This window comes from Hyphococcus lacteus (genome assembly GCF_041058985.1).
Taxonomy (GTDB): domain Bacteria; phylum Pseudomonadota; class Alphaproteobacteria; order Caulobacterales; family Parvularculaceae; genus Hyphococcus; species Hyphococcus lacteus.
In genome coordinates, this window is sequence record NZ_JBEHZE010000001.1 from 2168467 (window position 1) to 2226137 (window position 57671).

The 57671-nt window shown below is 51.6% G+C and carries 50 protein-coding genes (2 of these 50 only partly in view); 35 read left to right on the top strand and 15 right to left on the bottom strand.

What is annotated here, in order from left to right:
- Positions 1–251, bottom strand: the 5' end (the start) of a protein-coding gene (locus tag ABFZ84_RS10300) for an MMPL family transporter (protein WP_369313934.1). The gene continues 2335 nt to the left of window position 1, outside the view; 251 of the gene's 2586 nt are visible here — the first part of the coding sequence; its start codon is at positions 249–251; the stop codon falls past the left edge of the window.
- Between the two features lie 163 nt (positions 252–414).
- On the opposite strand from ABFZ84_RS10300, the gene ABFZ84_RS10305 reads away from it, so the two are divergent.
- The 5 genes from ABFZ84_RS10305 (at position 415) to ABFZ84_RS10325 (ending at position 7425) form a co-directional block, all read left to right on the top strand.
- Positions 415–1644 (top strand): hydrolase, encoded by a 1230-nt coding sequence (locus tag ABFZ84_RS10305; protein ID WP_369314572.1) that lies wholly within the window; start codon positions 415–417, stop codon positions 1642–1644.
- Positions 1644–2654 (top strand): arginine N-succinyltransferase, encoded by a 1011-nt coding sequence (locus ABFZ84_RS10310; RefSeq protein WP_369313935.1) that lies wholly within the window; start codon positions 1644–1646, stop codon positions 2652–2654. The genes ABFZ84_RS10305 and ABFZ84_RS10310 overlap by 1 nt, the downstream gene beginning before the upstream one ends.
- 42 nt (positions 2655–2696) lie before the next feature.
- A complete protein-coding gene (gene astD / locus ABFZ84_RS10315) occupies positions 2697–4157 on the top strand; it encodes a succinylglutamate-semialdehyde dehydrogenase (protein WP_369313936.1) in 1461 nt (486 codons plus the stop codon).
- On the top strand, positions 4154–5461 hold the full coding sequence (astB, locus tag ABFZ84_RS10320; RefSeq protein ID WP_369313937.1) for an N-succinylarginine dihydrolase: 1308 nt from the start codon (positions 4154–4156) through the stop codon (positions 5459–5461). Before astD ends, astB begins: the two co-directional genes overlap by 4 nt.
- Before the next feature lie 122 nt (positions 5462–5583).
- Positions 5584–7425, top strand: coding sequence for an ATP-binding protein (locus ABFZ84_RS10325; RefSeq protein ID WP_369313938.1), 1842 nt, complete (start codon positions 5584–5586; stop codon positions 7423–7425).
- A gap of 2 nt (positions 7426–7427) precedes the next feature.
- Here the strand turns inward: ABFZ84_RS10325 and ABFZ84_RS10330 are convergent, their stop codons facing one another.
- A complete protein-coding gene (locus ABFZ84_RS10330) occupies positions 7428–7904 on the bottom strand; it encodes an Lrp/AsnC family transcriptional regulator (RefSeq protein ID WP_369313939.1) in 477 nt (158 codons plus the stop codon).
- A gap of 163 nt (positions 7905–8067) precedes the next feature.
- Here ABFZ84_RS10330 and ABFZ84_RS10335 point away from each other — a divergent pair, with 163 nt between their 5' ends.
- From ABFZ84_RS10335 to ABFZ84_RS10345, 3 genes are all read left to right on the top strand, one after another.
- Positions 8068–9117, top strand: a complete 1050-nt coding sequence (locus ABFZ84_RS10335; RefSeq protein ID WP_369313940.1) for a Glu/Leu/Phe/Val dehydrogenase dimerization domain-containing protein — start codon at positions 8068–8070, stop codon at positions 9115–9117.
- Positions 9118–9174: 57 nt separating this feature from the next.
- Positions 9175–10362, top strand: a complete 1188-nt coding sequence (locus tag ABFZ84_RS10340) for an acetyl-CoA C-acyltransferase (protein WP_369313941.1) — start codon at positions 9175–9177, stop codon at positions 10360–10362.
- 162 nt (positions 10363–10524) lie between these two features.
- On the top strand, positions 10525–11700 hold the full coding sequence (locus ABFZ84_RS10345; RefSeq protein ID WP_407067085.1) for an acyl-CoA dehydrogenase: 1176 nt from the start codon (positions 10525–10527) through the stop codon (positions 11698–11700).
- A 47-nt stretch (positions 11701–11747) separates the two neighbouring features.
- Here the strand turns inward: ABFZ84_RS10345 and ABFZ84_RS10350 are convergent, their stop codons facing one another.
- Both ABFZ84_RS10350 and ABFZ84_RS10355 read right to left on the bottom strand, forming a co-directional pair.
- Positions 11748–12806, bottom strand: coding sequence for an NAD(P)/FAD-dependent oxidoreductase (locus tag ABFZ84_RS10350; RefSeq protein WP_369313942.1), 1059 nt, complete (start codon positions 12804–12806; stop codon positions 11748–11750).
- A gap of 66 nt (positions 12807–12872) precedes the next feature.
- The gene (locus tag ABFZ84_RS10355; protein ID WP_369313943.1) at positions 12873–13865 is read right to left on the bottom strand and encodes an NADPH:quinone oxidoreductase family protein; all 993 of its coding nucleotides are present in this window, start codon (positions 13863–13865) and stop codon (positions 12873–12875) included.
- A gap of 107 nt (positions 13866–13972) precedes the next feature.
- On the opposite strand from ABFZ84_RS10355, the gene ABFZ84_RS10360 reads away from it, so the two are divergent.
- The 3 genes from ABFZ84_RS10360 to ABFZ84_RS10370 are packed head-to-tail and all read left to right on the top strand — an operon-like array spanning position 13973 to position 16127.
- The gene (locus ABFZ84_RS10360; RefSeq protein WP_369313944.1) at positions 13973–14284 is read left to right on the top strand and encodes a lipoprotein; all 312 of its coding nucleotides are present in this window, start codon (positions 13973–13975) and stop codon (positions 14282–14284) included.
- The gene (locus ABFZ84_RS10365; protein WP_369313945.1) at positions 14281–15699 is read left to right on the top strand and encodes a spinster family MFS transporter; all 1419 of its coding nucleotides are present in this window, start codon (positions 14281–14283) and stop codon (positions 15697–15699) included. The genes ABFZ84_RS10360 and ABFZ84_RS10365 overlap by 4 nt, the downstream gene beginning before the upstream one ends.
- Before the next feature lie 8 nt (positions 15700–15707).
- Positions 15708–16127: a DUF1801 domain-containing protein gene (locus tag ABFZ84_RS10370; protein WP_369313946.1), complete on the top strand. Its 420-nt coding sequence runs from the start codon at positions 15708–15710 to the stop codon at positions 16125–16127.
- Positions 16128–16167: 40 nt separating this feature from the next.
- On the opposite strand, the gene ABFZ84_RS10375 is transcribed toward ABFZ84_RS10370, so the two are convergent.
- Entirely contained in the window at positions 16168–16626 is a 459-nt protein-coding gene (locus ABFZ84_RS10375) for a GNAT family N-acetyltransferase (protein ID WP_369313947.1), read from the bottom strand.
- 301 nt (positions 16627–16927) lie between these two features.
- Between ABFZ84_RS10375 and ABFZ84_RS10380 the strand changes: the two genes are divergently transcribed.
- The 5 genes from ABFZ84_RS10380 to ABFZ84_RS10400 all read left to right on the top strand — a co-directional run bounded on the left by ABFZ84_RS10380 (position 16928) and on the right by ABFZ84_RS10400 (position 21916).
- The gene (locus ABFZ84_RS10380) at positions 16928–17386 is read left to right on the top strand and encodes a hypothetical protein (RefSeq protein WP_369313948.1); all 459 of its coding nucleotides are present in this window, start codon (positions 16928–16930) and stop codon (positions 17384–17386) included.
- A 102-nt stretch (positions 17387–17488) separates the two neighbouring features.
- Positions 17489–19195, top strand: a complete 1707-nt coding sequence (metG, locus tag ABFZ84_RS10385; RefSeq protein ID WP_369313949.1) for a methionine--tRNA ligase — start codon at positions 17489–17491, stop codon at positions 19193–19195.
- Between the two features lie 13 nt (positions 19196–19208).
- A complete protein-coding gene (locus tag ABFZ84_RS10390) occupies positions 19209–19652 on the top strand; it encodes a nuclear transport factor 2 family protein (protein ID WP_369313950.1) in 444 nt (147 codons plus the stop codon).
- Between the two features lie 12 nt (positions 19653–19664).
- On the top strand, positions 19665–20453 hold the full coding sequence (locus ABFZ84_RS10395; protein WP_369313951.1) for an SDR family oxidoreductase: 789 nt from the start codon (positions 19665–19667) through the stop codon (positions 20451–20453).
- Between the two features lie 89 nt (positions 20454–20542).
- The gene (locus ABFZ84_RS10400) at positions 20543–21916 is read left to right on the top strand and encodes an amidohydrolase (protein WP_369313952.1); all 1374 of its coding nucleotides are present in this window, start codon (positions 20543–20545) and stop codon (positions 21914–21916) included.
- 2 nt (positions 21917–21918) lie between these two features.
- Here ABFZ84_RS10400 and ABFZ84_RS10405 read toward each other — a convergent pair whose 3' ends face one another.
- The gene (locus ABFZ84_RS10405) at positions 21919–22236 is read right to left on the bottom strand and encodes a polyhydroxyalkanoic acid system family protein (RefSeq protein WP_369313953.1); all 318 of its coding nucleotides are present in this window, start codon (positions 22234–22236) and stop codon (positions 21919–21921) included.
- Between the two features lie 150 nt (positions 22237–22386).
- On the opposite strand from ABFZ84_RS10405, the gene ABFZ84_RS10410 reads away from it, so the two are divergent.
- Positions 22387–23175, top strand: coding sequence for a DUF1499 domain-containing protein (locus ABFZ84_RS10410; protein ID WP_369313954.1), 789 nt, complete (start codon positions 22387–22389; stop codon positions 23173–23175).
- Here ABFZ84_RS10410 and purN read toward each other — a convergent pair.
- Together purN and purM are read right to left on the bottom strand one after the other, a co-directional pair.
- Positions 23172–23825, bottom strand: a complete 654-nt coding sequence (gene purN, locus ABFZ84_RS10415) for a phosphoribosylglycinamide formyltransferase (protein ID WP_369313955.1) — start codon at positions 23823–23825, stop codon at positions 23172–23174. The genes ABFZ84_RS10410 and purN overlap by 4 nt on opposite strands.
- Complete coding sequence (gene purM, locus ABFZ84_RS10420; RefSeq protein WP_369313956.1) at positions 23825–24844, bottom strand: phosphoribosylformylglycinamidine cyclo-ligase; 1020 nt, start codon at positions 24842–24844, stop codon at positions 23825–23827. The genes purN and purM overlap by 1 nt, the downstream gene beginning before the upstream one ends.
- A gap of 147 nt (positions 24845–24991) precedes the next feature.
- On the opposite strand from purM, the gene ABFZ84_RS10425 reads away from it, so the two are divergent.
- The 5 genes from ABFZ84_RS10425 (at position 24992) to ABFZ84_RS10445 (ending at position 31057) form a co-directional block, all read left to right on the top strand.
- Positions 24992–25114, top strand: coding sequence for a hypothetical protein (locus tag ABFZ84_RS10425; protein WP_369313957.1), 123 nt, complete (start codon positions 24992–24994; stop codon positions 25112–25114).
- Between the two features lie 4 nt (positions 25115–25118).
- Positions 25119–26516 carry a DUF2066 domain-containing protein gene (locus tag ABFZ84_RS10430; protein ID WP_369313958.1) on the top strand — a complete coding sequence of 466 codons (1398 nt, stop codon included), beginning with the start codon at positions 25119–25121 and terminating at the stop codon, positions 26514–26516.
- Positions 26517–26555: 39 nt separating this feature from the next.
- Positions 26556–27236, top strand: coding sequence for a hypothetical protein (locus ABFZ84_RS10435; protein ID WP_369313959.1), 681 nt, complete (start codon positions 26556–26558; stop codon positions 27234–27236).
- Between the two features lie 43 nt (positions 27237–27279).
- Complete coding sequence (locus ABFZ84_RS10440; protein WP_369313960.1) at positions 27280–29481, top strand: RNA degradosome polyphosphate kinase; 2202 nt, start codon at positions 27280–27282, stop codon at positions 29479–29481.
- A gap of 70 nt (positions 29482–29551) precedes the next feature.
- Positions 29552–31057: a Ppx/GppA phosphatase family protein gene (locus ABFZ84_RS10445; protein ID WP_369313961.1), complete on the top strand. Its 1506-nt coding sequence runs from the start codon at positions 29552–29554 to the stop codon at positions 31055–31057.
- Here ABFZ84_RS10445 and ABFZ84_RS10450 read toward each other — a convergent pair.
- From ABFZ84_RS10450 to ABFZ84_RS10475, 6 genes are all read right to left on the bottom strand, one after another.
- Complete coding sequence (locus tag ABFZ84_RS10450) at positions 31054–31896, bottom strand: SDR family oxidoreductase (protein ID WP_369313962.1); 843 nt, start codon at positions 31894–31896, stop codon at positions 31054–31056. The two genes, ABFZ84_RS10445 and ABFZ84_RS10450, sit on opposite strands and share 4 nt — an antisense overlap.
- 131 nt (positions 31897–32027) lie before the next feature.
- Positions 32028–32618 (bottom strand): VPLPA-CTERM sorting domain-containing protein, encoded by a 591-nt coding sequence (locus ABFZ84_RS10455; RefSeq protein ID WP_369313963.1) that lies wholly within the window; start codon positions 32616–32618, stop codon positions 32028–32030.
- A gap of 201 nt (positions 32619–32819) precedes the next feature.
- Positions 32820–34451 (bottom strand): CTP synthase, encoded by a 1632-nt coding sequence (locus ABFZ84_RS10460; protein WP_369313964.1) that lies wholly within the window; start codon positions 34449–34451, stop codon positions 32820–32822.
- A 112-nt stretch (positions 34452–34563) separates the two neighbouring features.
- A complete protein-coding gene (secG, locus tag ABFZ84_RS10465) occupies positions 34564–35079 on the bottom strand; it encodes a preprotein translocase subunit SecG (RefSeq protein WP_369313965.1) in 516 nt (171 codons plus the stop codon).
- Positions 35080–35235: 156 nt separating this feature from the next.
- Positions 35236–36090, bottom strand: coding sequence for a 2OG-Fe(II) oxygenase (locus ABFZ84_RS10470; RefSeq protein WP_369313966.1), 855 nt, complete (start codon positions 36088–36090; stop codon positions 35236–35238).
- 121 nt (positions 36091–36211) lie between these two features.
- Entirely contained in the window at positions 36212–38032 is a 1821-nt protein-coding gene (locus tag ABFZ84_RS10475) for a DUF885 domain-containing protein (protein WP_369313967.1), read from the bottom strand.
- Between the two features lie 296 nt (positions 38033–38328).
- Between ABFZ84_RS10475 and ABFZ84_RS10480 the strand changes: the two genes are divergently transcribed.
- From ABFZ84_RS10480 to rpoC, 11 genes are all read left to right on the top strand, one after another.
- A complete protein-coding gene (locus tag ABFZ84_RS10480; RefSeq protein ID WP_369313968.1) occupies positions 38329–39729 on the top strand; it encodes a pyruvate dehydrogenase complex E1 component subunit beta in 1401 nt (466 codons plus the stop codon).
- A 2-nt stretch (positions 39730–39731) separates the two neighbouring features.
- Positions 39732–41039: a pyruvate dehydrogenase complex dihydrolipoamide acetyltransferase gene (locus ABFZ84_RS10485; RefSeq protein WP_369313969.1), complete on the top strand. Its 1308-nt coding sequence runs from the start codon at positions 39732–39734 to the stop codon at positions 41037–41039.
- A gap of 757 nt (positions 41040–41796) precedes the next feature.
- Positions 41797–42225 carry a 50S ribosomal protein L11 gene (gene rplK / locus ABFZ84_RS10490; protein WP_369313970.1) on the top strand — a complete coding sequence of 143 codons (429 nt, stop codon included), beginning with the start codon at positions 41797–41799 and terminating at the stop codon, positions 42223–42225.
- 5 nt (positions 42226–42230) lie between these two features.
- Entirely contained in the window at positions 42231–42923 is a 693-nt protein-coding gene (gene rplA, locus ABFZ84_RS10495; protein WP_369313971.1) for a 50S ribosomal protein L1, read from the top strand.
- A gap of 133 nt (positions 42924–43056) precedes the next feature.
- Complete coding sequence (locus tag ABFZ84_RS10500; protein WP_369313972.1) at positions 43057–43464, top strand: hypothetical protein; 408 nt, start codon at positions 43057–43059, stop codon at positions 43462–43464.
- Between the two features lie 66 nt (positions 43465–43530).
- Positions 43531–44604, top strand: coding sequence for a transporter family protein (locus tag ABFZ84_RS10505; RefSeq protein WP_369313973.1), 1074 nt, complete (start codon positions 43531–43533; stop codon positions 44602–44604).
- A 59-nt stretch (positions 44605–44663) separates the two neighbouring features.
- Positions 44664–45152: a copper chaperone PCu(A)C gene (locus ABFZ84_RS10510; RefSeq protein WP_369313974.1), complete on the top strand. Its 489-nt coding sequence runs from the start codon at positions 44664–44666 to the stop codon at positions 45150–45152.
- Between the two features lie 334 nt (positions 45153–45486).
- Entirely contained in the window at positions 45487–45999 is a 513-nt protein-coding gene (gene rplJ / locus ABFZ84_RS10515) for a 50S ribosomal protein L10 (protein ID WP_369313975.1), read from the top strand.
- A 52-nt stretch (positions 46000–46051) separates the two neighbouring features.
- Entirely contained in the window at positions 46052–46429 is a 378-nt protein-coding gene (gene rplL / locus ABFZ84_RS10520; protein WP_369313976.1) for a 50S ribosomal protein L7/L12, read from the top strand.
- Positions 46430–46711: 282 nt separating this feature from the next.
- Positions 46712–50791: a DNA-directed RNA polymerase subunit beta gene (gene rpoB / locus ABFZ84_RS10525; protein WP_369313977.1), complete on the top strand. Its 4080-nt coding sequence runs from the start codon at positions 46712–46714 to the stop codon at positions 50789–50791.
- Positions 50792–50865: 74 nt separating this feature from the next.
- The gene (gene rpoC, locus ABFZ84_RS10530) at positions 50866–55122 is read left to right on the top strand and encodes a DNA-directed RNA polymerase subunit beta' (protein ID WP_369313978.1); all 4257 of its coding nucleotides are present in this window, start codon (positions 50866–50868) and stop codon (positions 55120–55122) included.
- Between the two features lie 65 nt (positions 55123–55187).
- Here the strand turns inward: rpoC and ABFZ84_RS10535 are convergent, their stop codons facing one another.
- On the bottom strand, positions 55188–56402 hold the full coding sequence (locus ABFZ84_RS10535) for a glycosyltransferase family 4 protein (protein WP_369313979.1): 1215 nt from the start codon (positions 56400–56402) through the stop codon (positions 55188–55190).
- A 465-nt stretch (positions 56403–56867) separates the two neighbouring features.
- Here ABFZ84_RS10535 and rpsL point away from each other — a divergent pair, with 465 nt between their 5' ends.
- Positions 56868–57239: a 30S ribosomal protein S12 gene (gene rpsL, locus ABFZ84_RS10540; RefSeq protein ID WP_369313980.1), complete on the top strand. Its 372-nt coding sequence runs from the start codon at positions 56868–56870 to the stop codon at positions 57237–57239.
- An 11-nt stretch (positions 57240–57250) separates the two neighbouring features.
- Positions 57251–57671 carry the 5' portion of a 30S ribosomal protein S7 gene (rpsG, locus tag ABFZ84_RS10545; RefSeq protein ID WP_369313981.1) on the top strand. It continues 50 nt past the right edge of the window, so 421 of the gene's 471 nt are visible here — the first part of the coding sequence; the start codon lies at positions 57251–57253; the stop codon falls past the right edge of the window.

A 57671-nucleotide genomic window follows, 5' to 3' on the forward strand; every position in this document is an offset into this window, starting at 1 on the left:
GTCGGGGCCTTGATCACAACGATGACGTCGTTCTTTAGCTGCGGAAAGGCATCACGTAGCTCGGCCGCTCGCTGCTGGAACGGCAAATCCGGATCCAGCATCGCGCTGGTATCGGTATTCACTTTCAGATGCGTAGCCGCAAAATAGCCGCAAAACCCCGCAAGTACGAGGATAATTGCCGCTAATATGACCCCGGCCCGGCGCGCCAGTTCGGCCCACGCCGCCAATATTCGTTCAATAAACTTTAACATCCGACTTTGTGAATGTCCTTTGCTTTTCGTAACTATAGGATGCTTCGTAGTCCGTGGAAATGATAGAGAAATAACGAAACCTGCTTTGGTTGCGCGGGCCTCTCTTGCGGCGATTTGCTGCCTTCGCTACTGCTTGTATCCTATGACCCAGACACACAATTTCATGAATGATCTCGCATTTTTGGATGATAGGCGCGGTCCGATGACCGAGCGTCTCAGACAATGGTGCGCCATTAACTCCGGCAGCAGCAATCTTGCCGGCCTAAAAACGATGCACGCAGCGCTTTCTGAGGCGTTTTCGGACTTGGGCGCGGAGATTGAAACGCTACCCTCGCGCCCGCTACCTGTGGTGACACGCGAGGGGGAGGTCGTTGAACAGGCGTTGGGGGATATGTTGCGGCTGGTCAAGCGCCCACAAGCCCCGGTTCGGGTCCTGCTGACTGGGCATATGGATACGGTTTTTCCGATTGATCATGCTTTCCAGTCCGAGACGTTTTTGGATGACGATACGCTGAATGCACCGGGTGCCGCCGATATGAAGGGCGGTCTTTTGGTCATGCTGCACGCGTTGCTCACGATAGAGCAATCGTCCCTGGCCGATCAGATCGGTTATGAAGTGCTGATTAATGCGGATGAGGAGATCGGTTCGCAAGGGTCCGCGCATATGCTTACGGATGCTGCATCACGAGCGCATTTTGCGTGCGTTTATGAACCGGCATTGGCGGATGGCACACTTGCCGGGGCCAGAAAAGGCAGCGGAAATTTTGCGGCTGTTATTCGAGGAAAAAGCGCGCATGCAGGCCGTGAACATCATTTGGGCCGGAACGCGCTTGTCGCGGCAGCCGATTTTGTCGCGGGGATCAATCAGCTATCGGGCCAGCGTGAAGGTCTGACTGTAAATGTCGCGCGGGTTGATGGCGGTGGTCCGAACAATGTTGTGCCGGATCTTGCGGTTGTGCGGTTCAATGTTCGCCTCGAGCAGCCGGAAGATTCTGATTGGTTACTTCGCAACGCGCAGAGCCTTATTGATACGATCGATAAACGCGAGGGGTTTCGTGCAAAACTCGAAGGCGGCTTTACGCGCCCGCCAAAACCGATGACGCCGCAACTCGATGCATTTTTCCGCGCGCTTCGGGCCGCAGGGGATGACCTTGGTATTAAAGTAGACTGGGTCCCGACAGGTGGTTGTTGCGACGGTAATAATATCGCCGCTGCCGGTATTCCGGTTATTGATACGCTTGGTGTGCGTGGTGCCCACATTCACTCGGCGCAAGAATTCGCAAAACTTGATAGCCTGGTTGAGCGGTCAAAATTATCAGCATTGCTATTGCTTAAAATCGCCGCGGGCGAAATTCCTAATCCAGGTCTGTTTGACAAAACGGAGAATAATTAATGTCACTGGCATTTATGCGGCCAGTGCGCCGCGATGATTTTGATCAAGTTTTGGCGCTGGCGAAATTATCGGGTGGCGGCATGACGAACTTGCCGTCCGAGGCGGAAGCACTACGCCCGCGGGTAGAATATGCGGTGGAGAGCTTCGAGGCTGATGCCGACCACCCATCCGGCGAAGTCTATATGATGGTCTTGGAGCAGGACGGTAAAGTCATCGGTACATCGGCTGTTTTTTCAGCAGTTGGCCTTGATTATGGGTTTGTGAATTACCGTATAAACAAAACCGTACACGCATCAAAGCAACTTAAAAAACGGATTGAACGTCGTTTGCTGGTCCCAACCCATGATTTCACCGGTTGTGCTGAGGTCGGAACATTGTTTCTTTCGCCCGATGCGCGCGGTGGCGGGTATGGTAAGTTCCTCGCAAAGGCGCGTTATCTTTTTATTGCTCAGCACCGTAAACTCGTTGCGGACCCGGTCTGCGCGGAAATGCGCGGCTGGCGCGGATCAAAAGGCGAGCAACCATTCTGGGATTCGCTAGGGCGGCTTTTCTTTGACATGGAATTCGAAGATGCGGACCTTGCAAATTCCTCCATGGGTAATCAGATGATAGCAGACCTATTGCCGCGCCATCCGATCTATGTGGCGTTGTTACCTAAGGCTGCGCGCGAAGTCTTAGGTAAGCCCCATAACAGTGCACTTCCGGCATTTAATATGCTCCTGAGTGAAGGTTTTGCGTTTCGCGGTTATATAGATGTGTTTGACGCTGGCCCGCTGGTTGATGCCCGAATTGACGACATTAAATCAGTGCGCGAGAGCAAGCTTTATAAGGTGAAAATTGGTGACCCTGAATCAGGTCCGCAATTTCTAATTGCCGCTGGACGGCTTTCTACCTTTCGCGTGGTGCGCAGCGAAGGGATGGTTGATGGTGACACCATCACGATAAACAAAGAGGCAGCCAGAGCGCTCGGCGCCAAAAATGATGACGAAGTGCGCGCGTTGAAATGGTAGCTCTCTCAGCGTGTTTCGTTATTACAAGTTGCGAGGCATAAAATGACTAACAAAATTCTGATCGACGGCGAATGGCGTGTTGGTTCAGGTTCCGATTTTTCGAGCTTAGACCCGTCAACCGGTGAGGTCATTTGGACAGGCGCGAGCGCAACCAGCGCTGACGTAAACGAAGCCGCTGGTGCTGCGCGGGCCGCGTTTAAGTCGTGGGCGCTAACCCCTTTGGGGGACCGAATTGCAATCATGGAGAAGTATCGGGATCTTATAAAACGCGATGGCGAAGAGCTAGCGCGATTGATCTCGCGGGAAACTGGGAAACCATTTTGGGAAACCAAAACTGAAGCCGCAACGGTGGCCGGTAAGGTCGATATTTCCATTCGCGCATATTACGAACGGACCGGCGAAACCGAAACAGCGAGCGGTGCAACGCGCGGCATTCTGCGTCACAAACCTCATGGCGTGATGGCGGTTCTTGGGCCTTATAATTTTCCGGCCCATTTGCCCAATGGTCATATTGTACCGGCACTTCTTGCGGGAAATACGGTTGTGTTCAAACCGTCTGAAATCACGCCGGGGCCCGGTGCATTTATCGTTGAACGTATGGTCGAGGCGGGTGTTCCTGCTGGCGTAATCAATATGGTTCAAGGCGGCAGGGAAACCGGCGAAGCGTTAACAGGCGCTGAGGTTGATGGTGTTTTGTTTACGGGGGGCGCAAAAACGGGCCTTGCGATACACAAGCAATTTTCTGATCGACTGGACGTTATCTTGGCGTTGGAACTTGGTGGAAATAATCCGCTCATCTGGTGGGATGCAGCGGATGTTGAAGCCGCGGCCTTTACGGTTGTTCAGTCGGCGTTTCTGACCAGCGGCCAGCGTTGTACTTGTGCGCGGCGTTTGATTCTGCCTAAAGGTGAGGCGGGTGATAAGGCGATTGATGCATTGGCGAAAATTACGGACCGCATTCGTGTTGGTGCCCCGTTTGATGACCCACAGCCATTCATGGGCCCGGTGGTATTACCGAAAATCGCCGAAAACCTTGAGCGCGCATTTGATCACCTTGTTGAACAAGATGGACAGGCCATTCGCAATTTGAGTGTTCGCGAAGACGGTAGTGCTTTTGTTAGCCCCGGAATCGTTGACGTTACCATGCGTGATAATGTTCCTGATGAGGAACATTTTGGACCACTTCTCAAAGTCTGGCGCGTTGATGATTTTGATGAGGCGATTGATCTCGCGAATAGAACGAAGTTCGGGCTTTCTGCGGGCATTATAACCGACGACAAAGCCAAATGGGAAACCTTCTTGAAGCTTTCACGGGCGGGTATCGTGAATTGGAACCGCCAAACAACAGGTGCTTCTGGTGCTGCCCCCTTTGGCGGTATTGGCGCTTCGGGCAATCACCGTCCATCGGCCTATTACGCCGCAGATTATTGCGCCTATCCGGTTGCGTCTATGGAAGGCGAGAAATTGCTTCCGCTTGCGGATGATCAAGTGGGTATTAAATGACCTACTCAGAATATAACTTCGATGGTTTGATCGGCCCGACACACAACTACGCCGGCCTTTCATTTGGTAACCTGGCCTCCGCGAATAATGCGGGCGCTGCGTCAAACCCGAGAGAGGCCGCGCTTCAGGGCTTGGGTAAAATGCGCGAAGCTATGGCGCTTGGTCTTGGCCAAGGGTTCCTGCCTCCGCACGATCGCCCACACCTTAAAACATTGCGGGCGCTTGGCTTTACTGGAACGGATCGCCAGATCATCGAAAAAGCTGCGGTGATCGAGCCGCAGTTGTTGGCCAACTGTTATGCAGCGTCGCCTATGTGGACCGCAAATGCGGGTACTGTTGCGCCATCACCAGACACAGCCGATGGAAAAGTTCACTTTACGGCTGCAAATCTCGCCGCAAACTTTCATCGCTCAATCGAGGCGGATACGACGGCGCGGGTGCTATCGCATATTTTTCATGACGCCCAGTATTTTGTGCATCATGAGCCATTGCCGGGCGCGATGCATTTCGGTGATGAGGGGGCTGCTAATCATGGGCGCCTTTGTGAGAACCATGGCGACAAGGCTGTGCATTTATTTGTGTACGGAGAGGATGGCGAGACATTTCCCGCGCGGCAGAAGCTTCGGGCGAGCGAAGCCGTGGCGCGCAATCATCAACTTGGCAGTGCCCAGTGTGTATTTGTGAAGCAATCTGCGGCTGCGCTGGATGCGGGTGCATTTCACAACGACGTGGTCGGCGTCGCAAATGGGCGTGTGTTATTTTTGCACGAAGACAGCTTCGCCGATCGCGATGCGGCTTATGCGGCTATTCGCGAAAAAGCCCCGTTTGTTGAGATCGTGGAGGCGACGTCGAAAGCGGTCTCGCTCGAAGATTGTATCAAAACATATCTGTTTAATTCGCAATTATTGACCTTGCCCGGTGGCGAGATGGCTTTGCTGCTGCCCGCCGAATCTGAGGAAAATCCGCGCGTAAAAGCTTTTCTTGAGGAAACCCTTGCCAAGAATAATCCGATCAATCGGGTGATTTATAAAAATGTACGCGAGTCGATGCGAAACGGCGGTGGGCCGGCATGTCTGCGCTTGCGGGTGGTTCTTTCTGAAGCTGAAGCGTCAGCGGTGAATGCGAATTTCATTCTGAACGAAAAGAAAATCACTCAGTTAGAGGGATGGGTCAAAAATCACTATCGCGACCGTGTTGTGCCCGATGACCTTCGGGACCCGGAATTTATGGACGAGAGTTTCGCCGCTATGCAAGCGTTGACAGACATTCTCGCAATGGGTGCATTTTACGATTTTCAGCGTTAATCCATGCCTGACATTGTGCCATTTTAGGACAGAAACTTCGCTTTGTAGTAGGTGAGATTTAAGGTTTCTCACTTATTACTTCCCCGATAAAGCGTCACTTTGGTGACCTATCGGAGTTTAAGATGACAGAAGCGAGATCTGGCGGGGAACGGGACAGCGAGCGCTTAGATGCCTTGGTTCTTTCCGGGATTGTCGCAACTGCGCTGGCGCGAAGGCACCAGTTAAAAGTTCGCTTTGTTATTGCGGGAATAGGTGCCGCAATCCTTTGGGTTGCGGTCTCGCCATTAATGTCTTTGGTATGGTTCGGCGTGATGGCGTTGAGTCAGATCGTTGATAACATCGTCTGGGCACCTTTTCGTGAATCGAACAGAACGCGGCCAATTACGCAGACTGAGTGGGCTGGGGTCATTATGGGCTCGGTGCAGGCGAGCGCGATATATTCGTTTTTCCCAACGATGCTATGGATGTATTGGGGCACGCCGGGCAAGATATTTGCGGTACTGTGGCTTACCGGGGCCTTGCTGCATGTCACAATGCACATGCACCACGAAAAGCGAACCTTCGTCGCTGCTCTTGTTCCTCATCTTTGCTATTATCTGGGATTGCCACTTCATTCTATTATCACCGGCGCTGCGCCAGGGCATATTGGTGCGGCAGCGTTATTGTTGGCCGAATTCATGTATCTTGGTCATCTTGTCATGGCTTTCCGCGAATACCGTACCTCTAGTTTGACGATGCGCCGGGCATCAGAAGAGGCGACGCTGCGCCGTGAACAGGCAGAACAGGCGAATAGCGCAAAGTCAATTTTTCTTGCGAATATGGGCCATGAAATTCGTACACCGATGAATGGTATTCTCGGGATGGCGAAAGCGCTGGCTGATAGTGACTTGACACCTGAGCAACGTGAGAAGCTGGAAATCATTAGTGACTCAGGTGATCTTTTGATGATGGTGCTAAATGACCTTTTGGACTTCTCGAAGGTTGAGGCCAATAAAGTCGAAATTGAAAACCGGCCGTTTTCGTTTACTGAACTTGCTCGCCGCGTTGAAAATCTTCATGGCTTAAAAGCAGAAGAGAAGGGGCTCAATTTTGAAATTGAGATTATCAATAATCCCAGCCTAGAATCTATGCGCCTCGGCGATGGTCATCGTATTTTACAGATTGTGCACAACTTAGTGTCGAATGCGGTTAAATTTACTGACGAAGGTTTGGTCAAGCTTACTATTGATACGTCCGATGGAGTTGATCATCGGGTCGAGATAAAAGTTGCTGATAGCGGTATCGGCATGAACAAGGATCAGATTGATAAAATATTCGATCCCTTCACGCAGGCTGACGTTACGACTACCCGGAAATATGGCGGGACAGGGCTGGGGCTTTCTATCGCTAAGGGGCTGACTGAGGCGATGGATGGTGAAATATCGGTGGTTTCTGAGCCAGGAACGGGAAGCATTTTTTCAGTTAGGTTTATCGCGCCGCCAGTTGCAGAAAAAACCACTGAGACTGACGTCCGACCGCTTGCTGCAAATGACCAGCCGCCCGCGGCACCACGAAAACTTAAAATCCTTGCCGGTGAGGATAACGCAGTCAATCAGGCCGTGTTGAATGCATTTCTTGGCCAGCGTAATCACGAAGTTCAGTTCAAAGAAAATGGCCTGGAAGTAATCTCAGCATTCAAATGCGGGGAGTACGATCTTGTATTGATGGACATATCAATGCCGGTCATTGATGGGCCGGAGGCCATGCGCCAAATCAAGTTTATGGAACGAGAGCAGGGTAAGGAAAAACCTGTGCCTATTGTTGCGGTCTCAGCCCATGCGATGCAGCAACAAATCGAAAAATATATGGAAATGGGTTTTGACGGTTACATCACAAAACCCATCCGGCCAGATGATCTTCACAACGAAATTGATCGGGTTATGACAGCCGCCCAGCAATCAACTACTCAATCAAGTGTGGCTTGATTTTACCGGATAATTGATTGTGGTAGCGGCGTTACAATTTTGCGGGCCACTTCGCGCAACGTAAAACTTGATTCTACGGTGGCAATATTGGGCATACGGAGCATCGTCTCCGATAAGAATGTTTCGTATGTCGCAAGTGACGGAACAACCACACGGATGAAGTAATCGAACTTGCCTGTTACCAGGTAACATTCCATGACTTCTTCGCGGTCTTTTATGGCCGTTTCGAATTCGCGTAACGTCTTGTCATCTTCACGCTCCAGTTTGACGAGAATGATGACCGTGACATTCACACCCAATGCTTCACGGTTGATCTCCGTGCGATAGCCTTTGATAATGCCTTCGGTTTCAAGGCGACGCAGGCGGCGCAAGCAAGGGGTGGGCGATAGCCCAACACGTTCTGCGAGCTCCGCATTGGTGATGCGAGCATTTTCCTGCAAGTGTTTCAGGATCTTGTGGTCGATATGGTCGAGCTTCATGTGTTCACTTCCAATAACAGGCCATGTATTTAGCATTTAATGCTAAGCGTCAAGCGTAAATACTCGATATTTGACAGGAAGCACTCTACGAAATCCGCTATTCAGCGCCGTGTCGGTCGAGCGTTTTGGTGGACAGAGCGCACCGCATAAAAGGAAAGACGTAATGGAGTCTCGTATATTGCCGGTAGACGGTTGGAGCAAGGTTGTACATTTCACCGATAAAAATTCTGGGCTCAATGCGCTCATTTCGGTTCATGATGCAACGCTCGGCCCGTCATGTGGCGGATGTCGAGTATTTCCATACGAAAGTTTTGAAGCCGGGCTTGAAGACGTCAAAAATTTGTCGCGCGGCATGACTTATAAAAACGCGCTGGGCGGTATTCCTTTTGGCGGCGGCAAGGCTGTGATTTTTGCGAACCCAAAGACAGACAAAACTCCAGAAATGTTGCGTGCGTTTGGTCAAGCCGTGGATAGCCTCGATGGTCTGTACTATACGGCCGAGGATTCTGGCGTGTCCGAAGATGACATGAAAATGATCCAATCGGTCACTAAATTTGCAGCGGGCATTGATAAAAAAGGTGTTGGGGGAAATCCGTCGCCATTTACGTCGCGAGGTGTTTGGCGCGGCATGCAGGCTGCGGCGCGGCAAAAGTTTCATGCAGAATCGCTCAATGGTTTAAGCGTGTCTATTCTTGGTGTTGGTGCCGTTGGGATGGAGCTAGCCCGATTAATTCACGAAGAAGGCGGAACGCTTGTTGTCGCTGATGTAAACCAAGCCGCAGTATCAGAGGCAGTTGAGCGTTTTGGTGCAAAAGCTGTCACACCTGAGCAAGCAATCGCTGCTGATGTCGATATTTTTTCACCCTGTGCTTTGGGCGGGGCGATAAATCTAGATACGATTGATGTGATAAAAGCAAAGGTCGTTGCTGGTGCGGCGAACAATCAGCTGAGAACACCCGATATGGACGAGGCCCTACGCGCACGTGGAATTTTGTATTGCCCAGATTATGTGATCAATGCAGCTGGCGTGATCAGTGTTGGTCTGGAAATTTTGGGCACGTGGACCAACGACGAAATGAATCGTCGGATTGATAAAATCGGTGACACGCTGACGGAAATTTTCAAACGCGCTGAGGCTGAAGATGCGCCGACAGGTGCGATTGCTAACAAGCTCGCGTTAGAAGTGATCGCAAAAGGTGCCAAGGCAGCCTAGATTAGCGTCACCCCCAGCCCCAAATAGAGTGAAGCAAGAATTCACGAAGGAAGTACCATGACCCAATCAGACCCCATTGTTATTGCAGGAATGGCGCGTACGCCCGTCGGAAATTTCCTTGGAGCCTTTACGGGCGTCAAGTCTACCGAACTAGGCGCGCGGGCTATCGAGGCTGCGCTTTCGCGCGGCAAGGTTAGTGCGGACGATGTGGCTGAAGTTCTTATGGGCTGTGTACTTCCCGCAGGGCTTGGGCAAGCGCCAGCGCGGCAGGCCGCGTTAAGCGCGGGCATTCCGCAAGCGGCGGGATGCACCACCGTAAACAAGATGTGTGGTTCTGGTATGAAGGCCGTTATGATGGGCCACGATTCTATTCTGGCCGGGTCATCGGATATTGTTGTGGCGGGCGGCATGGAGTCGATGACGAACGCGCCGCATCTTTTGCCAAATGGCCGTACAGGAATCAAATATGGCGCAGGGGTCGTCTATGACCACATGGCGATTGATGGCCTGGAGGATGCGTATGAGCCCGGAAAAGCCATGGGTGTTTTCGCTGAGTTATGCGCGCGCGAGAAAGATTTTTCCCGTGAGCAACAAGATGAATATTCCATGCGTTCGGTAACGCGCGCGCAAGCAGCGATTAAAGATGGTTTGTTTACCAATGAAATTGTTCCTGTTGAGGTAAAAACGCGCAAAGGTGTTGTGGTCGTTTCCGACGATGAGAAACCGGGCGTTGTTGATGCGGGAAAAATTCCGAATTTGCGTGCTGCATTTGAAAAAGACGGAACAGTTACAGCGGGTAATGCCTCGGCCATATCCGATGGCGCAGCGGCGCTTGTGTTGATGCCGCAATCAACGGCTGAGGCAAAAGGTGCAAAACCAGTTGCCCGGATCCTTGCGCATTCGACCCATGCCCAAGCGCCTGAATGGTTTACAACGGCACCAGTTGCGTCAATCAAAACAGTTCTTGATAAAGTCGGCTGGTCAGTCAAAGACGTCGATCTTTTTGAAATCAATGAAGCCTTTTCTGTCGTGCCTCTCGCGGCAATGCGCGAGCATGATATTCCGGCCGACAAGGTCAATATCCACGGCGGGGCGATTGCGCTTGGTCACCCGATTGGCGCGTCTGGTGCGCGGATCCTCGTGACGCTTATAAGCGCGCTCCAGAAAACGGGCGGTAAACGCGGCGTTGCGAGTTTGTGCATCGGTGGCGGTGAGGCGACCAGTATCGCGCTAGAGCTAATCTAGGCGAAAAGCGCCGGTTTTCAGCCTAATATTTAAGCGAAAATGCGGTGCCAAGGCTGTTCTTTCCTCGGGTTGGGCTCTATCAAATGCTCAAACCTCGATGGGAGGAACCGCCCGGCTTTGATTTGTCGGTTCGGTAATTAATTGAGACGGTAGACCGAAATTATGACCCAAATGACTTTCGACTGGCAGGACCCGCTTCTGCTCGAAACACAATTAAGCGACGAAGAGCGGATGATCCGTGACGCGGCACGAGGCTATGCGCAGGATAAATTGATGCCGCGCGTCATCATGGCTAATCGCGACGAAAATTTTGATCGCGAGATCATGACTGAACTCGGTGCACAAGGTTTGCTTGGCGCAACAGTGGCCGAGGAGTATGGCGGCGGCGGCGCAGGGCACGTGGCTTATGGTTTGATCGCACGCGAAGTCGAGCGAGTTGATAGCGGGTATCGTTCGGCCATGTCGGTGCAATCGTCGCTTGTGATGTACCCCATCGAAGCATTCGGTACGGAAGATCAGAAAAAGAAATACCTGCCGAAATTGGCAAGTGGTGAATGGGTTGGCTGTTTTGGCCTTACCGAATCTGACGGCGGGTCTGACCCGGGTGCGATGCGCACCAAAGCCGAGAAGGTTAGTGACGGTTATAAACTCAATGGCTCCAAGATGTGGATCACCAATTCACCCATCGCTGATCTTGCGGTTGTGTGGGCAAAGCTAGACGGCGAGATCCGTGGGTTTGTCGTAGAGCGTGGCACAAAAGGGTTTTCGACGCCAAAAATCGAAGGCAAGCTTTCGCTACGCGCGTCGATCACGGGTGAAATTGCACTCGAAGATGCGGTCGTTCCAGAAGAAAACCTTTTGCCAAAAGTAAAGGGACTACGCGGTCCGTTTTCATGCCTGAACAAAGCGCGCTACGGAATTTCTTGGGGCGCAATGGGCGCGGCTGAAGCATGCTGGATGTATGCACGCGATTACGCCATGGACCGTATTGTGTTTGGTAAGCCGATTGCTGGAACACAGCTTGTTCAGAAAAAACTCGCTGATATGCAGACGGAAATTGCGCTTGGGCTACAGGGTTCATTGCAACTTGGTCGATTGCTTGATCAGGGTGCTTATGTGCCGGAAGCGATTTCAATGTTGAAGCGAAATAATTGTGGCAAGGCGCTAGAAATTGCGCGGGTGGCCCGCGATATTCATGGCGGCAATGGTATTTCTGATGAATATCATGTGCTTCGGCATGCCATGAACCTCGAAACGGTCAACACATATGAAGGCACCCACGACATTCACGCGCTCATCCTCGGTCGTGCGATGACGGGGCTTCAAGCGTTTCAGTAAAAGCTATTTCCTAACGACGAAAACGGTCCCTTTATGGGGCCGTTTTTTTAATCGCCGCTGATCCGCGCTTGTAGGCTGCGCGATGAGGTCGTGTGTTGGAATTTTAGTTTTTGCTCGGGGAAAATGTAATGGAACGCACCGTGGGCCATCAATGCCGCTTCATGAAAGCCCGACAAAATGAGTTTCAATTTGCCAGAATAATGCGCCATATCTCCAATGCAAAAAATACTGGGTACTGAGCTTTCAAATTTCTCTGTATCGACGGCAATTCGGTTCTCGGTTAGATCAAGGCCGAACTCTCCGATTGGTCCCAGCTTCATTGTTAGTCCAAAGAACGCCAGCATCATATCGCACGCAATTTCGCGATCCGCATGATCAGCCGAAGTTGTTTTGACGGCACCGATCTGTCCGTTCGCGCCCGTTAGTCCAGTGATCTGTGCTACATGAAAGTCAACTTTTCCCTCGGCGGTAAGAGCATGCATTTTCTCGACGCTGTCTGGCGATGCGCGAAAGTCTGGCCGCCGGTGGATGAGCGTAACTTTTTTCGCTATGCGGGCGAGGTTATTCGTCCAATCAAGCGCGCTGTCGCCGCCACCAGCAATGACGATGGTCTTTCCACGGAATATTTCACGTTGACGTACTGCATAGAAAACTGATTTTCCTTCGAACTCTTCAACGCCGGGGATGGGTGGTTTTTTTGGCTGAAACGATCCGCCGCCGGCAGCCACGCAAATTACCGGCGCGGTTATCGCCGTATTCATATCAGTTTCGATCCGCCATTTTCCGTCATCAAGCTTTTCGAGAGAAACAGCCATTTCATTGAGATGAAACTGGGGATCAAACGGTGAAATTTGATCGAGTAATTGTTCGGTTAATTGCTGGCCAGTGATCGATTTTATCGCCGGAATGTCGAGGATCGGTTTTTCGGGGTATAGCTCAGCACACTGACCGCCGGGTTTGTCTAAAATATCGATTAAATGCGCTTTGATACCCAATAGGCCGAGTTCAAAAACGGCGAAAAGCCCGACCGGGCCAGCCCCAATGATTATCACATCAGTCTCGTGTGTGCCGCCCGCAGGGGCGCTTTTTACGAGCGTCGAAGCCATGCGGGAAAATCTCCCCCCATTACGAATGGGGGAAGTTAAACGCGTTTCGCGGGCAATGAAAAGGGGTCAGGTCTTTAGAACGACTTTCCCGGTTGCTTTACGCTCTTGCAATAAATTGAGTGCTTTTGCGGCTTCTTGCAGTGGGAAGGAGGCTGTAATGCGCGGACGGATTTTTCCCTCTTCGTAAAAGTGGAACATCTCGTTGATATATTCTGCATTAAGCCCCGGGTTGCGCATCGTAAATGCGCCCCAGAAAACACCAACGATCTGACAACTTTTGAGGAGTGTCAGGTTAAGTGGAATTTTTGGGATACCTGCCGGGAAACCGACCACCAAATAGCGTCCCTCCCAAGCCAGAGCGCGCACAGCCGGTTCTGCATACTCGCCACCAACGGCATCATAAACAACATTCGCACCTTCGCCGCCGCAAAGCTTTTTGATCTCGCCCGAAAGCGCTTTTTGACCATCGCGATCAAGCTCACGCGGATAGACGAGCGTTTCGTCTGCACCAAGCTCGCGGCAGAACGCGGCTTTTTCTTCCGACGATACGCCCGCTACAACTTTTGCACCAAACGCTTTTCCTAGCTCGATCGCTGCCGCGCCAACTCCACCAGCGGCACCGAGAATGAAAAGCGATTCTCCCGGTTGAATATTCGCGCGGTTTTTCAGTGCGTAATGTGACGTGCCATAGGTCAGCATAAATCCTGCGGCTTCGTCGAACGGCATGGCGTCGGGAATTTTATTGGTGCGCGCAGCATCGGCAATAAAGTGGGTGGCATAACCACCATTGATGCCGCCCGCGAGCACACGGTCACCGGGTGCAAAGCCAGTGACATTGTCACCGACGGCTTCGATGATGCCGGCGACTTCGCCGCCAGGCGCAAACGGGCGGGGTGGTTTGAACTGATAAAGGTCGCGAATGATGAGGGTGTCCGGGAAATTTACCCCTGCGGCTTTCACCGCGATCAGCACCTGACCGGGGCCGGGGGCGGGCGTCTCGACTTCGGTGAGTTTCAGGGTTTCTGGGCTGCCGGGTTCGTGGCTCAACATTGCTTTCATAGTGGGGGTATGTCCTTCAACCTTGCTCTGGGGAGACATCTTACGCATTGTAGCTGAACCAATAAACGATCAATGACACATGATCGAACATTTAAGGGAGGGTCTGCATGCAACGAATGATACTGGGCGCATTGGCAATGTTGATGTTAGCGGGATGTGCGACGGCGGCACGATATACGCTTCAGGATCGTTTTCGCGCTATTGGCCTTCCAGATCAGACCGCAGATTGCATGGTCGATGAATTGGACCAACGGCTCTCCGGTGAGGATCTGACCGATCTAGCGCAATATACATTACGGCTAAGCCGATCAAATTCGACAATGGCAGCAATTCGCGCGCTAATGGCGATTGATAATCCACGCGCAGTAACGGCCATTGGTGCATCCGGTGTCGCTTGTGTGTCGAGCTTCCGTCTATGAGTGAGGCAAATGCAGCCGCGCCTGCAAAACCAACGGCTTCACTTTATCGGTTCTACGTTCTTTTTCTTCTGACTGGGGTCTACACATTTAACTTTGTAGATCGGCAGATCATCGGAATTTTATCACCGGCGATCAAAGCAGACCTTGGGCTTGCTGATTGGCAGCTCGGTATACTGAAGGGTTTTGCCTTCGCGGTTTTATATACGACTCTTGGTATTCCTATTGCGCGTCTGGCTGATCGTCATAACCGGGTGTCTATTATTTCCATCGCTCTGGCGCTTTGGTCTGGCTTTACCGCGCTATCGGGAATGGCTGCGAACTTTACGCAACTCGCATTGGCTCGGGTCGGTGTTGGCATTGGCGAGGCAGGTGGCTCTCCGCCGGCGCATTCGTTGATCTCGGATTATTTCCCTAAAGAAAAGCGTGCGGGCGCGCTCGCAATTTATGCCATGGGAATTCCCATCGGAATGGCGCTTGCCTTTTTGGGCGGCGGTTGGTTGACCCAAACATTTTCTTGGCGTGTTGCTTTTGTGGTTGTCGGGTTGCCCGGCATTTTAATGGCGCTTTTGCTGAAATTTACCGTCAAAGAACCAGAACGCGGCCAGTTCGATGGGGATGAAAAGTCTGACCAATTCAAAAGAATGGAAATTGGCGAGCCGCAAGGAAGCTTTGAAAAATTTCTCCGGAATTGTTTCGTTATTCTTCCTTCGAAAGCACGGGCGGGAACCTTTAATGAAGTCGCGATGATTTGGCGCGCTGCCAAGTTTTTGTTCGCTATACCGACATATCGGGCGGTCGTCATCGCAACGACGGCCATTTCATTTACCGCCTATGCGAATGGTGCGTGGATTGTCGATTTCTATACCCGCGCGCATAGCGACTTTCCATTAATGCAAATCTATTTGTGGCTTGGGATTGTGTCTGGAACGGCTTATGCGGCGGGTACATTTCTAGGCGGATTTCTTGTCGATAAGTTCGCCATTAAAGACCGCAAAATGTATGGCTACATTCCTGCGATTGCGCTCGCACTCAATGTACCTGCGTTTATGTTTGTGTTGTGGCATCCGAACCCGGTGGTGTCGCTTGCATTTCAATTCCCGGTGCAGCTAGCGATTGGGTTCTATCTCGGGCCAGCATTTGCATTGGCGCAGACCCTCGCGCCAGTTTCGGTCCGCGCCTTGTCCACGGCTGTTTTCTTTTTCGTCCTCAATATGATTGCCTTGGGGCTAGGGCCGACCATCGCAGGGTTTTTGTCTAGTGCGTTGATTGCTCCTTTTGGCGAAGACCTTGGCCTGCGAATCGCGTTGTCCGTTGTTTCTTTGGCGGGGCTTTATGGCGCTTGGATGTTTCTTCAAGTCAGTAACCGGATTGATGCTGACTGGAACGCGGCCACTGGCGATGGGCAACCACACTAGGGTCAGTCATGGGATATGATGCCAAAACCAAACCCAGCGATATAAGCGTAGACGACTTTATCAATAGCGTCGAAAATGAAACCCGGCGTCAGGATGCGCATTCTCTTTGCGAATTGATGAAAAATATTACCGGCGACACACCGATTATGTGGGGTCCATCAATTATAGGCTTTGGTCTATATCATTATCGTTACGACAGTGGTCATGAAGGTGACTCCATGTTGGTCGGGTTCAGTCCGCGTAAGGCCAATCTAGTTTTGTATGTGTTGGGTTCGCTGGATGACGAAGATCCGCTTTTGGAAAAGCTGGGTAAATATAAACGAGGAAAAGCCTGTCTCTATATAACCCGTTTACAGAATATCGATCAGAGCGTTCTCAAAAAGATTATCAAAAAATCCTACCAGAAAACGAAAAAGCGATGGTCTTAAAATCGGGAGCAAGCCCAGATGAACTGGGCTTGCCACGCTTTTATTTCACCAGTTCGGCCATTGCGATGTTATTTTCTTCATCAAGGAAATGTCTTTTTACAGACCATCCATGTTTAATGTAAAAGTTAAACGCTTGGACATTGTCACGAAAACATTCGAGCGAGAGAGTTTCGTAGGTCGTTAGTAATCGGTCTTCTGCATCACGAAGTAAAATCGACCCGATGCCTGCTCGATGGTGGTCAAGCGTGACCATCATCAAATCAATGCAGTTTATTTTCGTAGCGCAGACGCCAACTATTTGGTGTTGGTGCTGCGCGATGACGCAATTTGCGACGTTGGCTTGATAATATTGTGGGACCAAACCGCTCGCCACATAGCCTTCGACTTTTTCGCGACCAATGACTGACGGATATTTTGTCAAAATTGTCCGGTGGGACATTTCCGCCAGTTCGTTCACATCTATTAGAGTTGCCGGACGTAGTTCAATTTTGTTGGTCAATGTTCTGTTCCTGAATTAAACCTGACATAGAAAATCGCGCGACGGTCAATCACCATCGCGGCTACTTATTTTCTGATCACCGGCATAAAAATGCGGGTGATTTTTAGTCAGGCCTCAGGATTGAGACTCATTAAATCTCCATATTGATTTTGACAGGCTAGGGCGGGGGAACTTTTTGGTCAATCGTGGTGGCTCGTTCGTTCACAAACGCGTGCGCCCTCGTTAGGCCCCATTTCAGTCAATCAATCTCCGTCTTTTCAAGGCAGTCTTTACCTTGGGCGAGGCAATTGGGGAGATTGTTATGAACCACTTACTTAGAGCTAATGATGCAAGATACGACGTACGGCCCGAGGGCGAATACCGCTCGAATTGGGGCGGTTCGATAGGCGGGATATCCGCGAGCTTCAAGGACGCGTCACAAGGTGCCTGCGCTGGATTTCTTTCGCTGATGGGTGTGACACACCTTTCGGGTGGCGAGGGCCTTGGTGCAGTCAGCAGCAATATCGGTTTTCTCGATCAGATTTGGTCGTCTTTGTCGGTCAACGGTATGGCCGGACCAGTTGAGTTGATGGCGGGTGTTGCGTTGTTTTTGGCGGCGCGCCGTACAATTTCGCGCACGCTCGGCCTTATTGCGTTTATCGGGTTCATCGCGGCTTATGCGAATGGCTATGACGCATCTGACATGCTTGATCTTGTTTCGCGGTTTCTCAAGACAGCAGCCGGTGCGCTAGAGCAGATCCCGACCACGGAGACGGCTTAGCGACTGCTTTCCAGGGCCGCTGGAGCCTAAATGCCGTTGATTTCTTGTGGAAATGGGCGGCTTACCGCTATAGACCGTGGCTTATCTTAGGAAAGTCCACGAATGTCTCGCATCCTTATTACGTCCGCACTGCCTTATATTAATGGTATCAAGCATTTGGGGAACCTTGTGGGTTCCATGCTGCCTGCCGATGTCTATGCACGGTTTCAGCGCCAGAAGGGCGAGGAAGTCCTTTATATCTGCGCAACAGACGAACATGGCACACCGGCCGAATTGGCGGCACGCGCCGCAGGGCAGGACGTGGCTGATTATTGCCGCGAACAGCACGAAATTCAGCGCGATGCCGGAGATCGTTTTGGCCTTTCGTTTGATCATTTTGGTCGTTCGTCCAGCCCGTCTAATCATCGTCTGACCCAGCATTTCGCCAAAGTGCTTGAAGATAACGGGCTGATCGAAGAACGCACCGACCGTCAGGTCTATTCGATTGATGATGAGCGCTTTTTGCCGGATCGTTATGTAGAAGGCATCTGCCCCCATTGTGACTATGATAAAGCGCGTGGTGATCAATGTGATAATTGCGGGCGTTTGCTTGATCCGATTGAACTGAAAGAACCCTATTCAGCGATTTCTGGTTCAAAAAATGTTGAGGTTCGCGAAACCCGCCATCTTCATCTTTTACAAGCACAGATGCAGGACAAGATTGCGGCATGGGTCACGTCAAATCCCGATTGGCCGCAACTTACGAAATCCATTGCGCAGAAATGGCTCAAAGAAGGTCTGCGGGATAGATCAATCACGCGCGATCTTAAATGGGGCATTCCGGTCGCCTATGAAGGAAAGCCGCGCGCCGGATTTGAAAACAAAGTTTTCTATGTCTGGTTTGATGCGCCGATCGAATATATTGCGGCCACTGAAACATGGGCCAATGATAATGATGGTGACTGGGAAAGCTGGTGGCGGACCGACAAAGGCGCGGACGACGTTCGTTATGTTCAGTTCATGGGCAAAGACAATGTCGCATTCCACACGGTTAGTTTTCCAGCAACGATTTTAGGATCGGAAGAACCATGGAAAACTGTTGATGCGCTAAAGTCACTCAACTGGCTTACGTGGTATGGCGGTAAGTTTTCGACCAGCCAAAACCGCGGTATTTTTATGGATCAGGCGCTCAATCTTCTGCCTGCGGATTATTGGCGCTGGCACTTGATGGCAAATGCGCCAGAGTCTGATGATGCGTCATTCACGCTCGAACATTTCGCAAGCGTCGTGAACAAAGACCTCGCGGATGTTCTGGGAAATTTCGTCAACCGTATTACCCGTTTCTGTAGTGCGCGTTTTGGCGAGGAAGTGCCAAGCGAAGGCATATATGGCGACGCCGAGAATGCGTTGATTAAAGAACTCGATGAACGCATCACCGCCTATACGGATTGCCTTGAGAAGATGGAATTCCGCAAAGCCTTTACTGAGCTTCGTGCGATTTGGGTGGCGGGCAATGAATATCTTCAGGTCGCGGCCCCTTGGACAGTGATCAAAGAAGATCGCGAAAAAGCAGCGGCATCAGTTCGGTGTGCACTTAATCTAATTGTATTATTCGCAAGCTTATCGCGTCCGGTAATTCCGTTTACGAGTGATAAGATGTTCGCGATTTTCGGGCTTGATCCAGAAAAATCTTCGGCCTGGCCCAAGGATGCGAAAACTGCGCTTTCATTCTTAAAAGGTGGCGAGACATTTGCGCCTACCGATGTATTATTTGCCAAAATCGAAGATGATACTGTCGAAGAGTGGCGTCAGAAATTTGGTGCAGAATAAATAGGGGGGGTATATGCTGCGTCTGTTCGGTCTTTTTGCGTGCCTGTTTTTGTTCACGGCGTGCGCACCCGATGCGGAACGTGCGGCCCCTGTGCCGGCCAGCGGCGGGAAAGTTGATGTCGTAACCGGGCTGATGGCTGCGTTTAACGCCCATGATGCCGATAAAATGCGGGAATTTTGGCATTCCGATGTGACATGGATCGAGCTTTCTGGCCAACAGGCGAGTGCGGTTACATCTTCGGCGGCGCAACTACACACAGAATTGATTGCTTATTTTGAAGCTTATCCGTCTGTGTCATCCAGCCTTGATAACATTGCCGTAAACGGTAACTTCGTCACCGCAATTGAGCGCCCAGTTTGGGAAGAAGCCGGTGAGCGTAAAAGCCAAGCCTCTGTGGTCGTGTACGAAATCATAGACGGCAAAGTGAAACGGTTCTGGTATTTCCCGCCGCAATAAGGAATTACCGATATGATGAAAGACCTTTTCTCCCTCGAAGGGCGCGTTGCGCTCGTTACCGGTGGATCGCGTGGTATCGGTAAAATGATTGCGCGCGGCTTTCTGGAGCAAGGGGCAAAAGTCTATATCACGGCTCGTAAAGCGCCCGCATGTGATCAAACTGCCGAAGAACTCTTGGCTTATGGAACCTGTGTTTCTCTGCCGCATGATGTCTCTACTGTTGATGGTTGCAAGGCATTAACCGCCGATTTTCTCTCCCATGAAAACACGCTCGACATTCTGGTGAACAATGCCGGTGCGGCATGGGGCGAACCCTTCGCGGACTATTCTGAAAGCGGTTGGGATAAGGTCATGGACCTTAATGTGAAATCGTTGTTCTTCTTGACGCAGGCGTTACATGACGCGCTCAAGAAAACCTCGACTGCGGATAAGCCCGGAAAAGTCATCAACATCGCTTCAGTTGATGGGATACGGATCAACCCGTGGGAGACGTATTCTTATCAGGCGTCGAAAGCGGCGGTCATTCATTTGACCCGACGAATGGCAGCGCGCCTGATCGACGACAATATTTGCGTTAGTGGTATTGCGCCCGGTGCGTTTGCGTCTGAGATGAACAAAGCCGCAAAAGATCACGCCGAGGGCGTTTCAAAAATCGTTCCGGCAAAACGTATTGGTCGCGATACCGATATGGCCGGCACTGCGGTATTTCTTGCGTCCCGCGCGGGCGATTACGTGGTTGGCGATACGTTGGCTGTCGATGGCGGTGTCGCGTATTCCAGCATTGGTCAGACATGGGGCTAGGGCCTGAGCGAAAGGACATTGACTGAATATGCGGACTATGTTCGCCTCAAGGTAATGAATTCCACGCATCAACTATTTGAGGAAGTACAATGAAAAAATATCTATTTGGGGCTGCTGCGATGTTCATGATTGTGCCGGCACATGCCGACCAGTTGTCTGATGCAGTTGATCAGGATTACGAGTATATTTTCAATCTTTACAAGCACTTCCATAAAAATCCGGAGCTTTCATTCAAAGAAAGTGAAAGCGCAAAGCGTATGGAGACCGAGCTTGAACAACTTGGTTTTGAGATCACCACGGGATTTGGTGACGAATGGACTCGCAAAAAAGCTAAGCTCGATGCGGGGGAGGTTCATGATGGTGTCGGTGGATACGGTCTTGTTGCTGTGATGAAAAATGGCGAAGGGCCGACTTTGATGTTGCGCGCTGACATGGATGCGTTGCCGCTCGAAGAAAAAACCGGACTGCCTTATGCGTCAAAAGTTGTGTCGGAAGATTACCTTGGTCAGACAGCGCCGGTGATGCATGCCTGTGCCCATGATAGTCACATGGCAATTTTGGTTGGTACGGCGCGGCGACTCGTTGAAATGAAAGACCAATGGTCGGGTACGCTTGTGCTTGTTGGTCAGCCTGCGGAAGAAGTCGGGCTTGGTGCCATGGCAATGCTTGAGGCTGGACTTTATAAAAAATTCCCGATGCCTGATTATGTGCTTGCCACCCACACATCCGGTTGGGACCCCGCAGGGGATGTTGTTTACACCCCTGGTTGGGCGCTCGCGAATGTGGATAGTGTCGATATTTTTGTTAAAGGTATTGGCGCTCACGGATCAGCCCCACAAATGGGCAAAGATCCGATTGTGATCTCGTCGCAGATTGTCAACGCATTGCAAACATTGGTTTCGCGTGAACTTGATCCGCTTGATTCAGGGGTGGTGACAGTTGGCGCATTCCAGTCGGGCTATAAGCACAATATCATCCCAGATGAAGCGCATCTTCAGATTACGGTACGTTCCTACGAAGATGGTGTTCGCGCAAAGTTGCTTGAGGGCATCGAACGCATTGCCATCGCGCAAGCGAAGTCTGCGGGCCTCCCTGATGATTTAATGCCGGTTGTCAAAATCGAAAAAGAATACACGCCGTCGACGTTTAATAACGAAGACCTGACCACCCGGGTCATGACAGCGGTTTCAGCCGAACTGGGACCGGAACGGGTCTATCCGCGTCCGCCGAGCATGGGCGGCGAGGATTTTGGCCGCTTTACACGAACGGCTGAGAATATTCCGACACTGATTTTCTGGACTGGCGGGAATGACCCAAAAGCGATGAAAGCCGCGCGAGAAGGCAAAGGGGATTTGCCGCCAGCGAATCATTCACCGTTCTTTGCGCCGGTTCCGGAGCCAACGCTTAAAACTGGCGTGCATGCGATGACTATTGGCGCGCTAGAGTTGTTGCGTAAAGATTGAGCCTATTTGTGCTCAAGCAATAATTTGCCTTCGCGTTCTACTTTGCCGGCGACTGTCTCTGCGATGGTCGCCAGCATACCCGGCAATACCGCTTCGATGCGGATATGTTGCGGGAATATATCAATCGAACCGACAATATTTTGTCCCAGCCCTTTCGCCGTAAATGAAAGACGGTCTTCGCTCGTCCATTCTTCTTGAAACTTGAACATCACACCGCCGGTCATGGCGTTCTTCAATTTCCCGAATCCTTCACGCACGCGCGTGCGCGCCTCCTCTTTGCCGAGGTCATGGGAAATCGTGATTGTCACAGGGCGCGCCATTTGTTCACTCCTTAGCAAGTGCACAATAGATGGTGATGATCATATTCGATTCAACCAATACGCGTTTAGGGTTTTTAACGTGTACTCTGTGCAAGCCTACACCGAATGGTGTACACTCTGCTGGGGGTAAACACTAAGGGGCTTATAAGTATGAGAGTATTTATCACGCTAATATCGTTAGCGGCGTTGGGCTGTGCGCTGACGATTGCGTTTTCCGGACCGGGTACGCAATTGGGCTGGTGGGACTATGGCACTGGGCTAAAATTGATCCGGCAGGTTTCATCACCAATAGAAATCACAGGCGGGTTTGGTTTATCGCCTATTTTCACATTGGCCGGTCTATCGTTGTTGGGCGGGGTTGCTTCGCTCGTTATCGGGCCACGTGGGCTTGGTATCTTTGCTATTGTTTGTGGCTTGGTTGCAATCGGCGCGGCGCAAGTTCCGCTGAAAATGCGGGCCGATGTTGCGGCTAATCCATTCATTCATGACGTGACAACTGATTTTGATAATCCGCCGCCGATTGTTGCGGGGGCGTCAAAAGACCGAAAGAATCCGCCTGAATATGTCGGCGACGAAATGGTCCGAGGTAGCGAATTGACCGTTGCGCAGGCGCAAGCGGCTGCGTTTCCTGATTTGACCGCACATAAGGTTAATGCCGGACTAGATGAAACCGCAGAGATCGTACGTCACCTTTTGGACGATATGGGGATGGATATTCTCGATGAGACATTGGGCGACGAAGGCTGGCTTATCGAGGCGGAATACAAATCTAAATGGTTCGGATTCTATGATGATTTTGTCGTTCGCCTTACGCCGGAGGGGTCGCTTACGCGTGTTGATGTTCGTTCAAAGTCACGTGTTGGTGGTTCCGACTTAGGTGCCAATGCAGCGCGCATGCGCGCATTCTTTGAAAAACTTGACGCCTCAAAATCGCTTTAATTTGTTGGCGGATTAATGAGCTCGCCTGTTGCAACAACTGTATCGTCATAGATCACATTTGCGCCCAACAGGCGGGCTTTATTTTCAAGTAGCAAGCGCAAGCATGCGGGATAAAGCTTGTGCTCTTGCTCCAAAATACGTGCAGCCAGTTTTTCTTCGTTATCACCGGGTAAAACCGGAACCGCAGCTTGGCCGATGATTGGGCCAGAGTCGACATCAGCCGAAACAAAATGAACGGTACAACCCGCAATTTTAACGCCCGCTTGTATCATCCGCTCGTGAACGTGTAGCCCCTCGAAAGACGGGAGCAGGGACGGGTGAATATTGATCAGGCGACCACGCCAATCACTCGCAAAGCCAGCGGTCAAAACGCGCATAAATCCTGCGAGGCAAATGAAATCGACTTTTGCCGTTTTCAAAGCATGATTAATTGCGGCTTCGAAGTCTTCTCGGGTTTCAAAACTTTTATGATCTACGACTTCGACCGAGATTCCGGCTTTGCTTGCGCGCTCAAGTCCGCCCGCTTTTGGCCGGTTTGAAATAACAAGCGCAATTTCACCGGGGAAATCGGGTTCCGCCGCAGCGTCAATCAATGATTGCAGATTACTGCCGCGGCCAGAAATGAGAACCGCAATTTTTGTCCGCGCCATTATGCGCCATTCCCGTTATTTGCGACGATATCGCCGATGACCCGAACGTCTTCACCCGATGCTTTTAGCGTGGCGAGTGTGGGCTCGACTATGTCAGGGGCGCAAACCAGAACGCCGCCGATCCCGCAGTTGAATGTCCGTCTCATATCCTCGGTGCTAAGTCCGCCAGCGTCTTTTAGCCAACCAAACAACGGTGGTAAATCAAGTGCGGCTTCGTCATAGCGTGGCGAGAGATCGTCGGTGAGTACGCGTGGCGTATTATCGGTCAGGCCGCCCCCGGTAATATGCGCAAATGCTTTTACACCGGTGTCATTGAGCAGCGGCATAATGCTTTTCACGTAAATGCGTGTCGGTGCGATCAACGCCTGGCCTAATGTCTTTGCACTGTCGAAAGGTGCAGGTGCATCATAGCTGGTGCCGCTGTCTTTGGCGATTTTGCGAATAAGTGAATACCCGTTTGAATGTGCGCCGGATGATGCAAGCCCAATCATCACATCACCAATCTCGACTTTGCGCGGTAACAGCTGGTCACGTTCCGCAGCGCCAACGCAAAAACCGGCGAGGTCATATTCGCCAGCATCATACATGCCCGGCATCTCGGCGGTTTCGCCACCAATCAATGCGCATCCCGCCAAGGCGCAGCCGTCGGCAATACCGGCAACGACATTGGCCGCAGTTGCTTCGTCGAGTTTGCCCGTTGCGAAGTAGTCGAGAAAAAACAGCGGCTCTGCGCCTTGCGCTAAAACGTCGTTCACACACATGGCAACGAGATCAATGCCAATGGTTTGGTGAAGTCCGGTTTCAAATGCGATTTTCAACTTGGTGCCCACGCCATCTGTGCCGGATACCAAAATAGGGTCTTTGAACCCCGCCGCTTTCAAATCGAACAGACCACCAAAACCACCCAATGCGGCATCAGCGCCGGGGCGGGCCGTGGCGCGGGCAAGTGGGCCAATGGCCCGGATCAGGCGATCTCCGGCATCAATATCCACGCCAGCTTTCTTATATGCGTCGCTCATAATCGCCTTGGGGGTTGGGGGCATTTAATATTTGCCGCTCTCCTAACCGTTGCCGGGGGTAGCGCGCAAGGTGGAAGCGCTATGGAATAACCCATAGGGGGCTATTTCCGGGGCGGCAAAACGCCCAAACCATTATAGGTGACACATATGAAAATCATTGCAGGTCGCCGCGATTCGGGGTCGTTTCCCGGCGCAATGGCCGCTATAAATGGCCACAATCGGGTAGTATGGCTGCTTGGATATTTTGAATGGCGCGAAAAAGCGGAGTGAATTGATGACGGTTTTACGGATTTCAGCGGCTTTTTGTGCGGCATTTCTGGCAATTATTGGCGCAGCATGGGCCGCCGGGGATGACGTCTTCGTGGTTCCGCGTGTGACCGTTCAGGCGCAGGCTGATAACGCGACAGCCGCAAAGACCATTGCGCAGCGCTCTGGTCGCCGCCACGCCTTAGACCTGCTGTTGCGCCGTCTCACCGTCGAAGAAGACTGGCCATACCTCCCGCGCGTTGGTGCGGCGGAACCCGTTGTGTCACCAAGCGGGCCGGATGATATGGGCCATATGAGCCAGCGAACGATTCTAACGCTTGATGATTCAATGCTTGAAGCGCTCGAATCCGGTTTTGAAGTCTATAATGAGAAAAGCTCAGCGCGGACCTATCGCGCCTATATCACCTATCGCTTTAAGCCAGCGTCTATCCGCAAGCTTTTACGCGATGCGCAGATTCCTTATTCCGAAGCCCAGACCCGTATGGCGTTGGTGCTGCCGGTTCTTGAGACGCAAACTGGTTTGTACCTTTGGGAAGAAAACAATCCATGGATGGCGGCTTGGAAAGTTCGTCCGTATAATAATGAACTAACACCGATGACCGCGCCGCTCGGTGATTTAGAAGACGCCGCAACTATTAGCCCTCGTCAAGCATTGGCGCTGAACGAAGCCGCACTTGCCGATATGGCCGAGCGATATTCTGTCAGTCAGGTCATTGTGGCTCATGCTTTTCTCAAACAGGTTGATGGCGAACATCAGTTGCGTGTACGTTTAATCAATGGGTTTCGCGAATCCACTGATTTTACCGGCGACGCCGAATTAACACAGATCAATGCCCAGAACGGTCAATTCGGGTTTGGCGACGTCCAACAGGGACCGTCAACAAATGGCTTCACACCGCCGCAGGTGGGCGATGTTCTCGCGCAGGCTTTGTTTAATCGCGAGGCTGGGAATTTTCCTGCGCTGGCCGAAGAAGCGATTGAGGTCGTGATCGCTAAACACGCCAAGCCGTGGAAAGAACGAACATTGATCGACCACACTGAAGCGGCATTGCTTGAGGCGAGTGCCTATTTCGCGTCGCTTAGTGAATGGTCGAAAATCCGTTCTGCGCTCATCTCGACGCCTTTGGTGGGGTCGGTTCAGGTGCGTTCGTTGTCGCGGACCGGTGCTGAGATGCTGATCCGCGCTTATGGTGACCCGGAAAAACTCATCATTGCCATGGAAGCACAAGGTCTTGCTCTTTGGACGGAGAATGGCGAAAGCTGGATGGTCGCAACACCATCAAGAGCGCAAACCATTCGTGGCAGTAGGCGCGGCAAACGGAATCGTTTTGGCGAATTTCAAAATGGTGCTTTACCAGTTCAGCCAGCGGCGTATGAAAGACCCCAAGAAGAAACGCGGTATTAGCTAGCGTTCCGCAGATACCAATAAACGAGACAGACTAAGATGCGCAGCAGTCATTCCATGCGTCAGCTTTCGCTTGCCCTTCCGGAAAACAATCCGAAAATGGACAGCGCGTCATTCGTGCGCGCTGCATCAAACGAAGATGCTTGGCGAACGGCGACAGCTTGGCTTCGTTCGGATGAACCTGCGCTTGTTATTTGTGGCCCATCAGGCGCGGGTAAAACACACCTTGCTTTTGCGTTGGTCGAGGGGTGCGAAATTGCGGTTACAACGGCCGAGCCTTTTGCGACCGGCGGGGAAGCTCATGACGCGACGTTGGTCATAATTGATGAAATGCCAGCTCAGGACCCACGCGCTTTTTTAACGGCATTTGAGACCGGCATTGCTAATGGCCATAGATTCCTGCTGATCGGTGAGGGGCATCCGTCCATTTGGGCGCTGGGATTGAAAGATCTACGCACCCGGTTAGAGGCCGCACCGCGTTCGGTTTTGGCGGACCCAGATGAAACATTGCTTCGGGCCGTCATGGCAAAAGGGTTTCGTGATCGCCAAGTGGCCGTAAGCGATAGTGTTATTGAATATATTGCGCCGCGCATTCCGTGCACTTTTTCGGCGGCCCACGGGTTTGTTGCCCTCGCAGACCGTTCCGCACTCGAAGAAAACAGAAAAATAACGACACCTTTCGTACAAAAGCTTCTTGATAACCTTTCTGAAGGCGATTGAACGTCATAAGTAAGGCTCAGATAGTTTCTAGGGAGCGTTGGCGTTGGCGGCAGATGATGGCATTGCGGGTGACATTTCGGGATCGGCACTGATTGCGCTGGACTCGCCAAACCGTTTTATAAATAGAGAATTGTCGTGGCTGGCTTTTAACAGCCGTGTTCTCGAAGAAGCTTTTAATCCGCAGCATCCGCTCCTCGAACGGCTCCGGTTTTTGTCGATCTCGGCAAGTAACCTCGACGAGTTCTTTATGGTACGTGTGGCTGGCTTGCGCGGGCAGGTACGCGAAGGCGTGGTGGCGTTAAGTCAGGAAGGTCTGACGCCGCAAGAACAACTCAATATAATCTCAGAACGCGCGCTCGACCTCATGGACGAACAACAACGGTGTTGGCGGGAATTGAAACCGTTGATGCGCGATTCGGGTGTTGTCATTCTTAATGACGACGATGAATTGACCGAGGCCGATGCGACATGGCTTGAACATGAATTTCAGACAAACATCTTCCCGATCCTGACGCCATTGGCGCTTGATCCAGCGCATCCATTTCCGTTTGTTCCCAATCTTGGTTTTGTTCTTTGTTTTGACCTTAAGCGCGCAGACGGCCAGCCATTGGAAGCAATCTTGCCTGTGCCGGTTAAGATCGGCCGCTTTATTCGTCTTCCAGATGTGCCGACCACGGATGATACACGTTCGCCAGCACGGTTTATCTCGCTGGAAAAAACGATTGTGCGTTTTATTCGTCATGTGTTTCCGGGTTTTGAAATTGTTGCCAATGGCGCTTTTCGGGTGCTGCGTGACTCTGACGTTGAGGTTGAAGAAGAAGCTGAAGATCTGGTCCGTGTTTTTGAGACGATGCTTAAGCGCCGCCGTAGAGGCGATGCAATACGTGTTAAAATCGACGCGAGCACACCAGAGCATTTGCGCGAATTGATACGCGAACGGCTACAGGCAACTGCGCAAGATGTAATTTATGTGGACGGAATTTTGGGCTTGGCGCAAACAAGCGAGCTGATACCGAGCGACCGGCCAGATCTTCAGTTTGAACCGTTCGAGCCGCGTTTTCCTGAACGTATTCGGGAGCATGGCGGCGATTGTTTTTCGGCCATTCGGGCAAAAGACATTCTTGTCCACCACCCATATGAATCTTTTGACGTGGTGGTGCAATTTTTGAAGCAAGCTGCCGCAGATCCAAAAGTGGTTGCGATCAAACAGACCCTTTATCGGACGTCGAAACAATCGCCCATCGTAGAAGCTTTGATCGAGGCGGCTGAAGCCGGGAAAAACGTCACAGCCCTTGTCGAGTTAAAAGCGCGCTTTGACGAAGAGGCAAACATCCGTTGGGCACGGGCGTTAGAGCGCGCGGGCGTTAATGTGGTTTACGGTTTTCTTGAATACAAAACCCACGCAAAACTATCGTTGGTGGTTCGGCAAGAGGCTGATGGCGCGCGAACCTATGTTCATGTGGGCACTGGCAACTATCATCCGATCACAGCGAAAGTATATACCGACCTATCGTTGTTTACATGTGACCCGGCAATCGGTCGTGATGCGGCGAAGGTTTTCAACTTTATTACTGGTTACGCCGCACCAGAAGCATTTGAGAAATTTGCCGTTGCGCCGCTAAATGCCCGCGCATACATCACCAAATTGATCGACAAAGAAATCCGTAACACCAAAAAAGGCAAACCCGGTGCCATCTGGATGAAGATGAATGCGCTCGTTGATGGTGAATTGATCGACAAGCTTTACGAAGCGTCTGCCGCTGGCGTTCAGATTGATTTGATTGTCCGTGGGGTTTGTTGTTTACGGCCCGGGGTTTCGGGGCTTTCTGAAAATATCCGTGTTAAGAGTATTATCGGGCGTTTTCTTGAGCACGCTCGGATCTATTGTTTCGGTGCTGGTGATGCACTGCCGAACCCCCAAGCTAAGATTTTTGTTGCATCAGCCGATCTGATGCCGCGAAATCTTAATCGGCGTGTTGAAGTGTTCTGCCCGGTCGAAAACCCGACGGTGCATAGCCAAATTCTAGATTATATTCTCGTTGGAAACCTCAATGATGAGGCACAAAGCTGGCGGCTTAAATCCGATGGATCATATGATCGGGTTGCAAAGGTCAAGAAATCTGGTGCTGATTCAGATAGCGAGAGCTTTAACATCCATACTTATATGATGACCAATCCGTCATTGTCTGGACGTGGCGCATCAATTGAATATAACGCGCCGAAGGAATTGAAGCGGCGAAAATAGCCGCACTGAGTGCGAATCGCGAAATGCTGTATACCGTCATCAAGATGCGTAACCGGAACTGACGGAATATATGGAAACAGGCACGACAAAGACGTCTGAAACGATGTCGCGCGACAGCCGACGTGCCGTAATCGATATCGGCTCAAACTCTGTGCGGCTTGTGGTTTATGACGGACCGCCACGTGCGCCGGTTGCGATTTGTAACGAAAAATCACTTTGTGGTCTTGGTCGCGATATGACCGAAGATGGTATGTTAAACCCGTCTTCGGTTGAGGACGCGTTGATGACGCTTGCTCGTTTTCGTCATGTGCTCGATGATCTTGGCAATCCGCCGGTAAGAGCGATTGCGACTTCTGCGGTTCGAGAGGCACATGATGGGCCGCAATTTGTCGAAGCGGCGCGCGCACTCGGGTTTGATGTTGATGTGGTCTCGGGCAAAGAAGAGGGCGAGCTTGCAGCCCTTGGGGTTCTATCGGTCGAACCAAACGCAGCGGGTCTTGTGGGCGATATGGGCGGTGGCAGCCTTGAGCTTGCCGTGCTCAATAACGGCACTGTTAAAGACCGGGTGAGTTTGCCGATTGGCCCACTTAGCCTGATGCATGATGTAGGCAGTGATTTCAAACTCGCCCAAAAAATCATCGATAAACACCTTTCTAGTGTGAAATTCATAAAACCGGGAGCGTTTGATACGCTTTATTCAGTAGGCGGTGCATGGCGCGCAGTTGCGCGGATACATATGTCCATTCGTGGTTACCCGCTTCAAGTGCTACAGCGCTATGAAATGACGGTATCGCAGACGATTGAGGTTTGTGACTTAATCGCGCGACAAAGCCGTAAGTCGCTTGAGGAAATTGATGGCATTCCACGTCGGCGTCTCGATACATTGCCATTTGCAGCGACGGTTTTGAAAACGGTCCTTAAAAGCCTCAACATAAAAAAAGTAGTAGTCTCCAGTGGTGGTGTCAGAGAGGGACTTCTGTATCAACAGCTTTCTAAGACGGTGCGTAAGCAAGATCCGTTTCATGTGGCAAGCAAGTTTTATGCAGCGCGGTTGTCACCTGACCCGGCCTTTGGCGAAGTTGCTTATCAGGTATTAGAGCCGCTATTTTCGCCGACCAACGGTGCGCATCAGCGACTTCGATATGGTGCCAGCTTGCTCTGTGATATTGGCGCATATTTTCACCCGGAATTGCGCGGGCGTCATGCATTCGATACAGCACTTCGTTCGCCCTTTGTTGGGGTCACGCATGTTGAGCGGTTGTGGCTTGCCCTTGCCTTGTTCCACCGTCATCAGGGCCGGTCGGTAACGCCACCAAACGAACAGGCGCTGTCATTACTTTCTGACGAAGAACGCAACAGTGCTGTGCAATATGGGTCGGCGCTGCGGTTTATCACTGCGCTAGCACCAAAAAGCCCGTCATCACTCGAAGGCTGTAGCCTCGAGCAGCGTGGCGACGAAATTATTTTTCGTGCACCAAATGACAGGCAAGCATTGATGGGAGAGACACCGCGTCGGCGGTTTGTATCGCTCGCAGCGGCTTTTGATGCGAATGCAGCAGAGGTCTATGACGACTAGCGTTTTCGAAAACGATCAAGCCCTGTGACACGCTCATACATTCTATCAATCACGCCCGACGGCATGAAGTTACGCAGTGCCAACAAGCCAAGCTTGCTTTGTGGGACTGTGTATCGTGAATATGGGCGGTCGGCGGTCAGTGCGTTGTGCACTGCTTCAGCGACGATGGAGGGGGATGGGGCGCTTGGATGGCCTTTGGCGTGCCATGCCTTAAAGGTCCTGACCTGATCGGCATAGGGGCCGGTCGATGAATATTCTTCAAGCCGGTCCTGTTGTTGTTTACCCATGTCGGTGTTGATGAAGACGGGTCGGATGACGCTGACTTTTATGCCATGAGGCATGACTTCGCGGCGAAGGGAATCGGACAGGCCTTCGACGGCGTGCTTCGATGCGGCATATGGGCTTTGAAACGCCGCCGCAATCCGACCCGATATAGAACCGATATTAATGATCCGCCCACGCCCGGCTTCGCGCATTTGCGGTAGAACCGCACGCGTCATTGCGACCAGGCCAAATAGATTAACCTCGAATTGATCGCGCCAGTCGTCCAGCGAGAGGTCTTCGAACGGCCCGATGATCGAAGTCCCTGCATTATTGACGAGGCCGTAAAGCGTGTTGCCGTCGGCATTTATTCGCTCAATAGCATTATCGATAGAGGCGGGGTCCGTCACATCAAGCGCAATGGGGTGAATACGCCCAGAGCCCAGTGCAGAGAGCTCGTTCAGTTTGTCGATCTGTCGTGCAGCCGCATAAACACGAAAGCCCTTATGGGCGAGATGTACGGCTGTAGCCTCGCCAATGCCTCTTGATGCGCCCGTAACCAAAATAGATTGATGCACGTTGTTTTTCCATTCACTTCGCCAGGAGTTTATCGCGAAGCAATTTTTTTAGCAAAGACCATAAAGAAGGCGCGACAGATGAACTGTCGCGCCGACTTAGAGCAGTTGCGGGCGGGGAGGGTGAACTGCTCTTAGATGGTCTTTTTACGTCGTGACGCAAATCCAAGGCCGGCGATACCAGATAGCAACAATGGAAGTGCTGCTGGCACTGGAATTTCACTGACAACGGCATTGATGTTGAAATTGAAATCGGGAAGTGCGGCACCAGAGTTCAGAAATGCGAGGCCATCAATCGCAAAATTCACATCAGCGTCGGAAATGAACGACAGGAAGAATGTCTGAAGCGCAGCACCGCCATTGGTGGTGCCGTCAGTATTCGTCACTGTGAACGATCCAAGCGACGTCAAACCTTGAAAAAATTCAATCGACAAGTCGGAAAAGCCAGCGGCGACCTCTGTTTGACCAGCGAGAATTTCGTCAAATGCGACATCGACAAAAACATCCGCGCCAGCAAGGCCGGGCGCGACTTCAAAGCTACCTTCAGCGGCGTAAACCCCCGGCGTGACATCATCGTCCTGAATGGCGATGGGGTTGCTTTCAGAAAGCGGTCCACCACCGTTGGTAATCGCGCATGTTCCGACGGAACATGGTGCAGCGTTGGCCGCTGCAAATGGCGCAACAAATAAGGCCGCAGACGCGGCTAATACGTGTAGTGTTCTCATTACTAAGTCCACCTCAATTACTTACAGATATGTGGGCAACAGAGGGAACTAAGAATGGTTCACGGAAAAGTCGCAATTTTTCCAAAATTATCGAGATTTTTTTGAATAGCGGTGAGGGCGCAGGTTTAGCGGGTGAAACCAAAAAAAGGCGTTCATTACGAACGCCTTTTTGTCATTTTTCCAATCAATCTCTAGTTGTGATTAAACCAACCGAGAACGTTTCACAGCCGCATCGATAAATGATGCGAACAGCGGGTGGGGCTCAAATGGGCGCGATTTCAATTCCGGATGGTATTGAACGCCGATGAACCACGGGTGATCTGGAATTTCCATGATCTCCGGTAATTTCCCGTCTGGCGATGTGCCCGAAAAAATGACGCCATGCTTCTCGAGGCGCTCCGCCCACGCCATATCGACTTCGAATCGGTGACGATGGCGCTCGACGATTTCTTCGCTGCCATAGGCTTCTGCGACGCGGCTACCGGGTTTTAGTTTGGCCGGATATGCGCCAAGCCGCATGGTGCCGCCCAGGTCGCTGTCTTGTGTGCGAGTCATTGTTTGGTTGCCGTGGGTCCATTCGGTCATCAGACCAACGATCGGCTTGCAGTCTTTCGTAAATTCAGTCGAACTGGCTTCGGTTTCGCCCACAAGATTTCTTGCGGCTTCGATCACCGCCATCTGCATACCGAAGCAGATTCCGAAATATGGTATTTCTTTTACTCGTGCAAATTGCGCCGCTTTGATTTTGCCTTCAGCGCCGCGTTCGCCAAATCCACCGGGCACCAGAATGCCGTGGACGCCTTCGAGGGCGTCAATGGCTTCTTCTTCTTTTTCAAAGACGTCGGATTCAATCCACTCGATATTGACGCGCACATTATTGGCGATGCCGCCATGGGCGATGGCCTCAATCAGTGACTTATAGGCGTCTTTGAGCACGGTGTATTTGCCAACTACCGCGATTGTCACTTCACCATCAGGAACGGTGATGCGCTCTACGATATTCTTCCAACCATCAAGCTTAGGCTCGGGCGGGTTACGCACACCAAAGGCATCAAGAACTTCGCGGTCGAAGCCTTCGCGGTGATAGCTAAGGGGTACTTCGTAGATCGTGCGGCAATCAAGCGCCTGAACCACAGCAGTCGAACGGACGTTACAAAACAGTGCGATCTTAGAGCGCTCGCTCTCCGGGATTTCGCGATCTGCACGAACAAGCAGCACGTCAGGCTGAATACCAATGGCACGTAACTCGCGCACTGAATGTTGTGTAGGTTTTGTTTTTAGTTCGCCTGCGGATGGAATATAAGGCATCAGCGTCAGGTGAAGGTAAACCGCATCGCCTCGCGGTAATTCATTGCCCAGCTGCCGGATAGCTTCGAAAAACGGTAGCGCCTCGATATCGCCAACGGTGCCGCCAATTTCGCACAAAACGTAATCCGCGCCGCCAGCATCGCCAAGGACGAAAGCTTTGATCGCATCAGTTACATGCGGGATGACCTGAACCGTCGCGCCAAGATAGTCGCCGCGTCGCTCACGTTCGATGATTTGGGAATAGATCTGACCCGTAGTGATGTTGTCACTCTTGGAGGCTGAAACGCCGGTGAAGCGTTCATAGTGACCAAGGTCGAGATCCGTCTCAGCGCCGTCGTCGGTTACGAAGACTTCGCCATGCTGATAGGGCGACATAGTGCCTGGGTCTACATTGAGATAAGGGTCAAGCTTACGCAAACGGACTTTATAGCCACGCGCCTGAAGCAGCGCGCCTAGGGCCGCTGAAGCTACACCTTTTCCAAGAGACGACACCACGCCGCCGGTAATGAATATGTACCGCGCCATGGAAGCCCGTCTTACCGAAGAATTCGGCCCAATCAAACTGTATTTTCAAAGAAACTGAAAAAGTTGGAGAAAGACCCGTTAAATGGGCCGCGAAAATAGGAAAAAAGCTCTGCTAGTTCGGGCTTTCAGTTTCCGTTTCTGGTTCAGCATCCGCATCAGCAGGTGCGTTTTCAGAATCACCAGCCGGTGCGGTATCAGCAGCGGGCGGCGTTTGTTCGCCAGCTTGCGGTACCTCGCCACCCATCGATTCGATAAGGGCTTCGGCATCAGTTGTTTCGTCCGCATCGATTTCGAGCGAATTCAACAGATCTTCGGCGCGGATGTCGCCATCTGGGTTTTCCTGAACGGCTTCAACGCCGGGCGTTCCTGTAAGGTCGTCAGCGATATCGTCTGCGCTTTCGCCGCCGCCAGCACGAATAGCCAGAATCAGCGATGTCGCAAAGAAAAGTGCGGCCAATATAGACGTTGTACGCGTAAGTGCGTTTGCGGCACCACGACCTGTCATAAAGCCGCCGCCACCGCCGCCACCGCCGAGTCCGAGTGCACCACCATCGGAACGCTGCAAAAGAACAACGCCAATAAGGGCAAGAACGATTAGGGCATGGATCGTAAGAATAACGGCGGTCATGAAGAATGCTCTCTGTGCCGGGCGGGTTAAAAGCGAGCCAGCATGATGCCAGCAGGTGCTATGTAATAGGTCAGGGGTGTAATGCAAACGCCCCCGATGCAAGGTGCTGGGCATTAACGGAAACCAAGCCAGCCCGCAAGCCCCTCAGTAAGCGGCTTAGGACCGGGATGTGAGGCGCGATAGGAACCGTCTGGCCCGTGCGATCCTTCGGTTTAGGATCGGCGGCAGAAAATCATCAAGTGTTTGGTTGATTTTGACCTGCCAATCGATTTGGTCGTCTGCCCCCCGCCGTGTCCGGAATTGGGTCGTGCGGGCGGGTTTAGAGCTGTCCCAAGTGGATGTGTAATAATAGAGCGCAATCGATTTGCGCGTGACCCCGTCTGGGTGCGCCACCGGCTCAGGGTTGCCATGCATACTGTCTTGGGTGGTTGTGAACATGACGCAGCGATTGGCGATCGGTGTGATCGACTGTACGCGCTCTGACATATCAGTACGCCACAGCTCGAGCTGGCCACCGAATTCGTCTTTCCAGTCGTGATTGAGATAGATCAAGACATTGACCCGGCGTTCCAGATCGAGCGGTTTGTGGTGGTTAAAATCAGCATGCATCGACAAATGCCCGCCATTACTGATTTCATGGAACCCACCGCCTAGAAAGTATGGGTCCGGGATAAGCCCCTTGATCCCGGTGATGTTTTCAACCACGCGGATAAACGGACGGGAATTAAAGGCATAAAACAAATGCCTTAGGGCCGGTTCCATATGGTCCGGATGAAAGCTGGTTTTATAGCGTTCCTGCGCGCGATCGAATTGCATTGAATCGCGGTCAGGACGCGCGGGGAATTTTGCAAGACATAGATCGACGAGAGAGGCGGGCAGGAAGTCATCAATAACGATATGCGGAAAAGGATCTCCACCAGCATATTGCTCGTGAAGGTCGGTGCCTAATTCCTTGCTATCTTCAAATTCAAATAGCGTGTTGTCGCTATTATGGGTCGAGAGAAATGCCATTTTGCTCGCCGTCTATCACGTTAGCGCTCTCAGCTATCGCGGTCTTTGGAATAGATCAAGCGACGCCTTGCATCCCATATAAAGTGGTGCAAGGGCCACGCAGCCCTTGCACCCTGGAAAGTTAACTTGCCTGTTGGTCGGCTACCCATTCATCAGTGATGTCACTGAGAATGCCCAACGGCATCGCACCGTTCATCAAAATCATATCGTTAAACGCCTTGAGGTTAAAATCGTCACCCAGCGCTTGTTCGGCCCGTGCCCGCATATCCAACATCGCGAGCTGGCCTGTTTTGTATGATGTCGCTTGACCGGGCCAGACCACATAACGTTCGATCTCGCGTGTGACTTCGGCTTCGGTCATGCCGGTATTTTCAATCATATAGGCGATGGCCTCTTCGCGGGACCATTTCTTCGCGTGCATCCCCGTATCGACGACCAAGCGAACGGCACGAAAGATCTCTGCCTGAAGGCGACCAAGGTCACCAAGCGGATCGTCGGCATACATACCCATGTCGAGCGCAGCCATTCGTTCGGAATAAAGCGCCCAACCTTCGGAATAAGCACCGAATGGCGAAAGTGTCCGCAACATCGGCACCCCTTCGATAAGCTGTGAGGCTGAAAGTTGGAAATGGTGACCTGGAGCAGCCTCGTGATAAAGCAGCGTCGGTAGCGTCCAGCGCGGATTATCGGCAGTGTTTTTCAGGTTGATATAAAAACGACCGGGACGAGAGCCATCAATCGCGGGTGGGTTATAGTAACCACCGGGTGAAGAGTCCTGAGAGTAAACAGGGACGCGAACGATCTCGAGCGGTTGTGGTGGGATAGTGATGAAATAATCTTTGGCTTTTTCCATCACTTCGGTGTTGAGCTTAACAAGATAGTCGAGCATTTCCTGACGGCCTTCATCCGTGTTTGGGAATTGCCTTGCTGGGTCTTCCATCAACTGTTTCACACGCTCAGCAACGGAGCCTTCGGTCAGACCCTGAGTAATCAGAATTTGATCCATTTCGGTTGTGATCCGGTCTACCTCTGAAAGCCCAACATTATGGATTTCGTCAGCCGTCATGTCGGTTGTTGTGTATGATTTGAGGGCTGCGGCGTAAATTTTATCGCCGTTCGGAATGCGCCAAATACCGGCGTCGTGGTCGGTATCATTTAAAAGGTCTTCAAACAGCGCAATCATCGCCTCATAGCCGGGGATGACCTTGGTCGCGACGGCATTTTCGGTTTCGGCGAGATAGTGCGCACGCTTTTCTTCACTCATACCGTCGAGCGCTTCGAGCTTTGCGGGAAGGGTCGTAACTAACGGATTGCCAGAAGCTCCGCCGTCGATAAAGGCACGCATACCGATAAGCGATTTCTCAAGGACGAAATCAGGCGGCACGACGCCTTTGCTGCGGTCGTCCTCCACGCGGGTTTTAACCTCGCCCAAAACGCGACCAAATTCGTTGACCCGTGAGACATAGCGTTTGACGCTTTTCTCGTTCTTGATGATATGACTGTCGGTTAGGAATTGCGGCATGTCGGTGGTGACGCCGCCAAGTTGGCTAATGCGATAGCCGCCGGGCTCAAATGATGCCTGCCGGATAAGGTCATCAAAAAACCAAGCGGTGATTTTCCAACTCAACAATTCCTGACCTTTCAATCCATCAGGTCCGTATTTGTCTAATCCTTTGCGGGCGCGTTGAAGTTTTTTAAGTGATTTGTCGTCTTGTTCTTTGGTGTAATCGGCAAGCTTTCCGCTATGAAAATCGAGCGGTGTGTTATCAATAATGCCAAGTTGCGTGATTAATTCAGGGCTGTCGATTGCCAGTTCGATAGTTACTTTGTTGATATAATTATTGACGCCTACTGGTGTGAACCAGAACCACATAGATGCGCCGCCAAGGGCCAGCACCAGTAACAGGAGCAAGCCGCCGAAAATCTTTCCGATAAGTTTCATTGTAATATCCCCTAGGATGCGTTTACCGCATTTTTGCTAGGTGCTTTTATGTCATTTGTTTTCAATGGTGGCGACGGTAAAAGACTGTAATTTTACTCGTCTTGGCTTATTAAGCGCTCTACATGGCTTTTTGGCATCGTTACCAGTCATGCTTGAGAGCAATAAATTATTACGCTATGAAGCAAAAATCGATAATAAAATAGCATATAATATACAGTTTAAAGGTTGGCTCTTGTCCTATGGGGTATTGTGCGGCTAGGAAGAGCGCGCCGAATTTGGAAAGTTGAGATTAATCAATGCCAACGCCGATATTAATGCCTGCCTTATCGCCCACTATGGAAGAGGGCACACTCGCAAAATGGAACGTCAAAGAGGGTGATAAAGTCTCCTCCGGTGACGTTATTGCCGAGATTGAAACCGACAAAGCGACCATGGAAGTGGAAGCCGTCGATGAAGGAATCATTGGAAAAATCCTTGTCTCTGAAGGAACAGAGAGCGTAAAGGTCAATGATCCGATTGCCGTTTTGGTCGATGATGGCGAGAGTGCAGAAGACATAGATGTGAGCGCACTCAATGGTGCCGCGCCTGCCGCCGCCGAATCTACACAAGAAGAAGACGAAGCCACAGAGGATGATTCATCTTCGGATGATGAAACCGCCGTTCGCCCAGCGATGACGGCTGCAAGTGACCCGGAATTGCCAGACGGGGTCGAGATGGTCCAAACCACCATTCGCGATGCGCTTCGGGACGCAATGGCCGAGGAAATGCGTCGTGATGGTGATGTGTTTTTGATGGGCGAAGAAGTCGCCGAGTATCAAGGCGCTTATAAAGTCAGTCGTGGCCTTTTAGAAGAATTTGGCTCCCGCCGTGTGGTTGATACGCCGATCACCGAATATGGCTTTGCTGGTTTAGGTGTGGGCGCGGCTTTTGCGGGTCTTAGGCCTATTGTTGAGTTTATGACCTGGAACTTCGCCATGCAGGCGATTGACCACATCATTAATTCAGCAGCGAAAACCCGTTATATGTCCGGCGGCCAGATGGGATCGCCGATTGTGTTTCGTGGCCCTAATGCTGCGGCGAGCCGCGTTGGCGCACAGCACTCTCAAGATTATGCACCGTGGTATGCGAATATTCCGGGCCTGATTGTGATCGCGCCGTTCTCGGCATCCGACGCCAAGGGCCTTCTTAAAGCTGCGATCCGCAATCCAAACCCTGTTGTGTTTCTTGAGCATGAGCTTCTTTACGGCGACACAATGGATGTGCCCGATGTGGAAGATTGGGTTTTGCCGATCGGTAAGGCGAAAATCGTGCGCGAAGGTTCGGACGTGACGATTGTTTCCTATTCGCGCGGCGTGAAATTCTCGCTGGAAGCCGCAGAAAAACTTGCAGAAAATGGCATCAACGCCGAAGTCGTTGACCTGCGCACGATCCGTCCGATGGATGTTGAGACAGTGATCGAGTCAGTCAAAAAGACCAATCGCGTTGTTACAGTCGAAGAAAGCTGGGGGCCATGCGGCATTGGCTCAGAGGTCGCGTGGCAAGTTACTCAACATGCGTTCGATTATCTCGATGCACCGCCTGCGCGGGTTTGTCAGGAGGATACGCCTTTGCCATATGCGGCGAACCTTGAGATTTTAAGCCTTCCGAATGCGGATAAAATTGTTAAGGCCGTCAAGCAAGTGATGTATAAGGACTAATCATGCCAACCCCAATCCTCATGCCTGCCTTATCGCCCACTATGGAAGAGGGCACACTTGCAAAATGGAACGTTAAAGAAGGCGACAAAGTCTCTTCTGGTGACGTGATTGCTGAGATCGAAACCGACAAAGCGACCATGGAAGTGGAAGCGGTGGACGAGGGGACCGTTGGCAAAATCATTATCGCCGAAGGCACCGAAGCGGTTAAGGTCAATGCACCGATCGCCGTTCTACTTGATGATGGCGAAAGCGCCGGCGATATTGATATGGACGCGTTAGCGGGCGGTGGTACCCCTAAGGCTGACGACACCAAAAAAGCTGAAGCGGCGGCTTCACCTAAGGCTGACTCGCCCAAGGAAGCCCCCGCGAAACCTGCACCTAAGGCCAATGGTTCTTCGAATGGGCGCGTATTGGCATCACCGCTGGCAAAGCGCATCGCATCACAAAACGGAATCGACCTTTCTGCTGTAAGCGGTTCAGGGCCCCGTGGCCGTGTGGTTAAACGCGACGTTGAAAAAGCGATGAAAGACGGCACAGGCAAAGCCTCTAGCGCCAGTGCACCACAACAGATTGCACCGGCAACGATCGACGCCCGCCTCTATCCCGCGGATAGCTATGAGGCCGTCAAACTTGATGGCATGCGTAAAGTCATCGCGAAACGGCTCACCCAAAGCTTCAATCAGGAAGTGCCGCATTTCCCGCTGAATATCGACATTGAACTCGATACGCTGTTGGAGGCACGCAAACGCATTAACGCTACCTCGCCGAAAGACGGCGATGGTGCGTTTAAACTGTCGGTCAATGATTTTATTATCAAAGCGTCGGCAATGGCGCTCAAGCAAGTTCCTGCCGCCAACGCGACCTATACGGACGAAGCGATTTTGCTTCACAAACACGCGGACATTGGTGTTGCGGTGGCCATTGACGGTGGCTTGATCACTCCCATCGTTTGGAAGGCCGAAGAAAAGGGCCTCAAGCAGATTTCAGCCGAAGTCAAAGACATGGCTGGCCGCGCGCGAAACAAAAAGCTCAAGCCTGAAGAATATCAGGGCGGCACATTCTCTGTGTCGAACCTGGGCATGTTCGGAATCACGTCGTTCTCATCAATTGTGAATCAGCCGCAAGGCGCGATTATGTCAGTGGGTGCGGGCCAGGAGCGTGTGATCGTGAAGAACGGCAAGATGGAAATCGCGACGATGATGACCGTGACTTTGACTTGCGATCACCGGGTGGTTGATGGCGCTGTTGGCGCGCAGTTCCTTGCGGCGTTCAAAAACTTCATCGAAGAACCAACCTCGATGCTGCTTTAAGAGATTGCACGCATCCCGCGAGAGCGGCCATTAATCAAGAGATCGATACGGAATTCAGGTCGCCATTTACTTTGCCCATTGGTTGAATTGTGCCGTTGCGAAATCTATCAGGGTTGGTGGTTCATGCACCGTGCGCGCAGAAGTTAAAAAATACTAGTAATTACAAATCACTATGGTCTATTTGGGTGTGTCCCAATGCTCTTTGATCAAGTCAATGTGAGGTTGCATCGCAATATGGCCACAATTTCGCCGCGAGAAAATTCTAATTGATTGCAATATTCCTCTCATCGCAAGGGCGTTGAGTATCTCCGAGCGAAGGCGAGGCGCTCAGCCAATTTCTCTCCCCCCGTGCTGGATCCGCCTCGCCACTTTTTCAATATTCGTGTTTAGCGTGTGTTGGCTAAAAAAACTTGCGCGATAATGGGTGTAAGTTTATAACATAACTAAAGCAGGGCCAGTTGCGTTTGATGTTGTGGCCGGTGCTGAACGAGTTAGTTGCGTAAGTGTATGTGGCGTTGCGTTTCGATAACGGGCGGTCTCAAGTCCCCCATTTAGAGGCCGCCCGTTTTTCATAGCCGATATCTACGGCAACCCCGATAAAATCCCAATATTTGCACTTGCGAACCCGGCCCGCGTGATCTAATACCCGCGGCTTCGCGGGAGGTTTTTGGCAAAGTCCAGCCAGAATCGGACCGCGACCCTTCAACGGACCAAGCTGTTAATTCGGCGCGGTCGCCATAAACGAGAAGGCTTTGAAATGGCTAAGAAAATCTCAGGCTACCTGAAACTTCAGGTGCCGGCGGGTGCGGCGACGCCGTCTCCACCCATCGGTCCAGCGCTCGGCCAGCGCGGTCTAAACATCATGGAATTCTGCAAGGCGTTCAACGCCAAAACGCAGGAAATGGAAAAAGGGATGCCAATCCCGACGATCATTACGATCTTTTCCGACAAATCTTTCACGTTCAAAACGAAGACTCCGCCGGCTTCTTATTTCCTCAAGAAAGCAGCGAAGCTTCCAAAAGGTGGTACTGCGCCCGGTAAAGAAGTTGCCGGAACAGTAACGGTCGCGCAGTGCCGCGAAATCGCCGAAGCGAAAATGAAAGACCTCAACGCCAATGACCTCGACGCAGCGACCAAGATTATTATGGGTTCTGCGCGGTCCATGGGCCTAGCGGTGCAGGAGTAGGATCAATGGCGAAACCAGGAAAAAGAATTCGCACTGCTCGTGAAGCGGTTGATCGCAACAAGTTTTACACTGTTGCTGATGCGGTAAAGATTCTAAAGAGCAACGCAACTGCGAAGTTCGATGAGTCGATTGAAATTGCGATGAACCTCGGCGTTGATCCACGTCATGCTGACCAAATGGTTCGCGGCGTTGTATCACTTCCAAACGGCACAGGTCGTTCGGTTCGCGTTGCTGTTTTTGCGAAAGACGCAAAAGCGGAAGAAGCAACAAAAGCTGGCGCAGACATTGTTGGCGCAGAAGACCTCATGGAAAAAATTCAAAACGGCTTTATGGATTTTGACCGCGTTATCGCAACGCCAGACATGATGGCTGTTGTTGGTCGTCTCGGTAAGGTGCTTGGTCCACGCGGCCTAATGCCAAACCCGAAAGTGGGCACAGTAACGCCTAATGTCGCGCAAGCGGTAAAAGATTCAAAAGGCGGCGCAGTTGAATTCCGTGTTGAAAAATCCGGTATCGTTCACGCTGGCGTCGGCAAGGCAAGCTTTGGCGAAGATGCGCTGACCGAAAATGTGAATGCATTTATCAACGCCGTAACCAAAGCAAAACCTGCTGGGTCAAAAGGCACGTATGTCAAGAAAGTTTCGCTTTCTTCGACTATGGGCCCAGGCCTTAAAGTAGAGACGTCCGGCGCGGCATAACGCCAACTGGTCATCATTAAGCGTTAAAAGCGGTCCTTTATGGGCCGCTTTTTTTATATGCGGCATTAAACGCAATTGCGATGTTGCGTGTAATGCCGCTATTTCCCGCGGACTGATTGTTTGAGGAGTCGTCGTGCCGATTGGCTTGCGACATATCATTGCGAAAGTTCGGCTATGTCTGTTTGTGCTATTCGCACTCGGGCAGATGATGCCGTCTGGGCTGGCGCTTGCTTCTGAAGACGGCGATTTCACCTTTGTCATTTGCACAATGGATGGTGCGAAGTCGGTTTCCTGGCAGGAAATGACCGGCGAGCCATCGCCATTTCAATCTGAGAACCAAGACCAGTCAGAGGACGTTTGCCACGCTTGCGTCATGGGTGCTTGCGCTGTGGCGGGCATCAATGCACCGACTTCGAGTATCAATGTTGCGACGCCGGCAATCCACGATTGCGGCTATACATACCTTTTGGCCAAGAGTGCGCTCTATGCGGCGGGTCCGCCACTGCCTTCGCGTGCGCCACCAGCACCGGTCCTGATCTAATTCATCAGTAACCGGTGTTTCTCTGTTGAAACGCCACAATTTTTCGCGCTTCTTCAGGAGTTCCTAATGCGCAATCTATTTCTAGGCGCGGCTGTAGCCGCCGCTATGACTATGCCTGCTTTCGCCGATCAGACTGATGCAAAAGACCACGCGCCGATTGGTGTGATGGGCGATCATATGCATGAAAAAGGCGAGGTGATGTTTTCCTATCGGTTCATGCGAATGAACATGGAGGGAAATCGGATCGGGACCAATTCCGTATCGCCGGACGAGATCGTGACCACCATCCCAAATCAGTTTTTTGGTGCGCCGATGCAGCCACCGACATTGCGTGTTGTGCCACTAAACATGACAATGGATATGCACATGCTCGGCGCAATGTACGCCCCGACGAATTGGCTGACGCTTATGGTGATGGGCAATGTGCTTAGCAATGATATGGATCATCTGACCTATCAGGGTGGTATGGGGACCACGACTTTAGGCGAATTCACCACAGAGTCGTCGGGTTTCGGTGATACCAAAGTGGCCGGTCTAGTCCGGATTTTTGATACAAATTCAAATGGCATTCGGCATCGTGCGCATTTCAATGCGGGGCTCTCTTTGCCAACGGGCTCAAACACCAAGACCGATCAAATTCTGACACCTATGGGCATGACGCCGTCGCCGCGTTTGCCTTATCCGATGCAACTCGGAACGGGTACATTCGATATCCAGCCGGGCGTCACTTATTCCGGAGCGAGCGATCAGTTCTCATGGGGCGTGCAATATCTCGGTACGTTCCGAGCGGGTACTAATGACGAAGGCTATGCGCTAGGTGATCGGCATGAAGCCACAACATGGGCACAGTGGGGACCGGCACCATGGGTTGCATTTTCGGGCCGGTTGGCATTTCGATCTCAAGACACAATCGATGGAATCGACCCGGCGGTCGTCGCACCGGTGCAAACGGCCAATCCAGATTTCCAAGGTGGCGAACGGCTTGATTTTGGTCTTGGTGTTAATTTCGCCGGACAACACGGCGCGATCAAAGGCCATCGCTTGGCGGTCGAAGTTCTTTTTCCGGCCTATCAAAACCTGAATGGCCCACAGATGGAAACCGATTGGACGCTTACTGTCGGTTGGCAAAAAGCATTTTAACCCACTGGCCGCTCAGTTTTTGCTGGGCGGCCTTTCGCTTCTTTGAGGGAGTAGAAAAGATGAGACTTAGATTTTTCGATCCACGCTTTATCGCGACTATTTTGCTGACGCTATCCAGTGCAACAGCGCTCGCCCATGAATTTACTCAAGGCGGCATTCTGGTGGAGCATCCATGGGCCCGGCCAACGCATGCCAAAACGGTTCCTGCTGCGGTCTATTTCAATGTCGTCAATAAAGGTGAGGGCCCTGACCGGCTGTTATCGGTCACAACGACCCGCGCTAAGAATGTGGAGGTCCACAAAACCATGATTGATGACAAAAACATTGCTCGCATGCGTCCGGTTGTGGATGGGCTAACGATTCCGGCGGGCGCAACCGTTTCGATGGAAACCGGCAGCTATCATGTGATGTTGATCGGGCTTGATGCGCCGTTAAAAGCCGAGGAGCGATTTCCGGTGACGCTTACCTTTGAAAAGGCCGGTGAAATCGACGTCGAAATCGTGGTTGAGGATCGCGAAGCCGCGAAGGTGGACCACTCGAACCATTGAGGGTGGTAAAATTCCCGGAAGGGGCTTGATTTCTGGCCCGAGCCCGGTAGAAGCACCAACTTCACAGGCGTTTCGGCGTCGGTGATACCTGTCCGAGACTGCGGGTGTAGGTTTCCTACTTAATCTCCCGCATAGACAGAGGGAAAAGGATCGGCCGATTTCGGCAAGTCCGTACGACCTTCTGGGGCAGGCTCTCTGCGTTTGACGCGGGAGCCTTTTTGGTTTCCGACATCAAATGCGAGATTGAAGCCCCCTGTATTTATACAGGGATTATCTGAGGCCGACCGCCACATCTATGGTTGTTGGCCTTGTTCGAACCGAAGGGACCTGCCGTATGGACAGAACCCAAAAAGCGGAAGCGGTCGAATGGATCGGCAACGTGTTCGATGCGAATACGGTTGTTGTGGTGGCAAACGGAGGCCTGAGCGTCTCTGAACTGGAAGTGTTGCGCGAAGAATTGCGTAAATCCGGTGCCAGCATGAAAATCGTCAAGAATCGTCTCGCCAAGATCGCGATCTCCGGAAAGCCGAGCGATAAGCTCTCGGAACTTTTCCAGGGACCGACTGCAATCGCATTCTCTGAAGACCCGGTCGCAGCGGCGAAAGCCGTGAAGAGCTTTGCTAAGGAAAATGACAAGCTCAAAATCCTTGGCGGCGCGATGGGCGAAGAAATTCTCGACGAAAATGGTGTGAATGCGCTTGCGTCAATGCCATCTCGCGAGGAGCTTTTGGCCTCTATCGTCCTGACTATCACATCTCCAGCAGCAAATATCGCAAGCGCTGTCGGTGCACCTGCATCGAATATCGCTGGTATTTTGGAGACCTTGGAGAATCGCGAGGCAGCATAAGCGGCCCGACTGAATTTTGTTAATCTAAACAATCAACTAGGAACTAAACACAATGGCTGATCTTAAAAAACTAGCTGAAGAGCTTGTTGGTCTGACGCTTCTCGAAGCTGCAGAGCTGAAAAATATCCTTAAAGACGAGTATGGCATTGAGCCAGCAGCGGGCGCGGTTGCAGTTGCAGCGGCTCCAGGTGCGGGTGACGGCGGTTCAGGCGAAGAGCAGACTGAATTTGACGTTATTCTCGTCAGCGCAGGCGACAAGAAAATCAACGTAATTAAAGAAGTACGTGCGATTACGGGTCTTGGCTTGAAAGAAGCAAAAGAGCTCGTCGAAGCTGGCGGCAAAGCAGTGAAAGAAGCTGCTGGCAAAGCCGAAGCAGAAGACATCAAGAAAAAGCTCGAAGAAGCTGGCGCAAAAGTCGAACTCAAATAGTTTGTCTAAAATTGCGTGATAGGCGTGAATTTTCGTATCCGCAGGGGTTGCGGTCGCGGACAAGCACGCTTATTACACCCAATCGCCGCCGATGGATTCCCATCGGCGGCTTAAGGTTTTGCGGCGACGTGCTTCGGTTAATCGAGATCAAAATTTAGTCACCCGCGCCCGCGGTCGAACATTGTCCGGCCGACGGGTCTTTTTCGTATGCGTTAACCCTGTTGATAGCGGGGTTGGGTCGCGCGCGCTGCGAAACGGCTGACATCCGCTTGTGAGGATAAGATGGCGCAATCCTTCGTTGAGAAGAAACGCATTCGTAAAAATTTCGGCCGTATCGGCGATGCGGCTCCCATGCCGAACCTGATTCAGGTTCAAAAAGATTCCTACGAACAATTCCTGCAGCGCTTTATTAAGGTCGAAGATCGCGAGATCGATGGCCTCGAAGCTGTATTCCGGTCCGTGTTTCCGATTTCGGATTTCACCGAGACTGCGACGCTGGAATATGTTTCGTACGAATTTGAAGATCCGAAATATGACACCGAGGAATGTCAGCAACGTGACATGACCTACGCGGCACCACTTAAAGTGACGCTGCGCCTCATCGTCTTTGAAGTAGACGAAGAGACGGGTGCTAAATCGGTCAAGGATATCAAAGAACAAGAAGTCTATATGGGCGACATGCCGCTCATGACGGACAATGGTACGTTCATCGTGAACGGCACCGAGCGCGTTATCGTATCGCAGATGCACCGTTCGCCGGGTGTATTTTTCGATCATGACCGCGGCAAAAGCCACTCGTCAGGGAAGTTGCTCTTCGCAGCGCGGATTATTCCTTACCGTGGTTCGTGGCTAGATTTTGAATTCGACGTCAAAGACATCGTCAATGTCCGTATCGACCGTCGCCGCAAATTGCCGGCGACGACGCTGCTTTATGCGCTCGGTATGGATCAAGAAGAAATTCTCGACGAATTCTATACGCGCGTCTCGCACAAGAAGATCAAAACCGGCTGGACGATGCCGTATAATCCTGAGCGCTGGAAAGGCGTTAAGGTCGAGCGCGATCTGATCAACGCAAAAGATGGTGAGATCGTTCTTGAAGCTGGTAAAAAGCTTTCTGCACGTGCTGCCAAAAAGCTTGCAGAAGATGGCCTTAAAGAGCTTCTTCTGAGCGATCAGGAAATGTGTGGCCGTTATTTCGCGTCTGACCTTGTCAATTTTGACAATGGTGAGATCTATGCGGAAGCGGGTGAGGAAATCACCGAAGATCATATCGAGACTTTCGAAGAGATCGGCATTGATTCCTTCGACACGATTGATGTCGATCACCTGAATATTGGTGCATATATCCGGAACTCGCTGAACGCGGATAAAAACCGCAATCGTGAAATGGCGCTTATTGATATCTACCGCGTCATGCGTCCGGGTGAGCCGCCCACTTTGGAGACGGCTGAAGGTCTTTTCTATTCGTTGTTCTTTGATCCTGAGCGCTACGACCTATCTTCGGTTGGTCGCGTGAAGATGAACATTCGTCTTGATTTCGAGACCGAAGACACGCTGCGCACGCTCCGCAAAGAGGATATTCTTGCGGTTCTTAAAACGCTGTCCAATTTACGCGACGGTCGCGGCGACATCGACGACATCGACAACCTCGGCAATCGCCGTGTTCGTTCGGTCGGTGAGTTGATGGAAAATCAATATCGCATCGGCTTGCTTCGTATGGAGCGCGCGATCAAAGAACGTATGTCATCTGCGGAACTAGATACGCTGATGCCGCATGATTTGATCAATGCGAAACCAGCGGCCGCAGCGGTACGTGAATTCTTTGGTTCGTCACAGCTTTCGCAGTTTATGGACCAAACCAATCCGCTTTCAGAGATCACGCATAAGCGTCGTCTCTCAGCGCTTGGCCCTGGTGGTCTGACGCGTGAACGTGCGGGCTTTGAGGTTCGCGACGTTCACCCGACCCACTATGGCCGGATTTGTCCGATTGAAACGCCAGAGGGACCGAATATTGGTCTTATCAACTCGCTCGCGACCCATGCGCAGGTGAATAAATACGGCTTTATTGAAAGCCCATATCGCCGCGTGGAAGACGGGAAAGTGACAGACGAAGTCATTTATCTGTCAGCGATGGAAGAACAGCGTTTCGCGATTGCGCAGGCCAACGCAGAAGTGGACGAAGAGGGCCGCCTGGCTAACGAATTCGTCAATTGCCGTGTTGGTGGCGATGCGACTTTGGTTCCGCGCGAAGACGTGGCCTATATCGACGTTTCGCCGAAACAGCTTGTGTCCGTTGCTGCGGCGCTCATTCCGTTCCTAGAGAATGACGATGCGAACCGCGCGCTAATGGGTTCAAACATGCAGCGTCAGGCTGTGCCATTGCTTCAGGCCGAAGCGCCATTCGTTGGTACTGGTATGGAGTCGGTTGTGGCACGCGATTCGGGCGCGGCGGTTTCTGCTCGCCGTCCTGGTATCGTTGAACAGGTTGATGCGCAGCGCATCGTTGTTCGGGCGACTGAAGAGAATGACCCAACCAAGCCGGGTGTTGATATTTTCAATCTTCGCAAGTTCCAGCGTTCAAACCAGAACACTTGTATCAACCAGCGTCCGCTCGTGAAAATCGGCGATATCGTCCGCGAAGGCGATATCATTGCTGATGGTCCGTCAACGGACCTCGGGGAACTCGCTCTTGGTAAAAACGTCCTCGTGGCGTTCATGCCTTGGAACGGTTACAACTTTGAGGACTCGATCCTCATTTCTGAACGTATTGTGCGCGATGATGTGTTCACATCGATTCACCTCGAAGAATTCGAAGTGATGGCGCGTGACACGAAGCTCGGCCCTGAAGAGATCACCCGCGATATTCCGAACGTTTCGGAAGAGGCGCTCCGTAATCTCGATGAAGCCGGCATCGTTGCAATCGGTGCAGAGGTGCATCCGGGGGATATCCTTGTTGGCAAGATTACGCCAAAAGGCGAGTCGCCAATGACGCCGGAGGAAAAACTCCTTCGTGCGATCTTCGGTGAGAAAGCCTCGGATGTTCGCGATACATCACTGAAACTTCCGCCGGGAGTTGCTGGTACGGTTGTTGAGGTTCGCGTCTTTAACCGTCACGGCGTTGACAAAGATGAACGCGCGATCGCGATCGAGCGTGAGGAAATTGAACGTCTCGCAAAAGACCGCGACGACGAGCTTACGATCCTTGAACGTAATATCTATGGTCGTCTCAAGCCGCTGCTTCTCGGAAAAGAAGCTGTTTCTGGTCCTAAAGGATTTGAATCCGGTCAGGTTACCGAAACAGTTCTCGATGAGATGCTGTCGCGCGGCCAATGGTGGAAAATCGGCGTCGCCGACGAAGCTGTCATGGGTGAAATCGAAGCGCTTAAGAAGCAGTATGACGATTCAAAAGCCCGCCTCGAAGCGCGCTTTGAAGATAAGGTCGACAAGCTTAAGCGTGGTGATGAACTGCCACCGGGCGTGATGAAGATGGTCAAAGTCTTCGTTGCTGTGAAGCGTAAGCTTCAGCCGGGCGATAAGATGGCTGGTCGCCACGGGAACAAAGGTGTGATTTCTAAAATCGCGCCGATGGAAGACATGCCGTTCCTACAAGACGGAACGCCAGTCGACATCGTTCTTAACCCGCTCGGCGTTCCATCGCGAATGAACGTTGGTCAGATTCTTGAAACCCACCTTGGTTGGGCATGTCGTGGTCTGGGCCGTCAAATTGGCGATGTTCTTGAGGAATGGGATAATGGTTCCAAAACCCGAGAAGATCTCGTTGCTCAGTTGAAGCATGTCTATGGAGAGGAACAAGTTCTTCCGCGCTCAAACGAAGAGCTGAAAGAGCTTGGTGCGAACCTCATCCGCGGCGTGCCGATTGCGACACCAGTTTTCGACGGTGCTCGTGAAGCTGAAATCGTCGATATGCTTCAGCGCGCCGGTCTCGAAGATTCGGGTCAGGTTACGTTGTTTGACGGACGGACGGGTGAGACATTCAAACGTAAGGTCACCGTGGGCTACAAATATCTGCTCAAGCTGCACCACCTCGTTGATGACAAAATTCACGCGCGTTCGATCGGTCCATACTCACTTGTCACGCAACAGCCATTGGGCGGTAAAGCTCAATTCGGTGGTCAGCGCTTCGGTGAGATGGAAGTTTGGGCGCTTGAAGCTTATGGCGCGGCATACACGCTACAGGAAATGTTGACTGTTAAGTCAGATGACGTGGCGGGCCGGACCAAAGTTTACGAAGCGATTGTTCGTGGTGATGACTCGTTCGAAGCCGGTATCCCGGAAAGCTTCAACGTCCTCGTCAAGGAAATGCGTTCTCTCGGCCTAAACGTCGAGCTTCAGAATGGGTGACGCGTTTAGCGTCCCCCATTCCCTTTAGTTATTGATTTGCGGACTGATCATCCGCTCCGAATTGAGAGGCTCTTATGTCCCAGGAACTGCTGAACGTTTTTAATCCGACTGCGCCCGCGCAGACGTTCAATAAGATCCGCATCTCGCTGGCTTCACCGGAGAAAATTCTCTCTTGGTCATTTGGCGAGATCAAAAAGCCTGAAACTATCAACTACCGTACCTTTAAACCGGAACGGGACGGGTTGTTCTGTGCTCGTATCTTTGGCCCGGTCAAAGATTATGAATGCTTGTGCGGCAAATATAAACGCATGAAGTATAAAGGCATCGTCTGCGAAAAATGCGGTGTTGAAGTTACGTTGACCAAAGTGCGCCGAGAGCGCATGGGCCACATTGAACTGGCTGCGCCGGTTGCGCATATTTGGTTCCTGAAATCGCTTCCGAGCCGTATTTCTCTCATGCTCGACATGACGCTCAAAGATCTTGAGCGCGTACTTTATTTCGAACAATATATCGTCATCGAGCCGGGCCTTACGGCGCTTGAACCGAGTCAACTTTTGACCGAAGAAGAATATCTTCAGGCTCAAGAAGAATATGGCGAAGATAGTTTTACCGCCGGTATCGGTGCTGAGGCTATTCGTGAAATTCTTTCGTCCATCGACCTTGAGATGGAATGTGAAAAGCTACGCGTTGATATCGCTGAATCAACCAGCGAATTGAAATCTAAGAAATACGCCAAGCGTCTCAAGCTGCTGTCAGCGTTTATCGAGTCAGGTAACAAACCTGAATGGATGATCATGACGGTTATTCCGGTCATTCCACCAGAATTGCGCCCGCTTGTACCGCTTGATGGTGGTCGTTTCGCGACTTCTGACCTCAACGATCTTTATCGTCGGGTTATCAACCGGAACAACCGATTGAAGCGTTTGATCGAACTTCGTGCACCGGACATCATCGTTCGGAACGAAAAACGTATGCTTCAGGAATCTGTTGATGCGTTGTTCGACAATGGTCGTCGTGGCCGTGTCATTACCGGTACAAACAAACGTCCGCTAAAATCCCTTTCAGACATGTTGAAAGGGAAGCAAGGGCGCTTCCGTCAAAACCTTCTCGGTAAGCGCGTCGATTATTCTGGTCGTTCGGTTATCGTTGTTGGTCCTGAACTGAAGCTGCATGAATGCGGTCTGCCAAAGAAAATGGCGCTTGAGTTATTTAAGCCGTTTATCTATTCGCGTCTCGATGCGAAGGGGCTTTCGGCGACAGTTAAGCAAGCTAAAAAATTGGTGGAGAAAGAACGCCCAGAGGTTTGGGACATCCTTGATGAGGTTATCCGCGAACATCCGGTTATGCTTAACCGCGCGCCGACTTTGCACCGTTTGGGTATTCAGGCGTTCGAGCCAAAACTGATCGAGGGTAAAGCGATCCAGCTTCACCCATTGGTTTGTACTGCGTTTAACGCCGACTTTGACGGCGACCAAATGGCCGTGCACGTACCATTATCACTTGAAGCGCAGCTTGAAGCACGCGTTCTCATGATGTCGACCAATAACATCCTTTCACCTGCGAACGGTAAGCCAATCATCGTGCCGTCTCAGGATATTGTTCTTGGCCTATACTACATCACCATGGAAAAAGAAGGTGAGCCGGGCGAGGGCAAAGTCTTTGGTTCAATTGAAGAGATTGAACACGCGCTTGATTCGGGTGTCGTTACGCTTCACGCAAAAATCAAAGCTCGCTGGCAGGGACTTAACGCTGATGGCGAATTGGTCACTGAAGTTGTAGAAAGTACGCCTGGCCGGATGAAGGTTGCGCAGGTTCTTCCGCGTAACTCTGATGTTCCGTTCTCAGTCGTTAATCAACTTCTGACCAAGAAAACCATTCAGGGGTTGATTGATATTGTCTACCGCCATTGCGGGCAGAAAAAGACAGTGATCTTTGCTGACCATATTATGGACCTTGGTTTCAAAGAAGCCTGTAAAGCCGGTATTTCTTTCGGTAAGGACGATGTTGTAATCCCTGAAGCGAAGAAACAATTCGTTGAAGACACCCGCAATCTCGTGAGTGAGTTCGAACAGCAATATGCTGAAGGTCTCATCACACGTGGTGAGAAATACAACAAGGTTATCGACGCTTGGGCGAAGTGTACGGATAAAATTGCTGATGCAATGATGGCCGAGATTTCGGACACGAAATATGATCCGGATTCAGGCCGTCAGCTTGAGCCAAATTCGATCTATATGATGTCTCACTCTGGTGCTCGTGGTTCACCCACACAGATGCGTCAGCTAGGTGCGATGCGTGGTCTGATGGCAAAGCCGTCAGGCGAGATTATCGAAACGCCGATTACCTCTAACTTTAAAGAGGGTTTGACCGTTCTTGAATACTTCAACTCGACCCACGGCGCTCGTAAAGGTCTGGCGGATACCGCGTTGAAAACGGCGAACTCCGGTTATCTGACACGTCGTCTTGTCGACGTTGCTCAGGATTGTATCGTCCGCGAGGTTGATTGCGGAACGACAAACGGCATCACCATCGAAGCGGTTGTCCGTAGTGGCGAGGTTGTTGTGCCGCTATCGCAGGTACTGCTTGGCCGTACATTGCTCGAAGATGTTATGCATCCGGAAACAGGCGAAATTGTTGGTAAAGCCAATGACGAAGTCGATGAGGCTCAGAGTGAGTTGATCGAAGCGTCTGGTGTCCAGAAAGTTCGTGTTCGTTCAGTTCTGACATGCGATACAAAAGTTGGTATCTGTACGAAGTGTTATGGCCGTGATCTCGCACGGGGGTGTCCGGTTAATATTGGCGAGTCCGTTGGTGTTATCGCCGCGCAGTCAATCGGTGAGCCAGGTACTCAGCTTACCATGCGTACGTTCCACGTTGGTGGTACAGCGCAGGTTGGCGACTCATCATTCATCGAAGCGAGCCATGAGGGTACGGTCAAACTTGAAGGCCGGAACGTTGTTAAAGACTCGCAAGGCGAGTTGGTCATCATGGGCCGGAATACTTTGGTCAAAATCGTCGATAAAGACGGCAAAGAGAACGCATCTTACAAAGTTTCTTATGGTGCGAAGCTTCGTGTCGATGATGGCGACAAGGTAACACGCGGTCAGCGTCTTGCTGACTGGGATCCATACACATTGCCAATCCTGACTGAGGTCAGTGGTAAAGTGAAATTTGAGGATCTACAGGAAGGCTTCTCGATGCAGGTTGTTGCCGATGAGGCAACGGGTATTGCAAGCCGTGTTGTCATTGATTGGCGCGCCAACCCGCGTGCGGCAGACATGAAGCCGGCAATCGTTCTTGTTGACGAAAATGGCGAGCCCTTGAAACTCGCAAGTGGCGGTGAAGCACGTTACACGCTTCCTGTTGATGCGGTTCTTTCGGTTGAGGACGGTGAGATGATGTCATCTGGTGACGTTGTTTCTCGTATCCCAACGGAAGGCGCGAAAACGCGGGATATTACAGGTGGTCTTCCACGTGTTGCGGAGCTCTTTGAAGCCCGCCGTCCGAAAGACCATGCGATCATCGCTGATGTTGATGGTAAGGTTGAATTCGGTCGTGATTATAAAAATAAACGCCGTATCAAGATCATCCCAACGGATGAGAGCCTTGAACCTTCAGATTACCTCGTTCCGAAAGGCCGTCATATCGCGGTTCAGGATGGGGACTTTATCGCCAAGGGCGAATATCTGATGGACGGTAACCCCGCGCCGCACGACATTTTGGCGATCATGGGTATCGAAGCACTAGCTGACTTCCTTATTGACGAGATTCAGGAAGTGTACCGTCTTCAGGGCGTTCCAATTAACGACAAGCATATCGAAGTGATTGTCCGTCAGATGCTTCAGAAGGTTGAAGTGACTGACCCAGGTGAATCGTTATTCTTGAAAGAAGAGCAGGTCGATCGCTTTGAGTTTGAAGAAACGAACGAAAAACTAGAAGACCAAGGAAAACGTCCTGCGAAAGCAACGCCGGTTCTCCTCGGTATTACAAAAGCCAGCTTGCAGACACGGTCGTTTATTTCTGCGGCATCTTTCCAAGAAACCACGCGGGTTCTTACGGATGCGGCCGTTAACGGCAAGATCGATATGCTTGAAGGCCTTAAAGAGAACGTCATCGTTGGTCGTCTCATTCCTGCGGGTACGGGGGGCGCAATGTCGCGTCACCAGCTCGAAGCAGAACGTCGTGACCGTGAATTGATCGAAGAGCGCGTAAAACGCGCCGGGGTATCTGATGTTCCAGCAATCGAAGCCTCACCTGAAGCGGTGATGGAAGCGGGCGTTATGGAATCTGAAGGTGAGGAAAGCCCAGCAAATCAGGATGCCGCTGAATAATCAGTGCTTCCGAACACGAAATGAAAACGGCGACCCTCGGGTCGCCGTTTTTGTGTTACTAGCGATCATCGCGTTCCGTCGCCGAGCGAATCTTTGAGTGCTTGTGTTAGTCCAAATTGTAAATCGACAAAAGGTTCTGTGATGTCACGGCAATTACGGGCGAGGGAGTGGTAGAATTTTGGGTCATCTAACAACCGTTTAATACCCTTGATATACGATGCGACGTCGCCTCGCTGACAGACCACACTCGCAGCCGATAGGGCGTCTAGAGTCAAAGCTGCGTCGCTTGCTAGGATAGGCCGGCCTGCTAAGAGGGATTCGATTGCGGACATCGGTAACCCTTCGGTTTCGATGCTGGGCACGATCGAGCAGTGCGAAGATGAATAGATTGCGATCTGTTCAGCGGGTGCTGTCCATCCTTTGATCGTGACAACCTCGTCTAGCCCCGCGGTTGTTGAAGCGTTACGAAGATTTTCAAGGTCAGGGCCAGAGCCGCAAATTGTCCATTTCACAGTACCAGGCCGCTCATCTTCTAAAGCGCGGGCGATTTGAAGAAGGTGAAATACTCCTTTGGAGGCGACAATACGTCCTACATAATTAATTCGGAATGGTCTTTGCTCGTAGGGGGGCAGGGGCTTAATCGGAGCAAAAAAGTCCGCGTTGAATTGAGCTCTGAACTGACGCGTCGGTCGAGCGTTAGGCCCACCTAATTCACGAATTTGATTAGCCGAAACGGGGGAAACGCAGAGACTTTCTGCAGGTCCGTATCGCCAAAATAAACCATCGAGTGTTTGGATAAGACGTGCCGAGATGTTACTTGGTTTTTTTTCATATGGCCAAAGCGCATTGTGGAGAATTGGCACAACACGGATACCAAATATGGAAAATAGACCTTGCATGAAGTATTGGGTACACCCAGACTCGATGAGAGCAACATCTGGGCGGTAACGTACCGCACGCACAAGTAGTCTAAGTCCATGAAAAGCTTCACGTAGGTGGTATGCCGCGCCACTAGCATTCGGAATTTTCTTGGATATGTATTCAATTTTGGTCGAACCATCTTGGAGAATGCCAAAGTCTGATTTGTAACCTACAATATAAAGGTCAGCCCCAATATCGTTGCAATATTGTTCAACTTGGCTAGAGAAAGTAATCGAAACTTGCTCGGGGTCTTGCTCACCAGTTAGCCAGTGGTGGTGAGCTTTGATGGCATCGCCTGCGCCGGCTGCAAAAAACACTCGTTTGGGTGGGGTGCGCTGATTGCGCGGGTGATTCGTCATTTTTCGTCTCTCATCTCATTTCGAATCAATCGAATTATTTGCTTTTAGCCGGAATTGGCTATGGTACTCATTAATTTTGTTAGTTTTTCCTGCGTGACGCGAAAAGAGGGCGCTATATCCGTTTTGTCGGTCGTAATATAGACCAACTAAGGCCTGGAAAATGATATACGGTAACGATATGGGGCACAGACGTGAAAAAAGCACAAAAACTGCAATCAGATTGCGGTTATTGTATTGACCCCGGTGATGGGGACAGTTATGTCTCGCGCCGCTGAATGGCTGGCCGTCAGGTCTTTCGAGAGATCGACACTGAAACGCAGCCGCTTTTAGATGATGACAGTTGAGGTTCACTGAGCGGCGTTCCAAATGCGGGGCGCCTCTCGTTCGTGTCATGGATACGCGTCCATGATGCGGGGATTTTTTTTGAGGGTCGGCGCCCGCTGATAGCGAAAGCCTGGAGACGCAATGCCTACTATTCAACAACTCATCCGCAAACCGCGGAAGCCCAAGCGCCGAATTAACAAGGTTCCGGCGCTCGAAGGAAATCCGCAAAAGCGGGGCGTGTGTACGCGCGTTTATACAACGACACCAAAAAAGCCGAACTCGGCGCTTCGTAAGGTTGCGAAGATCCGCCTGACGAATGGTTTTGAGGTGATCGGCTATATTCCGGGTGAGGGTCACAATCTCCAGGAGCACTCTGTGGTCCTGATCCGTGGCGGTCGAGTAAAAGACCTTCCCGGCGTTCGCTATCACATCGTTCGCGGTGTTCTGGATACGCAGGGCGTCAAAGACCGTAAGCAGCGTCGTTCGAAATACGGCGCGAAACGCCCGAAATAGGATAAAGCGATATGTCTCGTCGTCACCGCGCAGAGAAACGAGTTGTTCACCCGGATCCAAAATTCGGAGACAAGACAGTTTCTAAATTTATGAATTACGTCATGGTCGATGGTAAGAAGCCAGCGGCTGAAAAAATCGTTTATGGCGCGTTTAGCCGTATCGAAGATAAGCTTCGCCGTCCGCCGGTAGAGCTTTTCAAGGAAGCTATTGATAACGTAACGCCCGCGATCGAGGTTCGGTCTCGTCGTGTTGGTGGTGCAACTTATCAGGTGCCTGTCGAGGTTCGTCCTGACCGTAAGCTCGCATTGGCGATGCGCTGGATTATTTCTGCAGCTCGCTCGCGCAACGAAACTACGATGATCGACAAGCTTTCAAATGAATTGATGGATGCAGCCCAAAACCGGGGTGCGGCCGTAAAGAAACGTGAGGATA

What these genes read in the sequence shown, in the direction of transcription:
- ABFZ84_RS10305 (WP_369314572.1), top strand. Translation starts at nt 415, where the DNA reads ATGAATGATCTCGCATTTTTGGATGATAGGCGCGGTCCGATGACCGAG.
- ABFZ84_RS10310 (WP_369313935.1), top strand. Translation starts at nt 1,644, where the DNA reads ATGTCACTGGCATTTATGCGGCCAGTGCGCCGCGATGATTTTGATCAA.
- astD (WP_369313936.1), top strand. Translation starts at nt 2,697, where the DNA reads ATGACTAACAAAATTCTGATCGACGGCGAATGGCGTGTTGGTTCAGGT.
- astB (WP_369313937.1), top strand. Translation starts at nt 4,154, where the DNA reads ATGACCTACTCAGAATATAACTTCGATGGTTTGATCGGCCCGACACAC.
- ABFZ84_RS10325 (WP_369313938.1), top strand. Translation starts at nt 5,584, where the DNA reads ATGACAGAAGCGAGATCTGGCGGGGAACGGGACAGCGAGCGCTTAGAT.
- ABFZ84_RS10330 (WP_369313939.1), bottom strand. Translation starts at nt 7,904, where the DNA reads ATGAAGCTCGACCATATCGACCACAAGATCCTGAAACACTTGCAGGAA.
- ABFZ84_RS10335 (WP_369313940.1), top strand. Translation starts at nt 8,068, where the DNA reads ATGGAGTCTCGTATATTGCCGGTAGACGGTTGGAGCAAGGTTGTACAT.
- ABFZ84_RS10340 (WP_369313941.1), top strand. Translation starts at nt 9,175, where the DNA reads ATGACCCAATCAGACCCCATTGTTATTGCAGGAATGGCGCGTACGCCC.
- ABFZ84_RS10345 (WP_407067085.1), top strand. Translation starts at nt 10,525, where the DNA reads ATGACCCAAATGACTTTCGACTGGCAGGACCCGCTTCTGCTCGAAACA.
- ABFZ84_RS10350 (WP_369313942.1), bottom strand. Translation starts at nt 12,806, where the DNA reads ATGGCTTCGACGCTCGTAAAAAGCGCCCCTGCGGGCGGCACACACGAG.
- ABFZ84_RS10355 (WP_369313943.1), bottom strand. Translation starts at nt 13,865, where the DNA reads ATGAAAGCAATGTTGAGCCACGAACCCGGCAGCCCAGAAACCCTGAAA.
- ABFZ84_RS10360 (WP_369313944.1), top strand. Translation starts at nt 13,973, where the DNA reads ATGCAACGAATGATACTGGGCGCATTGGCAATGTTGATGTTAGCGGGA.
- ABFZ84_RS10365 (WP_369313945.1), top strand. Translation starts at nt 14,281, where the DNA reads ATGAGTGAGGCAAATGCAGCCGCGCCTGCAAAACCAACGGCTTCACTT.
- ABFZ84_RS10370 (WP_369313946.1), top strand. Translation starts at nt 15,708, where the DNA reads ATGGGATATGATGCCAAAACCAAACCCAGCGATATAAGCGTAGACGAC.
- ABFZ84_RS10380 (WP_369313948.1), top strand. Translation starts at nt 16,928, where the DNA reads ATGAACCACTTACTTAGAGCTAATGATGCAAGATACGACGTACGGCCC.
- metG (WP_369313949.1), top strand. Translation starts at nt 17,489, where the DNA reads ATGTCTCGCATCCTTATTACGTCCGCACTGCCTTATATTAATGGTATC.
- ABFZ84_RS10390 (WP_369313950.1), top strand. Translation starts at nt 19,209, where the DNA reads ATGCTGCGTCTGTTCGGTCTTTTTGCGTGCCTGTTTTTGTTCACGGCG.
- ABFZ84_RS10395 (WP_369313951.1), top strand. Translation starts at nt 19,665, where the DNA reads ATGATGAAAGACCTTTTCTCCCTCGAAGGGCGCGTTGCGCTCGTTACC.
- ABFZ84_RS10400 (WP_369313952.1), top strand. Translation starts at nt 20,543, where the DNA reads ATGAAAAAATATCTATTTGGGGCTGCTGCGATGTTCATGATTGTGCCG.
- ABFZ84_RS10405 (WP_369313953.1), bottom strand. Translation starts at nt 22,236, where the DNA reads ATGGCGCGCCCTGTGACAATCACGATTTCCCATGACCTCGGCAAAGAG.
- ABFZ84_RS10410 (WP_369313954.1), top strand. Translation starts at nt 22,387, where the DNA reads ATGAGAGTATTTATCACGCTAATATCGTTAGCGGCGTTGGGCTGTGCG.
- purN (WP_369313955.1), bottom strand. Translation starts at nt 23,825, where the DNA reads ATGGCGCGGACAAAAATTGCGGTTCTCATTTCTGGCCGCGGCAGTAAT.
- purM (WP_369313956.1), bottom strand. Translation starts at nt 24,844, where the DNA reads ATGAGCGACGCATATAAGAAAGCTGGCGTGGATATTGATGCCGGAGAT.
- ABFZ84_RS10425 (WP_369313957.1), top strand. Translation starts at nt 24,992, where the DNA reads ATGAAAATCATTGCAGGTCGCCGCGATTCGGGGTCGTTTCCCGGCGCA.
- ABFZ84_RS10430 (WP_369313958.1), top strand. Translation starts at nt 25,119, where the DNA reads ATGACGGTTTTACGGATTTCAGCGGCTTTTTGTGCGGCATTTCTGGCA.
- ABFZ84_RS10435 (WP_369313959.1), top strand. Translation starts at nt 26,556, where the DNA reads ATGCGCAGCAGTCATTCCATGCGTCAGCTTTCGCTTGCCCTTCCGGAA.
- ABFZ84_RS10445 (WP_369313961.1), top strand. Translation starts at nt 29,552, where the DNA reads ATGGAAACAGGCACGACAAAGACGTCTGAAACGATGTCGCGCGACAGC.
- ABFZ84_RS10455 (WP_369313963.1), bottom strand. Translation starts at nt 32,618, where the DNA reads ATGAGAACACTACACGTATTAGCCGCGTCTGCGGCCTTATTTGTTGCG.
- ABFZ84_RS10460 (WP_369313964.1), bottom strand. Translation starts at nt 34,451, where the DNA reads ATGGCGCGGTACATATTCATTACCGGCGGCGTGGTGTCGTCTCTTGGA.
- secG (WP_369313965.1), bottom strand. Translation starts at nt 35,079, where the DNA reads ATGACCGCCGTTATTCTTACGATCCATGCCCTAATCGTTCTTGCCCTT.
- ABFZ84_RS10470 (WP_369313966.1), bottom strand. Translation starts at nt 36,090, where the DNA reads ATGGCATTTCTCTCGACCCATAATAGCGACAACACGCTATTTGAATTT.
- ABFZ84_RS10475 (WP_369313967.1), bottom strand. Translation starts at nt 38,032, where the DNA reads ATGAAACTTATCGGAAAGATTTTCGGCGGCTTGCTCCTGTTACTGGTG.
- ABFZ84_RS10480 (WP_369313968.1), top strand. Translation starts at nt 38,329, where the DNA reads ATGCCAACGCCGATATTAATGCCTGCCTTATCGCCCACTATGGAAGAG.
- ABFZ84_RS10485 (WP_369313969.1), top strand. Translation starts at nt 39,732, where the DNA reads ATGCCAACCCCAATCCTCATGCCTGCCTTATCGCCCACTATGGAAGAG.
- rplK (WP_369313970.1), top strand. Translation starts at nt 41,797, where the DNA reads ATGGCTAAGAAAATCTCAGGCTACCTGAAACTTCAGGTGCCGGCGGGT.
- rplA (WP_369313971.1), top strand. Translation starts at nt 42,231, where the DNA reads ATGGCGAAACCAGGAAAAAGAATTCGCACTGCTCGTGAAGCGGTTGAT.
- ABFZ84_RS10505 (WP_369313973.1), top strand. Translation starts at nt 43,531, where the DNA reads ATGCGCAATCTATTTCTAGGCGCGGCTGTAGCCGCCGCTATGACTATG.
- ABFZ84_RS10510 (WP_369313974.1), top strand. Translation starts at nt 44,664, where the DNA reads ATGAGACTTAGATTTTTCGATCCACGCTTTATCGCGACTATTTTGCTG.
- rplJ (WP_369313975.1), top strand. Translation starts at nt 45,487, where the DNA reads ATGGACAGAACCCAAAAAGCGGAAGCGGTCGAATGGATCGGCAACGTG.
- rplL (WP_369313976.1), top strand. Translation starts at nt 46,052, where the DNA reads ATGGCTGATCTTAAAAAACTAGCTGAAGAGCTTGTTGGTCTGACGCTT.
- rpoB (WP_369313977.1), top strand. Translation starts at nt 46,712, where the DNA reads ATGGCGCAATCCTTCGTTGAGAAGAAACGCATTCGTAAAAATTTCGGC.
- rpoC (WP_369313978.1), top strand. Translation starts at nt 50,866, where the DNA reads ATGTCCCAGGAACTGCTGAACGTTTTTAATCCGACTGCGCCCGCGCAG.
- ABFZ84_RS10535 (WP_369313979.1), bottom strand. Translation starts at nt 56,402, where the DNA reads ATGACGAATCACCCGCGCAATCAGCGCACCCCACCCAAACGAGTGTTT.
- rpsL (WP_369313980.1), top strand. Translation starts at nt 56,868, where the DNA reads ATGCCTACTATTCAACAACTCATCCGCAAACCGCGGAAGCCCAAGCGC.